Origin of the sequence: Streptomyces sp. NPDC059455 (genome assembly GCF_042750115.1) — a bacterium.
Taxonomy (GTDB): domain Bacteria; phylum Actinomycetota; class Actinomycetes; order Streptomycetales; family Streptomycetaceae; genus Streptomyces; species Streptomyces endocoffeicus.
Genome location: NZ_JBHYVB010000002.1, coordinates 51994 through 108832, shown reverse-complemented (window position 1 = coordinate 108832; position 56839 = coordinate 51994). Strand labels below are relative to the sequence as shown.

Annotated in this window: 55 protein-coding genes and 7 pseudogenes; 15 read left to right on the top strand and 47 right to left on the bottom strand. The window is 66.5% G+C overall.

Features of this window, described 5'->3' with window-relative positions:
• Positions 1-93 precede the first annotated feature (93 nt).
• Complete coding sequence (locus tag ACFXB5_RS01350; protein ID WP_385201269.1) at positions 94-1632, top strand: ATP-binding protein; 1539 nt, start codon at positions 94-96, stop codon at positions 1630-1632.
• Between the two features lie 172 nt (positions 1633-1804).
• A pseudogene (locus tag ACFXB5_RS01345) lies at positions 1805-2889 on the top strand (integrase core domain-containing protein).
• A 108-nt stretch (positions 2890-2997) separates the two neighbouring features.
• Here the strand turns inward: ACFXB5_RS01345 and ACFXB5_RS01340 are convergent.
• On the bottom strand, positions 2998-3492 hold the full coding sequence (locus tag ACFXB5_RS01340; protein ID WP_385201267.1) for a cupin domain-containing protein: 495 nt from the start codon (positions 3490-3492) through the stop codon (positions 2998-3000).
• Positions 3493-3573: 81 nt separating this feature from the next.
• Here ACFXB5_RS01340 and ACFXB5_RS01335 point away from each other — a divergent pair, with 81 nt between their 5' ends.
• Positions 3574-4425, top strand: coding sequence for a LysR substrate-binding domain-containing protein (locus ACFXB5_RS01335; RefSeq protein WP_385201265.1), 852 nt, complete (start codon positions 3574-3576; stop codon positions 4423-4425).
• Here the strand turns inward: ACFXB5_RS01335 and ACFXB5_RS01330 are convergent.
• Positions 4387-6159 carry an ISL3 family transposase gene (locus ACFXB5_RS01330; protein WP_385201263.1) on the bottom strand — a complete coding sequence of 591 codons (1773 nt, stop codon included), beginning with the start codon at positions 6157-6159 and terminating at the stop codon, positions 4387-4389. The genes ACFXB5_RS01335 and ACFXB5_RS01330 overlap by 39 nt on opposite strands.
• A 256-nt stretch (positions 6160-6415) precedes the next feature.
• On the opposite strand from ACFXB5_RS01330, the pseudogene ACFXB5_RS01325 reads away from it, so the two are divergent.
• Positions 6416-6741: pseudogene (locus tag ACFXB5_RS01325) on the top strand (integrase); the annotation flags it as partial.
• Positions 6742-7129: 388 nt separating this feature from the next.
• Here the strand turns inward: ACFXB5_RS01325 and ACFXB5_RS01320 are convergent.
• The 6 genes from ACFXB5_RS01320 to ACFXB5_RS01295 all read right to left on the bottom strand — a co-directional run bounded on the left by ACFXB5_RS01320 (position 7130) and on the right by ACFXB5_RS01295 (position 12244).
• Positions 7130-7969, bottom strand: a complete 840-nt coding sequence (locus ACFXB5_RS01320) for an MBL fold metallo-hydrolase (protein WP_385201261.1) — start codon at positions 7967-7969, stop codon at positions 7130-7132.
• Positions 7970-8231: 262 nt separating this feature from the next.
• Entirely contained in the window at positions 8232-8369 is a 138-nt protein-coding gene (locus tag ACFXB5_RS01315) for a hypothetical protein (RefSeq protein ID WP_385201259.1), read from the bottom strand.
• A 30-nt stretch (positions 8370-8399) separates the two neighbouring features.
• Entirely contained in the window at positions 8400-8927 is a 528-nt protein-coding gene (locus ACFXB5_RS01310) for a hypothetical protein (RefSeq protein ID WP_385201257.1), read from the bottom strand.
• Positions 8928-9116: 189 nt separating this feature from the next.
• The gene (locus ACFXB5_RS01305; RefSeq protein WP_385201255.1) at positions 9117-9707 is read right to left on the bottom strand and encodes a LysR family substrate-binding domain-containing protein; all 591 of its coding nucleotides are present in this window, start codon (positions 9705-9707) and stop codon (positions 9117-9119) included.
• Between the two features lie 69 nt (positions 9708-9776).
• Positions 9777-10946, bottom strand: coding sequence for an FAD-dependent monooxygenase (locus ACFXB5_RS01300; protein WP_385201253.1), 1170 nt, complete (start codon positions 10944-10946; stop codon positions 9777-9779).
• A 116-nt stretch (positions 10947-11062) separates the two neighbouring features.
• A complete protein-coding gene (locus ACFXB5_RS01295) occupies positions 11063-12244 on the bottom strand; it encodes a cupin domain-containing protein (protein WP_385201251.1) in 1182 nt (393 codons plus the stop codon).
• A 9-nt stretch (positions 12245-12253) separates the two neighbouring features.
• On the opposite strand from ACFXB5_RS01295, the gene ACFXB5_RS01290 reads away from it, so the two are divergent.
• Entirely contained in the window at positions 12254-13249 is a 996-nt protein-coding gene (locus ACFXB5_RS01290) for an IclR family transcriptional regulator (protein ID WP_385201249.1), read from the top strand.
• Between the two features lie 27 nt (positions 13250-13276).
• Here the strand turns inward: ACFXB5_RS01290 and ACFXB5_RS01285 are convergent, their stop codons facing one another.
• The 14 genes from ACFXB5_RS01285 to ACFXB5_RS01220 form a co-directional block, all read right to left on the bottom strand.
• The gene (locus ACFXB5_RS01285) at positions 13277-14473 is read right to left on the bottom strand and encodes an alpha-hydroxy acid oxidase (RefSeq protein WP_385201247.1); all 1197 of its coding nucleotides are present in this window, start codon (positions 14471-14473) and stop codon (positions 13277-13279) included.
• 89 nt (positions 14474-14562) lie between these two features.
• Positions 14563-15729, bottom strand: coding sequence for an acyl-CoA dehydrogenase family protein (locus tag ACFXB5_RS01280; RefSeq protein WP_385201245.1), 1167 nt, complete (start codon positions 15727-15729; stop codon positions 14563-14565).
• A 53-nt stretch (positions 15730-15782) separates the two neighbouring features.
• Complete coding sequence (locus tag ACFXB5_RS01275; protein WP_385201243.1) at positions 15783-16643, bottom strand: fumarylacetoacetate hydrolase family protein; 861 nt, start codon at positions 16641-16643, stop codon at positions 15783-15785.
• Between the two features lie 41 nt (positions 16644-16684).
• The gene (locus ACFXB5_RS01270) at positions 16685-17113 is read right to left on the bottom strand and encodes a hypothetical protein (protein ID WP_385201241.1); all 429 of its coding nucleotides are present in this window, start codon (positions 17111-17113) and stop codon (positions 16685-16687) included.
• Positions 17110-18192, bottom strand: a complete 1083-nt coding sequence (locus ACFXB5_RS01265) for a hypothetical protein (RefSeq protein ID WP_385201239.1) — start codon at positions 18190-18192, stop codon at positions 17110-17112. The genes ACFXB5_RS01270 and ACFXB5_RS01265 overlap by 4 nt, the downstream gene beginning before the upstream one ends.
• Positions 18193-18201: 9 nt before the next feature.
• Positions 18202-19170 carry an SMP-30/gluconolactonase/LRE family protein gene (locus ACFXB5_RS01260; RefSeq protein WP_385201237.1) on the bottom strand — a complete coding sequence of 323 codons (969 nt, stop codon included), beginning with the start codon at positions 19168-19170 and terminating at the stop codon, positions 18202-18204.
• Positions 19171-19243: 73 nt separating this feature from the next.
• Complete coding sequence (locus tag ACFXB5_RS01255) at positions 19244-19645, bottom strand: heme-binding protein (protein ID WP_385201235.1); 402 nt, start codon at positions 19643-19645, stop codon at positions 19244-19246.
• A 40-nt stretch (positions 19646-19685) separates the two neighbouring features.
• Positions 19686-21101, bottom strand: a complete 1416-nt coding sequence (locus ACFXB5_RS01250) for an FAD-binding oxidoreductase (protein WP_385201233.1) — start codon at positions 21099-21101, stop codon at positions 19686-19688.
• A gap of 124 nt (positions 21102-21225) precedes the next feature.
• The gene (locus ACFXB5_RS01245; protein WP_385201231.1) at positions 21226-22023 is read right to left on the bottom strand and encodes an SDR family NAD(P)-dependent oxidoreductase; all 798 of its coding nucleotides are present in this window, start codon (positions 22021-22023) and stop codon (positions 21226-21228) included.
• 30 nt (positions 22024-22053) lie between these two features.
• Positions 22054-23292: a hypothetical protein gene (locus ACFXB5_RS01240; RefSeq protein ID WP_385201229.1), complete on the bottom strand. Its 1239-nt coding sequence runs from the start codon at positions 23290-23292 to the stop codon at positions 22054-22056.
• A gap of 404 nt (positions 23293-23696) precedes the next feature.
• Positions 23697-24614, bottom strand: coding sequence for an MBL fold metallo-hydrolase (locus ACFXB5_RS01235; RefSeq protein ID WP_385201227.1), 918 nt, complete (start codon positions 24612-24614; stop codon positions 23697-23699).
• Positions 24615-24658: 44 nt separating this feature from the next.
• Complete coding sequence (locus ACFXB5_RS01230) at positions 24659-24853, bottom strand: hypothetical protein (RefSeq protein WP_385201225.1); 195 nt, start codon at positions 24851-24853, stop codon at positions 24659-24661.
• 134 nt (positions 24854-24987) lie between these two features.
• Positions 24988-26154, bottom strand: a complete 1167-nt coding sequence (locus ACFXB5_RS01225; protein ID WP_385201223.1) for an acyl-CoA dehydrogenase family protein — start codon at positions 26152-26154, stop codon at positions 24988-24990.
• Between the two features lie 117 nt (positions 26155-26271).
• Positions 26272-26778: a flavin reductase family protein gene (locus ACFXB5_RS01220; RefSeq protein ID WP_385201221.1), complete on the bottom strand. Its 507-nt coding sequence runs from the start codon at positions 26776-26778 to the stop codon at positions 26272-26274.
• Between the two features lie 172 nt (positions 26779-26950).
• Here ACFXB5_RS01220 and ACFXB5_RS01215 point away from each other — a divergent pair, with 172 nt between their 5' ends.
• Positions 26951-27772: an IclR family transcriptional regulator gene (locus ACFXB5_RS01215; RefSeq protein WP_385201219.1), complete on the top strand. Its 822-nt coding sequence runs from the start codon at positions 26951-26953 to the stop codon at positions 27770-27772.
• 105 nt (positions 27773-27877) lie between these two features.
• Here the strand turns inward: ACFXB5_RS01215 and ACFXB5_RS01210 are convergent, their stop codons facing one another.
• The 18 genes and pseudogenes from ACFXB5_RS01210 to ACFXB5_RS01125 all read right to left on the bottom strand — a co-directional run bounded on the left by ACFXB5_RS01210 (position 27878) and on the right by ACFXB5_RS01125 (position 42399).
• Complete coding sequence (locus ACFXB5_RS01210) at positions 27878-28531, bottom strand: IS3 family transposase (protein ID WP_385201217.1); 654 nt, start codon at positions 28529-28531, stop codon at positions 27878-27880.
• Positions 28522-28791 carry an IS3 family transposase gene (locus ACFXB5_RS01205; RefSeq protein ID WP_385201215.1) on the bottom strand — a complete coding sequence of 90 codons (270 nt, stop codon included), beginning with the start codon at positions 28789-28791 and terminating at the stop codon, positions 28522-28524. Before ACFXB5_RS01205 ends, ACFXB5_RS01210 begins: the two co-directional genes overlap by 10 nt.
• Positions 28788-29117, bottom strand: coding sequence for a transposase (locus tag ACFXB5_RS01200; protein ID WP_385201213.1), 330 nt, complete (start codon positions 29115-29117; stop codon positions 28788-28790). The genes ACFXB5_RS01205 and ACFXB5_RS01200 overlap by 4 nt, the downstream gene beginning before the upstream one ends.
• 33 nt (positions 29118-29150) lie before the next feature.
• Positions 29151-30011 carry an MBL fold metallo-hydrolase gene (locus ACFXB5_RS01195; RefSeq protein WP_385201212.1) on the bottom strand — a complete coding sequence of 287 codons (861 nt, stop codon included), beginning with the start codon at positions 30009-30011 and terminating at the stop codon, positions 29151-29153.
• 99 nt (positions 30012-30110) lie between these two features.
• Entirely contained in the window at positions 30111-30689 is a 579-nt protein-coding gene (locus ACFXB5_RS01190; protein WP_385201211.1) for a TetR/AcrR family transcriptional regulator, read from the bottom strand.
• Positions 30690-31083: 394 nt separating this feature from the next.
• Positions 31084-31428, bottom strand: a complete 345-nt coding sequence (locus ACFXB5_RS01185; RefSeq protein WP_385201209.1) for a transposase — start codon at positions 31426-31428, stop codon at positions 31084-31086.
• On the bottom strand, positions 31374-31913 hold the full coding sequence (locus ACFXB5_RS01180) for a winged helix-turn-helix domain-containing protein (protein WP_385201207.1): 540 nt from the start codon (positions 31911-31913) through the stop codon (positions 31374-31376). The genes ACFXB5_RS01185 and ACFXB5_RS01180 overlap by 55 nt, the downstream gene beginning before the upstream one ends.
• Before the next feature lie 111 nt (positions 31914-32024).
• On the bottom strand, positions 32025-33029 hold the full coding sequence (locus tag ACFXB5_RS01175) for a 4,5-dihydroxyphthalate decarboxylase (protein WP_385201205.1): 1005 nt from the start codon (positions 33027-33029) through the stop codon (positions 32025-32027).
• 36 nt (positions 33030-33065) lie between these two features.
• On the bottom strand, positions 33066-34100 hold the full coding sequence (locus ACFXB5_RS01170; protein ID WP_385201203.1) for an amidohydrolase family protein: 1035 nt from the start codon (positions 34098-34100) through the stop codon (positions 33066-33068).
• 361 nt (positions 34101-34461) lie between these two features.
• Positions 34462-35056, bottom strand: a pseudogene (locus tag ACFXB5_RS01165) (UvrD-helicase domain-containing protein); the annotation flags it as partial.
• 202 nt (positions 35057-35258) lie between these two features.
• A complete protein-coding gene (locus ACFXB5_RS01160; protein WP_385201201.1) occupies positions 35259-36164 on the bottom strand; it encodes an oxaloacetate decarboxylase in 906 nt (301 codons plus the stop codon).
• A 32-nt stretch (positions 36165-36196) separates the two neighbouring features.
• Positions 36197-36721, bottom strand: coding sequence for a hypothetical protein (locus ACFXB5_RS01155; protein WP_385201199.1), 525 nt, complete (start codon positions 36719-36721; stop codon positions 36197-36199).
• Positions 36718-38004: an aconitase family protein gene (locus ACFXB5_RS01150; RefSeq protein ID WP_385201198.1), complete on the bottom strand. Its 1287-nt coding sequence runs from the start codon at positions 38002-38004 to the stop codon at positions 36718-36720. Before ACFXB5_RS01150 ends, ACFXB5_RS01155 begins: the two co-directional genes overlap by 4 nt.
• 21 nt (positions 38005-38025) lie before the next feature.
• The gene (locus tag ACFXB5_RS01145; protein WP_385201196.1) at positions 38026-39300 is read right to left on the bottom strand and encodes an NAD(P)/FAD-dependent oxidoreductase; all 1275 of its coding nucleotides are present in this window, start codon (positions 39298-39300) and stop codon (positions 38026-38028) included.
• A gap of 46 nt (positions 39301-39346) precedes the next feature.
• Positions 39347-39661: a 2Fe-2S iron-sulfur cluster-binding protein gene (locus tag ACFXB5_RS01140; protein ID WP_385201194.1), complete on the bottom strand. Its 315-nt coding sequence runs from the start codon at positions 39659-39661 to the stop codon at positions 39347-39349.
• 32 nt (positions 39662-39693) lie between these two features.
• Positions 39694-40941: a cytochrome P450 gene (locus ACFXB5_RS01135; RefSeq protein WP_385201192.1), complete on the bottom strand. Its 1248-nt coding sequence runs from the start codon at positions 40939-40941 to the stop codon at positions 39694-39696.
• A gap of 13 nt (positions 40942-40954) precedes the next feature.
• Complete coding sequence (locus tag ACFXB5_RS01130; protein WP_385201190.1) at positions 40955-41947, bottom strand: NAD-dependent epimerase/dehydratase family protein; 993 nt, start codon at positions 41945-41947, stop codon at positions 40955-40957.
• Between the two features lie 107 nt (positions 41948-42054).
• Complete coding sequence (locus ACFXB5_RS01125) at positions 42055-42399, bottom strand: hypothetical protein (RefSeq protein WP_385201188.1); 345 nt, start codon at positions 42397-42399, stop codon at positions 42055-42057.
• Between the two features lie 124 nt (positions 42400-42523).
• Here ACFXB5_RS01125 and ACFXB5_RS01120 point away from each other — a divergent pair, with 124 nt between their 5' ends.
• The 5 genes and pseudogenes from ACFXB5_RS01120 to ACFXB5_RS01100 all read left to right on the top strand — a co-directional run bounded on the left by ACFXB5_RS01120 (position 42524) and on the right by ACFXB5_RS01100 (position 46553).
• The gene (locus tag ACFXB5_RS01120) at positions 42524-43222 is read left to right on the top strand and encodes a GntR family transcriptional regulator (protein WP_385201187.1); all 699 of its coding nucleotides are present in this window, start codon (positions 42524-42526) and stop codon (positions 43220-43222) included.
• Positions 43223-43509: 287 nt separating this feature from the next.
• A pseudogene (locus ACFXB5_RS01115) lies at positions 43510-44430 on the top strand (integrase); the annotation flags it as partial.
• A gap of 61 nt (positions 44431-44491) precedes the next feature.
• Positions 44492-45214 carry a hypothetical protein gene (locus ACFXB5_RS01110; RefSeq protein ID WP_385201185.1) on the top strand — a complete coding sequence of 241 codons (723 nt, stop codon included), beginning with the start codon at positions 44492-44494 and terminating at the stop codon, positions 45212-45214.
• Positions 45211-45828, top strand: a complete 618-nt coding sequence (locus tag ACFXB5_RS01105) for a V-type ATP synthase subunit D (protein ID WP_385201357.1) — start codon at positions 45211-45213, stop codon at positions 45826-45828. The genes ACFXB5_RS01110 and ACFXB5_RS01105 overlap by 4 nt, the downstream gene beginning before the upstream one ends.
• A gap of 125 nt (positions 45829-45953) precedes the next feature.
• Positions 45954-46553 (top strand): hypothetical protein, encoded by a 600-nt coding sequence (locus ACFXB5_RS01100; RefSeq protein ID WP_385201184.1) that lies wholly within the window; start codon positions 45954-45956, stop codon positions 46551-46553.
• Between the two features lie 75 nt (positions 46554-46628).
• On the opposite strand, the gene ACFXB5_RS01095 is transcribed toward ACFXB5_RS01100, so the two are convergent.
• The gene (locus ACFXB5_RS01095) at positions 46629-47303 is read right to left on the bottom strand and encodes a CBS domain-containing protein (RefSeq protein ID WP_037959887.1); all 675 of its coding nucleotides are present in this window, start codon (positions 47301-47303) and stop codon (positions 46629-46631) included.
• A 188-nt stretch (positions 47304-47491) separates the two neighbouring features.
• Here ACFXB5_RS01095 and ACFXB5_RS01090 point away from each other — a divergent pair, with 188 nt between their 5' ends.
• Together ACFXB5_RS01090 and ACFXB5_RS01085 are read left to right on the top strand one after the other, a co-directional pair.
• Complete coding sequence (locus tag ACFXB5_RS01090; RefSeq protein ID WP_385201355.1) at positions 47492-47725, top strand: DUF1918 domain-containing protein; 234 nt, start codon at positions 47492-47494, stop codon at positions 47723-47725.
• Positions 47722-48708, top strand: a complete 987-nt coding sequence (locus ACFXB5_RS01085; RefSeq protein ID WP_385201182.1) for an Acg family FMN-binding oxidoreductase — start codon at positions 47722-47724, stop codon at positions 48706-48708. The genes ACFXB5_RS01090 and ACFXB5_RS01085 overlap by 4 nt, the downstream gene beginning before the upstream one ends.
• A gap of 29 nt (positions 48709-48737) precedes the next feature.
• On the opposite strand, the gene ACFXB5_RS01080 is transcribed toward ACFXB5_RS01085, so the two are convergent.
• From ACFXB5_RS01080 to ACFXB5_RS01070, 3 genes are all read right to left on the bottom strand, one after another.
• Positions 48738-49409 (bottom strand): CBS domain-containing protein, encoded by a 672-nt coding sequence (locus ACFXB5_RS01080; protein ID WP_037959884.1) that lies wholly within the window; start codon positions 49407-49409, stop codon positions 48738-48740.
• Between the two features lie 311 nt (positions 49410-49720).
• Positions 49721-51040 (bottom strand): arylsulfotransferase family protein, encoded by a 1320-nt coding sequence (locus ACFXB5_RS01075; RefSeq protein ID WP_241787947.1) that lies wholly within the window; start codon positions 51038-51040, stop codon positions 49721-49723.
• A 617-nt stretch (positions 51041-51657) separates the two neighbouring features.
• Positions 51658-51825, bottom strand: coding sequence for a hypothetical protein (locus ACFXB5_RS01070; RefSeq protein ID WP_157857054.1), 168 nt, complete (start codon positions 51823-51825; stop codon positions 51658-51660).
• Positions 51826-51970: 145 nt separating this feature from the next.
• Between ACFXB5_RS01070 and ACFXB5_RS01065 the strand changes: the two are divergent.
• A pseudogene (locus ACFXB5_RS01065) lies at positions 51971-52201 on the top strand (Na+/H+ antiporter NhaA); the annotation flags it as partial.
• Positions 52202-52489: 288 nt separating this feature from the next.
• On the opposite strand, the gene ACFXB5_RS01060 reads toward ACFXB5_RS01065, so the two are convergent.
• The 3 genes and pseudogenes from ACFXB5_RS01060 to ACFXB5_RS01050 form a co-directional block, all read right to left on the bottom strand.
• Positions 52490-52789 carry a universal stress protein gene (locus ACFXB5_RS01060; RefSeq protein WP_385201179.1) on the bottom strand — a complete coding sequence of 100 codons (300 nt, stop codon included), beginning with the start codon at positions 52787-52789 and terminating at the stop codon, positions 52490-52492.
• A gap of 211 nt (positions 52790-53000) precedes the next feature.
• A pseudogene (locus tag ACFXB5_RS01055) lies at positions 53001-53348 on the bottom strand (universal stress protein); the annotation flags it as partial.
• A 362-nt stretch (positions 53349-53710) separates the two neighbouring features.
• Positions 53711-56111 (bottom strand): annotated as a pseudogene (locus tag ACFXB5_RS01050) (glycoside hydrolase family 65 protein).
• A 318-nt stretch (positions 56112-56429) separates the two neighbouring features.
• Here ACFXB5_RS01050 and ACFXB5_RS01045 point away from each other — a divergent pair.
• Positions 56430-56839, top strand: a 410-nt coding sequence (locus ACFXB5_RS01045; RefSeq protein WP_385201178.1) for a potassium channel family protein, incomplete at its 3' end; no start/stop codon positions are given.

Sequence of the window (56839 nt, the reverse complement as noted above, 5' to 3'; positions counted from 1 at the left end):
GAGGCTGGCAGGTATAGCCGTGTCTTATCGGGTTTCGTATAGGTCGAGCTATACTGATGCCGTAGGATTCGGTAGACCTATCTGGAGACGAGCATGGAGAAGCCAGGGCATGTGCTCGACCGTGACGCGCAGTGGACGGCGCTGGTGCGTTTCCTTGAGCGGGGAGGGCAGCCACTGCGCATCGGCCTGGTCTCCGGGCGCCGCCGTCACGGCAAGTCCTTCCTGCTGCGTGCCCTGTGCGATGTTGCGGGTGGCCTGTACATCACGGCGGTCCAGGAAGAGGGAACGCGCGCGGCGCAGCACCGCTTCTGCGCCGCCATCGCGCGGCACGCCGGCCTGCCCGAGAGTGCCGTCCGACTCGATGACTGGGAGCAGATCCTCACCACGGCGCTTCAGGTGGTGGCCCGGCGCGCGGAAGCCGGCGGCGCTCCGCTGCTCGTGATCGACGAATTCCCGTACCTGCTCACCCACAGCCCGCAGCTGCCTTCGCTGCTCCAGCACCTGTACGACAGCTCGCAGGCCGACCGGGCTCCCGGCGGACGCCTCATTCTGTGCGGGTCGGCGATGTCGGTGATGCACGAGCTGCTCTCGGGCACTAAACCGCTGCGCGGCCGTGCCGTACTGGACATGCGGCTGGGCCCCTTCAGCCACCGGCAGGCCGCCGCGCTGTGGGGCATCGACGACCCGCAGCTGGCCTTCCAACTGCACGCGGTCCTCGGCGGGGCCCCGGGCTACCGGCAGTTGGTCCAAGACGATCCGCCGGCCGGTATCGACGGTTTCGGCGACTGGGTCGTGGACAACCTCTTCGACATCGACCTCGGCCTGTTCACCCGTAACGAGACGGAGTACCTGCTCCGTGAGGACCCGCGGATCACCAACCGCGTCGTCTACTACGAGGTCCTCTCCGCCGTCGCGGCCGGAGCCACCACCCCCAGCAAGATCGGCGGACTCATCGGACGCGAACGCACCGCCCTCGCCCACATCCTCGACGTCCTCCTCTCCTCCGGTTACCTGCGTCGCGAGGACGACCTGCTGCGCCAGCGCAAGCCCACCATCACCGTGGCCGATCCGATCATCCGCTTCAACCAGCTGATCACCGTCCCCTACACCGACCTGCTCGAGCGCCGCGAAGGCCAGCAGGTGTGGCAGGCGGCTGCCCCCACCTTCGCCTCGCAGATCCTCGGGCCCCACTTCGAAGAACTCGCCCGCGACTGGGTGCGGCTCCATGCCGCCGACGAAGCCGGCATCACCGCCGGAGCGGTCGGCACCACCGACATCCACGACACCGAGGGACGTGCCAAGCACGAACTCGACGTCGTCGCTCTCACCCCCGGCGACAAGCCGCGCACTCCCACGGCGCGCATCGCCCTGCTCGGCGAGGCCAAGGCGACCGTCCGACGCCGCGGCGTGGAAGACCTGGAACGCCTGGAGCGCATCCGCACCGTTCTGGATTCTCAGGGCCACGCCAGTGCCGATGCCGCTCTGGCCTTGTTCTCCCAGCACGGCTTCACCGCGCCGCTCCGCGAGGCGGCCGTTCGCCGCGACGACGTCCACTTGATCGACCTTGCCGCGTTGTATGGGCGCAACGACCATCAGCTAGGATCACATGATGCGCTCCGGCATGGCACTTGACGGCTACTGTGGGTCAAGGGGTCGCAGGTTCAAATCCTGTCGTCCCGACCAGCGTTTTCGCAGGTCGAAGGCCGTTTCCGCAGGTAGCAGGAACGTGCGCCGTTCAGAAATGCGTCGCTGCAGCTCATAGGGCATCTGGTGGACTTCGCAGGTACGCTGGGATCATGGTTGGGTGATCATCTCACTGGTGTATCAGGCGACGCGGAAGCTGCTCTCCCTTCCGGCGGTGCTGTTACGCAAGCAGGCAGGCAAGGACGCTGAACTGCTGGTGCTTGGGCATGAGAACGCGGTGCTGCGCAGGCAACTCGCGAGGCGGGTTCGGTACGAGTGGGCGGACCGGCTGTGGTTCACAGCATTGTCCTCGCTGATACCCCGGCGTCGCTGGTCCAAGGTCTTCCCGGTCACACCGAGCACGCTGCTGACCTGGCACCGCAAGCTCGTCGCCCGCCGGTGGGACAACTCCCGACGACGCCGAGCTCCCGGACGGCCACCCACGCAGGCCGCCGTCAAGAACCTCGTGCTTCGCCTTGCCCGCGAGAACAGCCGATGGGGCCATCGCCGGATCCAGGGCGAACTGGCCCGGCTCGGACACCCGATCGCCGCCTCCACTGTCTGGCAGATCCTCCACACCGCAGGAATCGCCCCCCACCCCGCCGCACCGGCCCGACCTGGTGCGAGTTCCTCTCTACGCAGGCCACCGGCCTCATCGCCTGCGACTTCCTCCACATCGACACCATCAGCCTGCACCGCCTGTACGCCCTGATCTTCCTCGAGCACCACACCCGGCGCCTGCACATCGCCGGCGTCACCGCACACCCGACCACGGCCTGTGCCACCCAGCAAGCCCGCAACCTCGCCACCGACCTGGGCATACACATGGACGCGCTGCGCTTCCTCATCCGAGACCGCGACAGCAGGTACACCGACGCCTTCGACGCCGTGTTCCAGGCCGAGGACATCGAGATCATCAAGACGCCGGTCCGCGCGCCCAAAGCCAACGGCCACTGCGAACGCGTGATCGGCACCCTCCGCCGAGAAGTCCTCGACCACACACTCATCCTCGGCGAAGCTCACACGCGCCAGGTCCTGGCCGCGTACCAGAGGCACTACAACGCGCACCGCCCCCACCGGGCCCGACGCCAACTACCTCCCCAGGCAGATAGGCATCCACCTCCGGTCCTGGAGCCGGCCAGCCGCAAAGTCCTGCGCACTCGCCTCCTCGGCGGCGTGCTCAACGAGTACAGCTACGCCGCTTGACCAGGCGCGCCGATTATTCGAGCCCCACAGGTTCGGACGCGAAAGGCGGGAGCGCCACGGCCCCAGAGGCCGAAAGGAGGGCGGCCGGGCCGTTCCGTCCCGCCGACTTCAGGCGAGGTCGGTCGCGGGCTGTGTCGCGTAGCGGCTCATTGTGTCGATGTTGGCCTGTGGCGTCAGCGGCTGTCCGGATGCGAGCACCTCATGAAGGTCTCGGAAGTACTGCACATACAGGTCGGGTGTGAATGTGCTGAGCATGACGGCGGGTTGGTCGGTCAGGTTGGCGAAGGTGTGCGGGGTGCCGGGCGGAACCATGACGAGCGTCCCCGCGGCGGCGTCGTAGTCCTCGTCCCCGACGGTGAACCGCACGGTGCCGGAGAGGACATAGAAGCCCTCGTCGTGTTGGCCATGGCGGTGCTGCGGCGGGCCCTGCGTGTGCGGGGCGAGGATGGACTCGGCGATCGCGAGGCGGTGCCCGGTGTGGCTGCCGTCCTCCAGAACGCGCATGCGCGTGGCGCCCAGAACGATCGTCTCGCCATCGTGGGGACCCACCACCGATACGGCGGGGTCGGCCTGCGGCTCGCTGGTCTTCGCTTTTTCGGTCATGGTCACGAGTGCACCGCCGGGACCTCGCCGGTGTCCAAGACCCATTCAGCAGAGCCGATACCTCATGGGTATCGTTGCAGCATGGAGCTACGGACCTTGCGCTACTTCGTGGCGGTCGCCGAGGAACTCCACTTCGGCCGGGCCGCCACCCGACTGCATATGAGTCAGCCGCCGCTGAGCCGGGCGATCAAGCAGTTGGAAGCCGAGGTCGGGGCCCTGCTCTTCGCCCGCTCGACCACCGGCGTCACGCTCACTCCAGTGGGCGCGGTGCTGCTCGACGAGGCGCGAGCCCTACTCGACCACGCCGACCGCGTCCGGGTACGTGTGAGCGCAGCAGCCGGCGTCGCGACTATCACCGTCGGCATCTTGGGCGACGGCACCGACCCGGGAGTGGCCAGGCTGGCCGCGGCCTACCGCCGAAACCACCCCGGAGTCGACATCCGCATCCGCGACACCGATCTGACTGACCCGACGTGCGGACTGCGCGCTGGACTGGTCGACGTCGCCCTCACCCGGGCACCGTTCGACGAGACCGCTCTGACGGTGCGTGCGCTGCGGACCGATCCGGTCGGCGTGGTCCTGCGCGCCGACGATCCGCTGGCCCGCCGCGATGAGCTGCGGCTGGCCGAGCTGCGCGACCGCCGGTGGTTCCAGTTCCCGCAAGGCACAGACCCCATCTGGCAGTCGTACTGGAACGGTGGCAGGCCGCGGGAGGGACCAGTGGTGCGCGCCGTCCAGGAATGCCTGCAGGCTGTGCTGTGGAACGGCACGGTCGGCCTGGCCCCGCTCGGACACGACCTGCCCGCGGAGTTCACCGTGGTGCCGCTGATCGACATGGCGCCGAGCCGAGTGGTGGCGGTGTGTAACGAAGGAGACACCAATCCGTTGACCCGATCATTCATCAAGATCGCGACAGCCGCGTACCGCCACTGAGGATCGGCAATGGCGCTGCCGCAGCTCGTGAACAATTCGAACGCTGCAGCCCTCGTGACCGCCTCCGGAAATGGTGAATATCTGCTGTCGCTTCTCGGGCTCTGGCTCAACTTGTGTGACGCGGCCACTCTCCGTCACGCCAATAGGACACGCTTGCGAAGAAGTTGGAAGCCCGCACGCCCGAACATCTGACGCTTGAGCATGAATGATCCGGTTGACATGCCCCTCGACTGCGCCCGAGCTCCAGGGCAGGGTCGATCCGGCGATGACGGCGTCGAGGTCGCGGTCGATGCCGGCGGCGAGGGTGTGAAGACTGGGCAGGTCGTCCTGCCGGACGGCGTCGAGCCAGTCCGGGAGACGCTCACCCTGGCGCTCGGTGAGCATGACCGCGAAGGAACGGACGTGTCGGGTGAGGGCGTCGAGCTCGGGGCAGTGGGTGCGGACGGTTTTGAGCTGGAGCTGTTCAGGCTCGGTGAGGGTCTCCGGTCTCCTGAGCACCCATCCGGCGACCGTTCGGGGCGACGGTGGCCGGGCAGTCACCGGCCGCGGCGAGGTGCGCTTCTTGTGCAGGTAGGCACGGACGCGCTGGTAGCTGCCTTTGTAGCCGAGCGGCACGATCTCCTCCCACAGTTTCCAGGCGTTGGTGAAACCCTCGTTCCAGCGGTCGTCCAGGTAGGGCTTGTAGTCATCGAGGACGGAGGGCCGGTTCTGCCACTGGCCGGTGAACAGCTCCTCCGGGGCCGCGGCGTCGGCGAGCTGCTTGACGGTCCGCCAGGTCATGCCGAGCTGACGCTGGATCGAGCGGCGGCTGTGCCCGGCCTCCAGCAGTGCGTGGACGGCAGCGTGCCGGGCCCGGGTACGGTCGGCAAACCGATGGCCGGTCGGCCAAGGCGAGGCGGACGGTTCTTCCTTTGGATCGGGCTCCGGCTCGGGTTCGGGGGCAGCCGGGACGAGGGCGCTGAGACAGCGGCGGTGCTGGGCGACGGCTCTTTCTGCGGCTTCGCTCAGGTTGTGCCAGAGGTGCCACCGGTCCGCGACCTGGACGGCCTGCGGGGCGCCGGCGGCGGCGCCTTCGGCGAAGAACGGTGCCCGGTCCCGGCAGACGACCTCAACGCCTGGCCGTTCGGTGAGCCAGGCCGCGAGGCTGGATGCCTCCCGGTCCGGCAGCAGGTCGACGGGGCGGCGGGTTTCGATGTCGACCAGGACGGTGCCGTAGTGGCGGCCCTTGCGAGTGGCGTACTCGTCGACGCCGACCACACGCGGAGCGGCCACCTCGGGCTCGGGAAGAGCGTCCACCAGCCGGAGCACCGTGCTGCGGCTGACGGACACCCCGAGAACCCGGGCGATGCGAGCCCCGGACCGGCCCGCGAGGGCCAGACCGACCGCGGCCAGGGTGGAGCGCAGCCGTTCGGTCCGCTGACCGTGCCGACGTGTCAGGCCGGGTATCTGCTCGACGAAGGTACGGCGTGCGCAGTCCGAGTTCCCGCAGCTGAACCGGCGGACCCTCAGCTGGAGAACAACGCTTCGGCCACCGCTCGGAACATCAGCGGGAAACCGCAGGTAGGAACCATGAACCCGGTTCGACCAGATGCCGCAGACCGGGCACACGGCGCCGTCCGCAGTGCATTGCGCATCAACGCGCACTATCTCGATGTTCACGTCCACCGACAGCACCGCGACGTCCGCGATCGACGGGAACAACAACTCCTTCAGCCGGAACACGACCTCTTCCACGGCCCCGAACTGTCAGCCCAACTACCGTGCCCACGAACCACTTTCGGGCGACTTCACGTACGGCTCGAAGGGGCCCGGCCGTCACTCAGAGTGGCCGCGTCACACAAGTTGAGCCAGAGCCGCTTCTCGTGAACAAAGCCACTCCTGGGGCTCAGAGCAACACCAGCCTCAAGCGTTCCCGATCTCGTAACCATCCGCCGATGGGCCACACCACGCAGGCTGGGAAACGATCAGGGTGAGCTTGGGATCTGCCGCATTGTCCTTGCTGTACAAGGTGACCCGGAAGCCGCTGACTGTTCCATCGGTGCTCCTCCGTCGCGGGACGGCGAAGGACGCGGAACTCCTGGTGCTGCGGCACGAGAACGCGGTCCTGCGCCGCCAGTTGGCCGGACCGCTCCGTGGCCCGCCGACCGGTTCTGGTTCGCCGCCCTGTCCGGGCTGACACCTCAGCGCCACTGGCTCAGGATCTTCCCTGTCACCCCCGGCACCCTGCTTGCCTGGCACCGCAGATTCATCGCCGCAAAGTGGGACTACACCGCGCGCCGGGGCACCGGCCGCCCACCCACCCCGGCGGCGATCAAGAAGCCCTTCGACGCCTTCTTTGCGGCCGAGGAGATGGACATCTTCACGAGCACCGGCCCCACCAGGCCCGCGACCAGCTACCACCCGACACCCACGAACAACCCGCCACGGCGCATGGCCTCAGCACTGGAAAAGTCCTAAGCGCCCGGATCATCGACGGCCTCATCAACGAGTACAAATACGCGGCATGACATGCAGCGATGCCTTTTCGAGCGGCACAGGAAAGCCTCGCTGAGCGTACCAATCGCTGGGCGCAGGCGTCCCGTGGAAGCTACCGACGGGTATGGCCTGCGGCTGGCGCCCAGACCGAGGCAACAAGCTCGGCCTTCAAAGCCCTGGAGGACCGCCGGGTATGCTCAACGGCCGGGCACATCGAAATTGGCGCCGATCAGCCGGAAAGCCGCGGGATCCCGTCGTACGCAGTAACGTCGTGGGCAGGCACGATTTGCATGACGTCCGCGAGCGCAATCACGCGAAGCAAGTCATCACGTACTAGTTTGGGATCGGTATCGGCAAGCTTACGCAGGAGGAGTGGCCGCTCAACACGACGGCGGATGGCATCGATTTGCCAGGTCAGGTCACCGATGAAGGCATACCGTTTGCCGGTCGGCAGAGTGACGAAGACGATCACGGAGCCAGTCGTGTGACCTCGGGCGGGAACGATCACCACCGAGCCGTCGCCATATACATCGAAGCTCGACGAAAAGCCCAGATAGGCCGGTCCGCTGAGTTCGTATTGATGAATCTTGTGACTTGCGGAGACTTCACGGAACACTTTCCCGCCGCGATGCTCGCTCGCATATTGAAGTTCACCTTCATTAATCCAGATGGGCACCTGAAGCTCGTCGAGACCGCTGACATGATCCCAATGAGAATGCGTCAGCAGCACACCGCGCAGCCCGCTGCGGTCGTAGTCGCTGGCGGTAAGCTGTTCGCTGGCGGTGCCGGTCACCTGATATGGAGCGCGCTCCATACGCGGGAGAGACTGAATGTGCGCCGAAACGTGAGATCCGAAACCCGCATCGATCAATAGGTCACCCTGCGGGTGCCGCACCAGGATCGCCGTGGCGGCGAAACGGCGCTTATCACGGAAGGAGCCGCCCTTGAAAGCGAATGCAGCCCTGGTTTCGTAGGTTCCAGTAGGCAATTGATACAGAGCCATTTCAGATGGCGGCGCGGCCTCAGGGAGAGATCCTGCCCAAGCAGAAGGCATCGGAAGTGGTGACATGAAGGTATGGTCCGGTACCGCCAAAGCGAGTGTCCAATACCTGTTCTGCAGGCCCGATACCCACGAGGTATCGGGCCTGCAGAACAGGCACTGGCCTCGATTCTTCCGAAGGCTGACGTCCTCGCGGTGGACGGCTGGCAGCCCGATATGCCCCGTGCCGTGTCGGGACTGGCCGTCGCGTGACGCTGCCGGGGTCGGGTTCCACGGGCCCGAGGGTGATGCGATCCTCTCCCGTCCGGTGGCGTCGGGGTGGTTACGGCCGTCAGGTGAGGGCCGGAAGCCGGGTGGCCCGCTGCCAGGCGGTCGTGAACGCCGTTGTCCAGGGCCAGATGGGGTCGAGGTGCAGGGTGCGCGTGCGGGCGTGGGCGGTGAGCCGGTCGGGCAGGTGATACAGCTTCATCCGGATCGTCTCCGGCTCCGCGGCGGCGCGTCAGGGTTCGTCGTGCAGGAGAAGGAGCCGGGTCCAGGCGTCGAGGTCGGCGGCGAGGGTGGCGGCCAGCACCCAGGCGGCGTTGAGTTGCCAGGACCTCGAGGGCAGCAGGCCGAGACCGACCCGCTTGATCGTTTTCACACGGTCCTCGATCTCGGCGTGATCACGGTAGAGGGCATCGACGAACCACACCTGCCCGGAGGCCGGAACCCCGGAAAGCCCGTGGTGGGCAAAGATGTTGGTGGCAATCATCTGGTAGGGCCAGCCGGTGCGCCTCTCGAAGGCGGTCAGCTTCTTCGCGTCCCGTCGGGACGTTTTGACTCGGCGCACGATCAGCCGCATCCCGGTGGGCCAGCCGGCCAGGTCGCGCACCCCGGTCAGCTCGGCGACCTGGCAGGAGAGCCACTCGCCATCGGGGCCCTTGATCTTGTGGACCTCGCCGTCCTGCCGCAGCGCGGAAGTCCACACCTGCTCGGGCAGCAGCGCGATGGCCTGCTCGTCGGTGGTGTCGATGGCCCAGCCGGTCACCCAGCGCACCCGGCGCCGACTGGTGGGCCCGGATGTGCTTCGTCGCTGCCTGGTTCGTTCCGTGTCGGCATGCGGCCCAGCCGGTCTGGATGAATTCGACGCCGTTCCAGGTGATGCCACCGTCAAAACCGTGCCGCCTACGGAAGCTCACCTGGGCGCGGTTCGCCGTCAGCGCGGTGCCGATGAGCGTCAACGTGTCTGCGCTGTGGCGAGTTCGACGAACGACTGGACCAAAGGGCTGTTCGCCGTGGTGCGCCATGCAACGATCAAGTGACTCGGCAGCATATCGGCCAGCGGGACGACGGTGATGCCGTCCGGAGGTTCGTGATTGAGGGGCGCCGGCACGTGGCCGAGCGGCGCGATTCCGATGGTTCCGTTCCACAACACCGTGCGGACGCACTCCTGAACGGTGCGCGCCACAGGGCCCTCCCGTAGCGGCTCGCCGAGTTTCACGCCGTTCCAGTAGGCACGCCAGAGCGGGTCAGTTCCCTCAGGAAACTGAAACCAGGTGCGCTCGTCGAGATCGGACGGGTGGAGTTGCTCGCGTTCGGCAAGAGGGTCGTCGACCCGCAGAACCGCCCCGACCGGTTCCGTACGGATGACGCGGCCGCTGATCCCATTTGCTTCAAACGGCGCTCGGGTCACGGCGACACCGACCAGGCCGGCACGCAGCCCGGTGGTCGGGGCGGTCAGATCGGCTTCGACGAGGCGGACAGTCACCCCTGGGTGGCGACTGCGAAAAGCGGAGGCCAGGGATGTACCAGCGCCAGCGCGCTCCACGCTGTCGCCGAGAGTGCTGATGGTCAGGCTCGCCGTACCGGCCGCCGCGGCCGCAGGATCTCGTGAGAATCAAGAACTATGGCTGCCCTGATAGAGCCAGTCGACGTAACGGAAATCGTCAGCCTCTAGTTGGTGCAGCAATGCGTTTCGCAGCATGGCGAGCAGGCCGTCTCCGTGAACGATGTCCCCGACCCGGCGCGCCCAGGTTTGCACGAGGCTTGCTCGGGGCCGACGGATGCTCTCGTAGCGCGACAGGGCATCGGCGATGTCGGTGGGGTCTGCCAGGCAGGCACCGATGGCGGACGCATCCTCCAAAGCCTGGCATCCGCCCTGTGCCAGGTACTGCAGCATCGGGTGTGCGGCGTCGCCGATCAAAGTGACTCGGCCCCTGGTCCATGTCGACGCGGGCGGACGGTCGAACAGCGCCCATCGGCGGTCCCGGTTCAAAAGGGCGGCCGACGAGCTCACGCGCTCGTCCAAGCCGCCAAACCGCTCATCCAGTTCCTCCGGCGTACCCCACTCTTCTGACATGGGATCCACACCGTCGCGGTAGGCGTCGCTCGTGAACACCCCGACCTGGTTGAACAGGTTCCCGCCGCGTACCGGGTATTGAATGAGGTGCATTTTCGGGCCGATCCACCAGGTGATGGTGGGCTCGTCGCTCACATGCCGCGCAAGGGCCATGGGCAGCGTGCCGCGATATGCGACGTCTCCGCTGCACACCGGTGGGCCGTCACCCAGCACGTACTCGCGGCACGCCGATCGCAGACCGTCGGCACCGATCACTAGCCGAGCCGAATAGCGAGACCCATCCTCGCAAGTGATCAGGACCTCGTCGCCGCGCTCCTTGAGGCCGACAACGTGCCGGGAATTCTCGAGCGTTATCAGCTCACTGGCCAGACATGCCTTCAACAGTGCAGTCAGCAGGTCACTGCGATGGGTGACGACGTAGGGCGCGCCGAATGTCCTCTGAAAATGCTCGCCGAAGTCCAGCTCGGCGAGGCGGTCGCCGGTGCGGGCGTCCATCATCACCGCGCGGACAGGCTGCACGGCCTCGCTCAGGGTGGGCTCCAACAGCCCCAGCTCGCTCAGGATGCGGAGTGCGTTCGGCGCGAGCTGGATGCCGGCGCCGATCTCCGTGAACTCAGAAGCTCGTTCCAGGACATGAACCCGACGCCCCCGGGATGCCAGGGACAGCGCGGTCGCCAGTCCTCCGATGCCGCCTCCGACGATGATCACTGGCGCCGCCGAGATGCTAGACATCGTTCCGCCTGGTCAGGGTCGACCTGTTCCTCTTCACGCTTCACTCATCTCGAGCATCCGCTTCTCGAATCTCTCGCATTCCGCACGCCGGTTCACCGTGTTCCTCTGGCCGATGCACCCGCGGCGTCGCCTTTGAACACGCCGACGACTTTTTGCGGTGCGGTGTCGACGGCCTCGCGGTAGAGGCCGAGCGCCTTGATCACCGGCTTGTCCGTGATCGAGAACAAGTCACTCTCGTCGTTCGCGCGGTGCTCGACGCAGGCCCACGAGGGCACCACGAAGACATCTCCTTCGCCCCATTCGAACTCGACGCCGTCAATGATCGACGTGCCGCTGCCGCGGAAGACGACGAACACCGAGCTGCCGACCTCCCGGCGGGGGGCGGTGCGGCCCCGCACGGCGATTCGGTGCGCATAGCACCCGATCGTCGGAAGCACGCCTGCCCCGGTAACCGGATTGACGTATTCGAGCGACACCATCGGCGCGGCCGCGGTCTTGAGTAGCGCGTCGAGGCTCCGATCAGTGTCGTCGTAGCGATAGACCAGCAGCGGTGAGAAGGGACCGACGGCAGGGCCGTCAACCTGCGGCACCGTCGCCCGACCGCCGTAGATCGCTTCCGAGATGTTCCGTCCGCGGATCGGCTGCATGTCTCCACGGGGGTAAAGCTCGAAGAAGATGGCATCCAGTTGACTGACGATCGGGAGATCGAGCCCGTCGAACCAGATCATCGGAGAGCCGGATTCGTTCGCGTGGTCGTGGAACTGCCAGGGCGGTGTCAGGATCAGGTCGCCGGAGCGCATCTCACAGGCGTCGCCGTCCACGGTGGTGATGGTGCCGGAGCCTTCGAGTACGAACCTGACGGCGGCCGGCGTGTGGCGATGCCCAGGCGCGCTCTCTCCGCCGCCGAGGTACTGAATCGCCGCCCACAGCGTGGGGGTCGCGAACGGCTTTCCGTCCAGCCCGGGATTCGCCAGTGCGAGAACGCGGCGGTCGCCGCCGCGGGAGATCGTGATCAGGTCCTTGCTTCGATTCGCCATGCGCCACAGGTCGCCGCGCTTCCACAGCCACGGGAGGGCGGACGGACGGGGCTCCTTCGTCAGCAGACTGGTGTTCTGGGTCCACAGCGGCTGGAGGTTCAACGCGTCGAGGTCGGTATAGAGGTCGGCGATCTGCTCGACAACCTGCTCCGAAGTTTGTGGATCGAGCTCAGTCGTTGTCGGAAAGCGTACTTGCGCGGGAATCTCCACAATCGCCCCCTCCGGGGTGTTCGACATAGAGGAACCATGTCACGTAGTGTCGAACACGTCAAGGAGTGGAGCACTGTTCCGCAGCATCGAACACATGGGGGTCCGCATCGCTCGATGGCTGTAACATCGTGGTGCTTGGCGCAACCTCAAAGAACGTCCAGCGGAAAGCCATGGAGTCAAATGTCGGAGTTGCCGCTCCCCCCGCACGGCCCTCGCAGTCGGCCCGCACCCCGCACTGCCGCTCCAGGTGCCACCAGTGAGTCGGAGAGCCCCGCGACGGATTCCAAGCTCGTCAGCTCGGTCGACAACGCTTTGACCGTGCTGCTCCTGTTCAAGTCTCGGAAGGTGCTGCGCGTCTCCGATGTGGCCGGGCACCTGGGCGTTGCGCGGTCCACAGCTCATCGGCTGCTGACCTCGCTGACGCAGCGCGGATTCGCGGCGCAGGAGCCGGTTACTCGTGCTTACATCCCAGGGCCCGAGCTCATGGAGGTCGGCCTGGCCGTGGTCGACATGCTGGACATCCGCGGTCGAGCCCGGCCCTACATGGCCGCGCTGGCGCAGGAACTGCAGGAGACGGTCTCACTTGTGGTGCTCGAGGGCGCGAATATCCGCTTCCTCGATACCATCGAGTCTTCCCATATTCTCCGGGTCAGCTCGCGCACCGGACAAATCCTGCCCGCGCACTGTGTATCGGGCGGCAAGGCGTTGCTCAGCGCACTGAGCCGGGACGCCATCAACGATCTTTACCCGGTCGAAGAGCTGCCTACGCTCACCTCACGGTCGATCAGCACGAAGAGCACGCTGTTTCAAGCCCTCGACGTGGTCCGCGAACGCGGCTACGCGACGAACCAGGAAGAGAGCGAGCCGGACGTCACCGCCGTCGCGGTCGTACTCCCCACAGCGGACTCACCGTCCGCCGCCATCACCGTGGCGGCTCCGACATCACGTGTGGGGTCTGTAGAGGCCCTGGGCGCCACCGTGCAGCGCATCATCGCGGATACGCGGAGCAAGAAAGAACCGAAAACGCTGTAACCGCCTGAGTCGTGATGGCCTGCCGTCTCACATCCCGGCATGTGGCAGGCCGTCTGCCGGCTCCAGGCCCGTACCGGCTCGCCGACGGACGTACTCGGGTCCGAGCTCGTCGATCTTCGTTACCCCGACGAGTTGCATGGCTGTGAGGACCTCGCTGCGGAGCTGCTCCAGCATTCGCTGGACTCCATCCGTGCCGGCGACGGCGAGCGCATACAGCCACGGTCGCCCGACGAGGCACGCGGTCGCGCCCAGGCTGAGTGCTTTGACCACGTCGGTACCGCGGCGGATCCCGCCGTCGAGCAGGATGGGAGCCCGGCCGCCGACTGCGGCCGCGATCTCCGGGAGGACCTCGATCGACGCCGGAACGCTGTCGAGCTCCCGCCCGCCGTGGTTGGACACGATCACGCCGTCGCACCCGGCCTCCAGCGCGAGGTCGGCGTCCTGGACACACATCACTCCTTTGAGGAGCAGCGGACCGTCCCAGATGCCGCGCAACCACTCCAGGTCTTCCCAGCTCTGGTTGACGTTGAACACAGCCGGTACCGACAGTGCTTGCTGTCGGCGGTTCGTCAGCAGTGTGCCAAGGCGGCCGCCGATCCCGGGCTCGGCGCCCGCCTTGGGGTCGGTCGTGAAGTAATCCCACATCCATTTCCAGTGCCGGACGTTGTCGAGCACCATCCTCGCCGTCGGCTTCAGCGGCAGCCGGAACCCGTTACGGATGTCTCGCTCGCGGTTCCCCTTCACCGGACCGTCGACCGTGAGCACGAGCACTGAGAACCCGAGCTCCTTGATGCGGTCCACCGCCCGCAGCGTGACCTCGCGGTCCCGGTACAGGAAGAGTTGGGCCCATTGCGGCTCGGAAACAGTCGCGGCCACGCGCTCCGGCGGCATGCTTGCCACCCCGCTCAAGATGCTCACCGTTCCAGCGGCGCTGGCCCCCTGTGCTTGTGCAAGCTCCGCCTGCGGACCGAGGATGCGGCTGTCGCCCGTGGGCGCCGCCAGCACCGGAACGCTCAGATGGTGGCCGAACAGTTCCAGCTCCGTCGACGTGTTCTCCGTGGCTCGCAGCACCCGGGGGATCAAGCTCAGATCGTCGAAAGCTGTGCGATTGCGCCTGAGGGTGACCTCGGCATCGGCTCCGCCGTCGGCGAAGTCGAAGGCGAACCTGGGCAGTCGTGCCTTCGCACCCGCTCGCCACGTCTCGAAATTGTTCGGCTCAGCCATTATTCCCTCATCCAGAAGAGCGGATCTCGCTACAGGCCGATACCACTGATCGAACACGGGCAGATCCGTGTGGCCTCAAGGCACTCGTCTTACTGCCGGCCGACAAGGCCCGTGTAGAACCAGTGCTCGCCGTCGGCGAGGCCGGCGAGTTCGCGTCCTGCATCGCGGAGTACCGATGGCCCGGACATGATATGCGCCGCGCCGGCATGCAGATCGCGGTAGAAGCGCTGGATGGCACCGTCGCGAAGTGCCCGGCTGCCGGCCGCGTTGTTGACGAACGTGCCCACCCTGAAGGCGGACCAGGTCGCGTTGTTCAGCGCCAGACGCATCAGACTCGACTGCCGCTCGCTGATGTCCCCTCCGCGGGAGAGTGTCTCCCACACATCCGTCCACGTCTCGTAGGCCAGAGCCCGCGCCGAGCGCAGTTGCGCCTCGGCGTTCGCGTACTGCTCGTGGCTGCTGTCGCTGCCGGCCTGCGCACCCGCGCGCCCGGCCTTCTGGCGCATGGACGCGCTGAGCTCGTCCAGCAGTCGCCGTCCGACTCCCAGCGCCCAGCCGGTGTGGCCGATCATCGATGTCTGGACCAGGCCCAACCTGCACGCGGCGCCACCACGCACCGGACTTCCATCGATTCCCGCGGGGTACGTGCGCTGCTCCGGGACGAACACATCGTCGATGCTGTAGTCGTAACTGCCCGTGCCGCGCAGGCCGATCACATTCCACGAATCGGTGTCGAGCCTCACCTCGCTGACCGGGAGGACGAACAGGAGGGGCTCCTTTGTGTCTTCCACTGTCCCAAGCGTGAAGATGTGGCTCGCGTACGGCGAGCTCGAGGCGAAATTCCACTCGCCGCTCAACCGGTAACCGCCATCCACGCGGACCGCCGTCCCCGAACGCGTTCCCTGGCCGGCGCCCACCGGCATGCGGCCGCCGCTGAAGATCTCCTCGACGCCCGCGTCGGGCAGATAGATCGCGGGCGTGGCGATTCCCACCGATCCCGTGAACAGCACCCAGCCCGCGGAGGCGTCCTCGTAGGAGATCTGCTCGCAGAGTTCGAGCGCGGTGAGGGGATCGGCTTCCGCACCTTTCAGGGTTTCCGGCACCCACATGCCGAACAGGCCGGCTTCGTGATACGCCTTGACCACCTCGGGCGCGAGCCTTCCGTGGACGTCGGCGTATTCGGCGTTCTCGCGGATGAGCGGGGCGAGCTTCTGTCCGGCCTTCAGGAGCGCGGCAGCGCGCGGATTCGCATTCATGATCTCAGACCACCTAAAAGAGAGTGTTCACAGGGGAAAACTTCGACATCCGCTCACGTCCTGCGACGAAGGGGTGTCAGATGAGCCGGCGCACGCGGACCCGAGTGGGCGCCGAGGGTAGGGCACTCGACCGCGCCCATGGCGCTGACCGCGACGCTCAGCGCCCCAATCCGGTCGATCGACACCTCGACGACATCCCCGTCCACGATCTCCCCCACCCCTGCGGGTGTTCCGGTGGTGACGATGTCTCCCGGCTCGAGCGTGGTGACCGAGGATACGTAGCTGAGGAATCTCGGGACGTCCCAAATCAGCTCCGAGATGTCTGCATCCTGCCGCGGCACGCCGTTGACGGAGCAGCGCAGTGTCAGATCGTCGAGGCTGCCTGCCTCGTCCGGCGTCACGAGATACGGGCCGACGGGGGTGAAGGTATCGAAGGACTTGCGCGTCGAACGGTCTTCGCCGCCCCGCATGGTGATGTCGAGCAGACAGGTGTACCCGGCGATGTATTCGGCGTAGTCGTCGGGATCGATGTTTCGTGCCCGCTTCTTGATCACCAGGGCGAGTTCGCCTTCTTGGTCGAAGCGCCGATCCGTGTATGGCAGGCGGACCGTGCCGTCGTGGGCGAGCACCGAGGCCGGCGACTTGAGGAAGAATCCGAGAGCCGAGACATTGCCCGACACCTTCATCTCCTCTTGGTGATCCGTGAAGTTCACCGGTGCCGCCACGATCTTGCCCGGCCGCGGAACGAGGGGAGCGAACGAAGGTCGGCCCTCGATCAGTGGTTGTGCCGCGATCACGTCGGAGTCCAGGTCATCGATGATCTCGACGATCTGCACGAAGGGGTCTACCGCCGTGCCCGGAAATCGAAGCAGGCCTGTCAGATCGCGCAGGCCGTCCGCGGTGACAGCGACCACGACTGCCATTCCTCTTTGGTTCACAGTTGCAAGACGCATGCTCAGCCTTTCGAACTCGGGCCCGGCCGAGCCGCATCGCCCTGACCGCGGGGATCACCGGCCCGCCGGTGGACCTCCTGAAGGAGGCGGATCGTCGGACCGACGGCACACGAGAGGTTGTGCTTCGACTTCTCCTCCGGCGCGACAAGCAGTCCTGCGTACATCGCCTCGCCCATCGTCAGCGCCCCGGCGAAGATGCCCTCGAATACCTCCTGGTCACCACGCAACTCCAGCGTCCAGTAGCCGGGCTCCGCGCCGCGCGCCACCTCAGTGACAGAGCCTGGGCGACCGTCACGGAACTCGATCGCGAAGCGTTCCGACGGCGTGGTAATCCTCAGTTCCAGCGGATACGGGGCGATCGCCGCGCCCGCTGCGGGCGCGGAGTCGAGAGCTGAGAAGAATTCCGCCGCCCGGTTGCTCAGCGTCTTCATGCCGGCGCCAGCCATTTCGTGCCTCCGAATTTCTCACAGAGTGAGATGATCTCCGTGTCGGGATCGTCGGCCATGACGAGCCGTCCGTCCTGCACGAGTGTCACGTCGCCAGCGGTGATGGTCGGCCGCTTCACGACGCCGAACTGCGGCGTTGCACTGCTCGGGTCGGTACCGCCGAGCAACTGGTTGCCGCCCATCGCCATGAAGAACGTGCCTGCCCGACGCGACCAGGACATGATGTTCACCGCGCGCGCAGTGGCCGACCGCGATTGCCCGGGGAGCAGGGAGACCTTTGGATTCACGCCGAAGCCGCACTCCGCGAGCCGGGTCGCGTTGCGATGGGCCTGAGCGGTCTCCCACATGAAGTCCGCTTCCGGGCCGCCCGAGATCCCGGTAACCCACCCGTCCTCAATCGTGAGGGCGATCGGCTCGCTGGGCTCGTCGAAGGTCAGTGCCGCGTCGAGCACGAGCCGACCGTTGCCTGTGTAGTTGAGATCCCCGAAAACAGTGGTGGCACCGGGGAATGTGCCGATGTAGCCCGGCACCGCCAGCCCTGACTCGTAGGGACGCGATCCGATGTATGCCCCGATCGTTCCGGGGATCGTCTCGATCCGGAAGTCGCTGCCTTTGTCGTCGGTGACATGCAGGGCGGGGTTCTCGCGAACGATCTTCTGCGCCCGTGAGCCGAGGAGATAGATGAGTTCGTTCGGCACGAGCGCCGATTCTGCGAGCAGTGCCTCCGGTTCCGGGCGGACCAGGAGATACCGTGTGCCGTAGTCGAAGGACGCGAGAAAACCTGCCTCGCTGTGGGAGGTCGGGCCGCCGAAGTCGAAGACCATGTCCGCCGCCTTGAGTGCCGCCGCGACCACCGGATCGAGGGGTTCGCCCGACTTCCAGGGCTCTTTTACGAGCACCGAGACCTGGGCTCCCACACTCTTCGCGGCGAAACTGATCGCCTCGACGACCTGTTCGTCCAACCCGGGCTCGGTCAGAAACAGGACAGACTCACCGGCCTGGACGTTTCCGAAGCGGACGCAGTTGGCCGCTCCGGGCGCAAGCCTCACCAAGCTGTTCATCATCTACCCCTCTCACCCGTGCAGCAGATACGACGGCGCCCCTGCGGTAGTCGACTCGGGCGGGCGGGGGATGCTCAAGCCGGCGGTACGCAGCTGGACTCTGCCCAGCTCCGTGTACGTGGTGAAGTAGAGCGTGGTCAGGTCAGGGCCGCCGAAGCAGAAATTCGTGACACTCTGATCCGGCACCTTCACGGTTCCCAAGTGCGTGCCCGTCTCGGGGTCGATCACCCAGATACCCCCGGGGCCGGTGCACCACAACCGGCCCTCCGCGTCGAACTTGATGCCGTCCGGCGCGCCCGGCTCGTCCCCGGTCATCGAAATGACCACGCGGTCGGTGACAGGATTCGGACGACCGCCTTCCGCACCCCAGTAATCGATGTCGAAGGCACGGACGTGCATCCGCGCGGTGTCAGCGATGTACAGGACATGTCCGTCCGGTGAGAGGGTGAGCCCGTTGGGAAGGACGGAGTCCCGCACCACGAGGTTGATACGGCTCAGGTCCGGCGCGACTCGGTAGATGCCCGCGAGGTCGGTTTCCGAGTCAACCCCGAAGGTGAAGGGATCGCTGAACCAGATCGCGCCGCTCGAGTCGATGGTGAGATCGCAGGGCCGGTTGAGCTTCTGTCCGCGGTAGGAGTCCGCGACGACGGTGATCGAACCGTCGTGTTCGCGACGTCGTACGCGACGTCCGGTGTGTTCGCACCACACGAGACGACCCTCGTGGTCAAGCGCCTGGCCATTAGCGTTGAACGTGTTCGTGTCGAGCACCGTGACACCGTCGGACTCGTCATAGCGGTACCGAACTCCGTGCCCGTTGTCGGTGAAGACGAGGTATTGCCCGGACGCCACCCAGACAGGTCCCTCGGCGACACCGAGGAACACGCCGTTCTTGTCGGCTCCGCCATACCCCGAACCCAGCCATTCGATCTTCTCAGCTGTATCGATGATCGCATCCATATCGAAGACTTCGGCTGCAGTCATGACACGGTCTCCTTCCCGACTCGAGACTTGGCTCATCACTGCCCTACCTCCAGCTTTCTGTCTGACAGCCGGGTCAGCCGACGGTCGCCACCACGGCAGCAGCGGCCGCCGCGACCGCTACCTGTTCGTCCATCTCGGGTGTGCCGCCGCTGACACCCACCGCACCGGCCAGAACGCCGTCGGCGAAGATCGGCACCGCGCCCGGAGCGAAGACCAGCGCGTCCTGATGGAGCGCGTTCAGCTTCTGAGTCACCGCGTTGTCATCCGCCACAGCGCCGCTGGGCTGCCGGAAGATGGTGGACACCAGCGCCTTGCCGCGCGCGATGTCCACGGCGAAGCGGTACGCGCCGTCCATGCGCACCTGTGCCACCAGATCGTTGCTCGCATCAACGACAGCGACCGACATCGGAACACCGATCTCGGAAGCCTGTGCGATACCGGCGTTGATGATGGTGAGTGCTTGATTGTGATCCATGGGGATTCTCCTCTGCGGATGGGTGTGAGACGGATCGGGTTCAGGCTGCGTGCAGCACGTTCTTGTTGTGCGCCAGGATGTTGTCGGGGTCCCACTTGCGCTTGAGTTCCACAAGCCGCTCCCACTTCTGCGGCGAGCCGTACACGGTGCGCAGCCATTCGGGACCACGGTCAGCGGTCAGGTTGATGTAGCCGGTGCCGGTCAGGTACGGAGCGAGGGCTTCGATGCTGTCGTCCACCCAGCTCATGTACTCCTCGTCGGCGCTCCCGCTGCCCCACATCGCGACCATCTCGCAGACGAAGGCGGAACCGACCCGTGAGAACACGCACGAATCCTCGTCGGCCTCCTGCAGCGCTCCACCCAACATGGGAAAGCCGATCAGGCATCCGGTCACGGGGCCCGTCGGCACCGGCGCAGCCCCGACCCGGTCGAGAACGATCTGAGCGAGCTCGTCGCTCATCGCCGGCAGGTACCCGCCGCCGCTGTGGTAGCGCCGTCCGCTCGGCTGGAAGAGATCGAGGAGCGAGTTGGTTTCGCACCAGGTCTTCGGTGCGACCATGTTCGCCATCGGTGTCGCCAGGGAGTTGATCTCCTTCATCGCCGCGTCATAGTCCTCGACAGGGCCTGTATAGACGACGACCGCGAGCAAAAGCGGAGTCCCGATCAGCTCGGGCGGCAGGCCCGGCAGGGGCGGCGCCTGTGCGAAGACCGACGAGATCGAAAGGTCACGCGAAGTGCGGCGCATCGCCTCGTCGATGCCGGCGCACAGCTTCATCGCTTCCTCTCGGGTATAGACGAGCACGCCGCTGACGACCTGTGGTCCGACCTTGTGCGCCTGGAAGGTGAACGAGGTCGCGATCGCCAGGTTGTGTCCGGCGCCGCGCATCCCCCAGAACAGGTCCGGCTCGGAGTCGGCCGAAACCGACCGCGCGACTCCGTCCATGGTCACGACGTCGATCGACAGCAGATTGTCGACGGTCGCGCCGAAGCGACGTGAGAGATGTCCGATGCCGCCGCCGAGGGCGAGCCCTGCCACCCCGGTGTCGCTGACGACCCCTGCGGGGACGACGAGGCCGTATTCCTGGGTCGCGGCATCCATCTCACCGAGCAGTACGCCGGCTTCCAGAGAAGCCCGGCCGGTGGCCGCGTCGACGCTGATGCGCTTCAGCTTTGTGGTGTCGATGACCAGGGCATCGTGTGGCATCGCGTGGGCGTCAACCCCATGGCCTCCGCTGCGGACCGCGATCGTCGTGCCATTCCGACGGACGTACTCGACGGCCACAACGACGTCTTGGGGATCGAGCGGCTGGACGATCAGGGCCGGGGTGTGGCCAGCGTGCCGCATGTTCCAGAGTGCGCGAGATTCCCCGAAGCCTTCGTCTCCGGGCCGCAGTACCGGTCCCTTGAAGTTTGCCGGGAAATCCCCGTATTTCTGGATGGTCGATTCGCTGGTCACGCGGTTCCTTTCAGTGGTCGTTGCCCTCTTCACCGTCCTACCGGGATAAGGACACTGGGATCTCCCTGCCGGGAGTCCTGTTCATTCGCCTGACCAGGTACGACTCGGCCGGGTCAGGACTCGGCTAGCGCGCTGCGGGTAGACCGCCGTATGTGTGCCACGATGTGGTCGCCAGCCAGCCGGCATCCACGGGCAAATTGATCCCCGTGATGGCGGAGGCCTCGCTCGAACTGAGAAACGCGACGGCTCGGGCAATCTCCTCGCCGAGGACGAGTCGGCCCAGCGCGGAATCGCTCTCCAGCACGCTCGGGTCCCGTTCGCCGCGGTCGATCATTCCTTGCAGCATCGGCGTCAAGGTGTAACCCGGGGATACGCAATTCACCCGGACCCCCGAACGCCCCCATTCGGCAGCCAGGTTGGATGTCATGGCGATAACCGCCGCCTTGGCTGGCCCGTATGCATGCAATGGGACAGGACGAATTCCCGAAATCGATCCGATCAATACGAGCGATCCTCGGCCGCGGGCACTCATCCTGTTTCCTACGGCTACCGTACTTACGTAGGCGCCCCTGAAATCGATATTTACAATTCTGTCCCAATCGGACATGAGGTAGTCCTCAGTACGGCTGGGGGTTTGTGCGACTCCTGCGGACAGGACGGCGATCTCGAGAGGGCCAAACGAATCCTCGACACCGGCGATCGCCTCCGCGAAGTGTTGGTCGTCGGCAATGTCCAGCCGGACAGCGTGTCCGCCGATCGATTTCGCGACCACTTCCGCCCTGGGAAGGTTGATGTCCGCGACGACGACGGTCGCCCCGCGTTCCGCGAGCAGTCGCGCGCAGCACTCGCCTATGCCGCTGGCGCCGCCTGTCACGATCGCGACTTTGCCTTCCACTCCGTAGGAGGCCGGGACCTGAGTCATGGCAGTCTCTCCGTTCCTCACGTGGGCAGATCAGTTCTGACCGGTAGGGTCCTCGAATCTTCGGGCTGTTGCTTCGAAGTCGGCCTCGGTCAGGGTCCGGTGGAGGCGGATGCCTTCGGCCTTGACTTCGGCGAGCAGTGCGGCCTTGTGCTCGTCCGGAACGTTGATCTGCGAACGCTGCAGCGCCCAATCGATGTTGGCCATGCCGCTGTACTTGCCCAGGACCAGCGTCGGCGGTTTGGCGCCGATCAACTCGGGGACGTACGGGAAGAGCCATTGAAGATCGCCGCCGCGCTCCGACCAGCGCGCGAATTCGGTTGCTACTGTTCCGGATTCGATCTCGCCGATGCGGGTGCCGACGATAGGGCGGTTCGTGGCGATCGGGTGGCCTGCGGCCTGGCTGACCAACTGTGCGAGACCGGACAAGTGGTCGAGTCTTACCGTGGTGCTCGCCCTCTGCAGCAGAGCCGCCGCCATGACGACTTCCTCCAGCGCCGCGTTGCCGACGCGCTCGCCGAGCCCCAGCACGGTCGTGTGAATGGTCGACGCACCCGCTCCCAGCGCCGCGACCGAATTCGCGGTGGCCAGACCGAAGTCGTTGTGTGCGTGCACTTCCAGCGGTAGCCGCGTCCATGCCTGAATCGCTTGGATCAGTCGCTGCGTGCCTGCGGGGTTGAGAGTCCCAAAGGTATCCATGAGCGAGATCGCCGTGAACTGCCCCGACCCGTCGATCACCTCAAGGACGTGCTGCAGTTCATTCTGCGTATATCGGGGCGCGTCGGCCAGCAGCAGGGTCGTCTGGAGACCTGCCTGGCGCGCCAGTTCGGCGGCTTCGATGGATTGGCCGATTGCAGCGTCCAACGACCACTTGAATATGTCTCGGTACTGACTGTTCGCGAGGAGGATCACACCGACGCCGTCGACTCCCGCGTCGATCGCCATGCTGATGTCCGAGCGCACGCTCCGCGCTATCGTCCAGACCTCAGCGCGCAGTCCGGCCTCGACGATGGACAGGATCGCCTTCCGGTCGTCGTCCGATACGGCGACCATGCCCGCTTCGATGCGGTTGACGCCGGCGGCGTCCAGTGCGGTCGCGATGCAAAGCTTCTCCGCCGGGGTGAACACGACTCCGGCCTGCTGTTCGCCGTCGCGCAACGTGGTGTCGTGAACGACCAACGGACGCGGGGCCGGGTCATGGTCCGAAAAGTTCCACGGACTCACGAATGACGTGTCCGTATAAGAGCTGCGGCGGTCCGCCGAATCGCGCATCGAAAGCTCCTTTGCTTCGTCATGCCGCGGCGCCGAGCTCGCTCCTCAGTGAGCTGGCCCTCGTTCTTCCAGGACGGTGGACCTTGAAGAATGTTCCGTACTGTCGAACACTGTCCCGGTGTATCGAATCTATTTCTCGCTGCGATCGCGTGTCAAGGCCCGTCGCAGATCGATCCCAGGCCCGTTTCGTCCAGAAGCCCCCCGCCGATCCGGGCAACAGTGCAGCCGCGGTCCTCGTAGTCGCCTCGTGCACGACCAGGCGCGAGGGACGGCCGGCACAGGCTGCAAGCCGCACTCACGAAGACGTCCCACGCAGTCCTGCCAGCCGGTTTGCATGGCCGGCCGGGGCCGGGGATGGGATGCGTCGGCCCTCACAGTGGCCGAAGCAACCACGGGGGGGTGACTCATCGAGAACCGTGCCGGTCGCGGCTCTGGTCGTAGAAGGCCCTGGTCAAGAACCTGATCATTTGCGGCCCTTCCCAGGTGCTCCACCTCGCCAGGGCTTGTGCTTCGATGGTCGCCGCGGCCTGATCGACAGACACGCCGTCTGCAATCAGGCGCCCGGTCTCCTGCCGCACGTGTGCGAGATACGAACGCACCTCGCGAATCTGCTCGACGCCGGTGACCTCGCCATGGCCCGGCACGACGACCTCGGGATCAAGCGCGATCAAGCTGTCGAGCGCGCCGAGCCACCGATCACCGTCGAAGTCCACGTCAAACGGCGGGACATAGGGCAGGATCGCGAACATCCGCGTCTCGAACAGGTCGCCGCCGAACAGCACCCGATCACCGATGAGAACGGTTTGATCGTCCGTCGTGTGCGCGGGGCCCCAGTCGTCCAGGACCACCTCGACTCCGCCGAGATCGAGCGTGAGGTGCCCGTCGTGAACCATGTCGGGTTCAGTCAGTTCGAGGCCTTCGAACTCGCGCTCCACGACCTCGCCGAGGCCGAGTTTCCGGAACGCCTCAGCATAGGTGGGGGCGTGCCGGTGCAGCCGGTCGCGTTGGGCGGCGCTGAAGATGATTGTTGCTGCGCCCTTGAACGCCTGGACGCCGAACCCATGGCCGGGATCCATCTGCGTGATCGCCAGATACAGCTGACGTTCCCCGGCCAGGCGAGTGGCCTGCTCGAGGACATAGCGCCCGTTGCGCGGGCCCACGCCGGTATCTATCACCAGGGCAGCGTCGTCGCCGACGACGATCCCGACGTTGGGAACCAGCGACACGCGGCGGTCCGAGATGATGAAGACACCGTCGGAGACCTCGACCGGCTCGCCTGTCACTCTCGGTGCAGCATATTCATGCCTTTTCAACTCAGTCATGCACTTGACTCCTATGAGTGCGACGCTGCACCCATCACGTTTGCTCACGCCTGCTGCACGTCCGCCCCCGGATGGGCCGCGGAGACCTGGTGCACGTCGACGAGCCGCTTCAATCGTTCGGTGAGGAGGGCCAGTTGGTCTGGCGACGGGACACGCACTGCCAGCCGAATCAACCAGAGACTCGTGTCCGGATGACGGCTGAACCGCATTTCGACGATCTCTGTGTCCAGCGGAATCAACAGACCCGATACTCGGGCAGGTACGCGAGGCCCCGGACCAGCGACAACGACAACGTGATGCTCTTGCGTCCAGTCCCTCCATCAGAAATTGAGACCGGCATGACGGCTAGACCTTTCGACCGGCACTCGGCCCTTCACTTGAGGGCATGGAATACCCAGCGCTTCCCGTCTGCCAGCCCGCACAATTCCTGGCCTGCAGGCTGCAATATGGTGCGCGACGACGAAAAATGCTGCGTACCGCCATGCATGTCACGGAACAGCCGCTGGATCGTCCCTGAACGCAAGGCAGAGGAGCCACTTGAGGCATATACGAACTCGGCGATCTCGTGACACTGCCATGTCGCATTATTCAGTGCGACCTTGGCCAACGTCTCGAGCCGCACCGAAGGCCGGCCCCCCTCGCCCAGCATCTCCTCGATTTCCTCCCATACTTCGTAGAGGAGCGCCTTGGCCGCCCTGAGTTTCGTCTCGGCGGCAGCGTAGTTCTCCATGAACGCGGCCGAAGCCGCCTGCGCGCCGGGCTGATCAGCCTTGGTGCGGACCGATTCGGCCAGTTCGTCCAGCAGTCGCCGGCCGACGCCCAAAGCCCACGCACCGTGATTGACACTGGCGAAGTTCCCCCCGCCGATCCGATAGACGGCGCCGCCGGTGACAGGTTCCGTGCTCACGGCCGAAAATGTGTGGTTCTCCGGGACGAACACGTCGTAGGCCGAATAGTCGATGCTCCCTGTTCCCCGCAAGCCCAGCACGTCCCAGTTGTCCACCAGGTCGACGTCGTCCTTCGGCAAGACCATGCACAGCGGCCGGCCGGTGTCGCTGTCGATGGCGGTGGTGAACACATGCGTGGCGTGTTTGATGCCTGAGGCGAAACTCCATTCGCCATTGAGCAGATAACCGTTCGCGGTCCGTACTGCTCGTCCGGCGCGGGTGCCCTGCCCAGCACAGCTGAACCCTGGCTGCGAGAACAGTTCACTCGCGGTGTCGCGGTCGAGGAAGGCCCCCGCGAGACCGGTCGCGAAGCCGATCGCGAACGTGACCCAGCCGCTGGAAGGATCGGCGTACGACAGGGTCCTGATCAGGTCCATTGCCTCGGTCGGACTCATCTCCACACCGCCCCACTCACGCGGAGTGAAGATTCCGAACGCACCCGCCACACGCAGCTGTTCCACTACCGCATCGGAGAGTCGGCCTTCTCGGTCGTGCTCGACGGCATGACTGTCGAGCAGTACGTGCAACTGCTGCGCATCGCGAAGGACCGCATCTGCTTGCGGCGCCGTGTCCGCCCTGACAATTTCGGCCATACCGACCTGTGCTCCTTGCATGAATAGAGGGACCATACCCGGGTGTTTCGCGTGCAGGTATCGCACGCTGCGCTCGCTATCGCGATTCGGTGATCGACTCGGCCGCCAGCCGGGTATTCATTCCAGATCCTCGCTCAGCCCGATGTAGGTCCCGAAACCCCGGGAGTGATAAGTCAGCGGCGGCCGCGCGGAAGCATCGGCCCGGCGGACACAGCCCAAGACCACAACATGATCACCGGCTTCGACCAGCTCGGCGACCTCACATCCGAGGAAGCCGTTGGACCCGGGGATCTTCGGGACACCGGTATCAAGCTCCCACTCCACCTCGGCGAACTTCCCGGTCCCGCCCTTCTTGGCGAAATTCGACGCTAGATCCGATTGGTGGCTCGCCAAGATGTTCAGCCCGAACAGGCCCGATTCCTTTATCCGGGCCAACAGCTCTGATCGCCGGTCCATCGATACGAGGACCATCGGGGGATCCATGGACAACGATGCGAACGCATTCACTGTCGTGCCGAACGGCAAGTTCTGCCAAATAGTGGTCACCACCGCCACCGGCGTGCAGACACCTGCCATCGTACTACGAAAAACGGACTGGAGGTCGTCCGCCTGACTGACAGTCACTCTCAGTCTCCTGTCATCCGGTGGCGTCACCGTGGTTCATAGTTCCGAACCCGTTGACCCGCCAAACGGTGAAAAGTAGGCTCCATCTCAAGCCCACACCCGCTATTCTGGCGAAGCGTGGCCGCCGGACAATCAGAATTTCATTCATTGAACCGCCGAGAAGAGAGTGACCATGACAGACGGCGCCGCGCCTCGCTCCCGCGGAGGGAAACCGGCTCACGGGGAGCCGGTCGTAGACCGCGCTCTGCGCCTGCTCTCGGCGTTCGAGGCGCATGACGGTGCGCTGTCCCTGGAGCAGCTCAGCGTGCAGGCCGGATTACCGAAGGCCACTGCATTGCGGCTGGCGAAACGCCTCACGGAGTGGGGTGCTCTCGAGCGAACTCCCAGCGGCATGTACGTCATCGGGCTGCGGCTGCTCGAGATCGCGACGTTGTCCCCGCGCGGGCACGGCCTGCGCACAATCGCGTTGCCTTATCTGGAGGATCTACACCGCGCGACAGGCCAACACGTGCTGTTGGCCGTGCGGGATGGGCACGAGAGCGTGCTGGTCGAGCGGCTCTCGACCCACAGCGCCCCTGATGTCCATTACCGCATGGGCGGGCACTACCGCGTAGGCGGACGAGCACCGGTTCATGGCACCGGCGTCGGACGGGTACTGCTCGCTCACGGCCCCCGCGAACTCCAGCATGAAGTGTTGGCCGGCGACCTGAGCCTGCCGGGTGAGGAGCGCCCGTTGACGCCCGATCAGCTCCGGAAGATCCTGGCACAGGTGCGACAGGAGGGCGTCGCCATGGTTACCTTGCCCCGCCCTACGCCGATGTCCTCGGTCGCGGCGCCGGTCCTCGGATCCCGGCAGGAGGCAGTCGCCGCGCTGTCCGTGCTCGCGCCCGCAGGCTCGTTTCAGGCTTCAAGCCTGATCCCTGCCGTCCTCGCCGTGGCGCGAGCGATCTCACGTGCCGTGCAGCAGGCCGCCTCACCGACCGACAACGGCTGAGCAACTTCGCGGACGAGCTCTCCTACGGCTGTGCCCGCGTAGCAACGTCGGCAGGCCTCGAGGTGATGGCTTGCCTGTCAATCCCCCGGTTTCGTGGAGACCTTCCTATGCAGCCAGCTCTTCGGTGAAGCCGGCCCAGTAGTCATGTTCGTAGTCGATCGGGCTCTTCCAGTCGCACACGCTGTGTAGCCGACGTGCGTTGTAGAAACCGGTGATCCAGGTGACGATCTTCAGCCGGGCCTCGGTGCGGGTGACGAAGGTGCGCCGGTGCAGGTACTCGACCTTGAGCACGCTGTTGAACGCCTCGCTGACGGCGTTGTCGAAGCACGAACCGACGCGGCCCATGGACTGGGTCACGCCCGAACGCCGGCAGGCCCGGCGGAAGCGGCGGGAGGTGTACTCGCTGCCGCGATCACTACGGAAGATCACGCCCTTCACGTCGCCGCCACGGGTGGCGACGACCATGTGCAGGGCGGCAACGACCAGTTCGGCGTCGTGGCGTTCACCCATCGCGTAGCCAAGCAGGCGGCGGGAGAACAGGTCGATCACGGTAGCGAGGAAGAGCCTGCCCTCACCGGTTTCGATCTCGGTCATGTCGCCGCACCACACCTGGTCCGGTGCGTCGGCGGTGAAGTCCCGGCGCACGAAGTCCGGGGCTGCTGCCCGCCGTCCGGGCCTGGTCAGACTGCGGCGCCGGCGGATCTTCCGGCCGGCCAGGCCGAGTTCGGCCATGATCTTGGCAACGGTGTTCACCGACACCCGCACCAGCCCTTGCGCACCAGCGTGATCCAGATCTTTGGAGAGCCGTAGGTGCCACCCGAATCGTGGAAGATGCGTCTGATCTCCTCGGCGAGCCGTCCGCGCCGGATCTCACGGGCAGTCGTCGGCTTGTCGCGCCACTTGTAGAACCACGACTCCGACACCCCCAGCACCCGGCAGGTGACGCGGTGCGGCACCTGGTGCTCGGTCCTCTGGTTACCGATGAACGCGGCCACGGCCGCGGGATCCGCCTCGGTCACTTCACCCAGAGGACCATGCATCGCTTGAGCACATCACGCTCCATCTCCAGCTCGCGGATGCGCTTGTTCTTCTCCGCCGTCTCCCGGCGCAGCCGCTCCAGTTCGGCTCGCTCAGCCTCCCGCAACCGCCCGCCGGCCGCCGTCTCCACGGGCCGGTCGGACGTCGCCGTCCCGTTGCGGCGCCAGCGCGAGACCCAGCTGTGCAGCGTGCCCGGGTTGACACCGAGTTCCTCGGCGACCTCCGGGATCGGCTTCCCGGTCTCGATCACGATGCGTACAGCACCCTCACGGAACTCCGCGTCATAAGCGCGTTGCTTGGACCCCATGAAAGCTTAGATCAACGCGGCCCGGTCGTGGTGTTACTGAAGCCCCTGGATGACGCAGCTGTAGAGCAACGTCGTGACATTGACACGGGTTGGGTTGGCCTCGACCATCTGGGCGACGAACTCGGCCAGGCTCGGGCGCGGGTCGGCGCTCAGCAGCTTGTCGCCGAGCTCGACGTACTCGATGGTCTTGGCCAGCGAGCTGGCGTCGTTGACGGCGCCGGCCTTGCGGTGAGACGCGACGACGACCTGGGGGCTGCGGCTCTGGATCTCCTTCAGGGTGGCGATCCAGCCCTTGCGGGTCTCGGGGGCGCTCTCGAACAGGGGGACGTGCACGTCGTTGTAGGCGATGTCGCCGACAACGACGGCAGACAGCTCGGGCACCCAGACGTAGGAGGACTCGCTCAGGTCGGACTGGCCGGCCGAGACGCCGATGATGTCGTGGCCCTCAAGGTTGAAGCGGCCGTCGGCGGGCAGCGCCTCAGGGATGACGATTTCCTCGACGACGACGTCGGCGAAGATCGCGGAGTAGGTCGTGGTGTCGCGCTTGGTCTTCTGCTCTTCGGCGATGAAGGCGGCGGTGGCAGCGGTCGACACGACCTTGACGTGGGGGAGCCTCGCCTTGAGCGGAGCGATGCCGAGGTAGTGGTCGATGTGGCCGTGCGTGATGAAGATGTGCGTGAGCCGCTTGCCGCTCGCTTCGATCCAGTCGGCCAGGTTGCGTGAGTCCTCGACGGTGGGCAGCGTGTCGATCAAGACGGCGTCGTTCTCGCCTGCGATCAGCGTCACTGATGTCGGCGGCCAGGTCCAGCCACCCTCGGGCGGGTCGATGGGCAGCGCAATGTTCAACGGCCGGGTCGGCGCGTCGAAGGTTCTGAGGGTCAGGGCGGCGTTCATGGCTTTGCTCCTCATGGTGGGTATGTGAGTCGAAGAAATATTTTTGACCTGCAGGTACAGAATTAGGGTAGGCGGAAGGAGGAAGGGGAAATTGCCGTGTCAGAGCAGTGCGAGCGTCGCGTCGACGATGCGGGTCATGCGATCCGGACCCGGCTCGAGGCGTGACAGGACATGGAGTCCCGTAACGGTGTTGAGGAGCATGCTCGCCAGCGTCTTCGCGTCGACGTCGCTGCGAATGTCGCCCTCGCGCTGGCCTCGGGCGACAAGTGATTCGAAGACGCTCTCCACTTGATCGAACAAGTTGCGAACTTGCGTGGCCACGGCCTCGTCCAGGCGGCCGAACTCGACGGCGCTGTTGACCACCAGGCATCCGCGGCGGTCGGGATCGGCAAGGTCGCTTTCCGCGAAGAACATCAGGGCCTCACGCAGGAGGTCCTTGGCCGGCTCGGTTGCTTCCAGCCAGTACGTGAGAACCTCGACCCGAAGGTCGAGGTAGCGACTCAGGGCGAGGTCGAACAGTTGGCGCTTGCCCCCGAAGGCGTTGTAGAGACTGCCCTTGCCGATCTGCAGCCGATCGGCCAACTGCTGCGGCGAGGTCGCGCCGTACCCCTGTGTCCAAAAGACATGCATCGCCTCCGTAACAGCTCGGTCGGGGTCGAACTCCTTGGGGCGACTCATAGGACCAGCATGCCTTGTTTTTGACCCGCAGGTCAAGAGTTACGGTCCTGGGGCGACTTCACCTGACGCCCGAGGGAGGGCTTGTTGGTGTACGGGATGGTGGCTGGCCTGGTGTGTTGCTGGTTTGTTGAAAGGCCGGGTGACCGGTTCCAGCGGGGTGGCCGGGGTGTGCGAGCTGGGGCTGTGTGGTGTGCGCTGAGTGGGACTGGGTTTGTCGCAGGTGGCTCTGGTGTGAAAAGACTCGGCTGGTGTTTGTGCTGGTCAGGGCTGTTTGTGTCGACGGGGTGGCGGGGTTGGCGGCCTCCGCCTTGGGCGGGCAGTGGTGGGTTTCGGCGAGGTGGTCGAGGCGGATGGTGTCGAGTGATTGCTTACTGACCTTGAATGCGTGATGTCGTCATGGTGGCTCGCGCTGGAGGCCTGTGCCGGTGAGGCAGCCGTCGAGGACGTCGGGGCGGTACTGGAGCTGGCGTAGTCCCCGACGGACAGCGGTGATCAGGTCGTCGGGGTCGGCGAAGGCCCGGTTGGCCACGACGGTGCGCCGTAGTACGGACCAGATGCCTTCGACGGGGTTGAGGTCGGGTGCGTAGGGCGGCAGTTGGAAGAGGGTAAGCCAGTCACGGTCAGCGATGTAACGACGCATCCCTGCCGTGAGGTGGCGGGACCAGGTGCGGGTGGTCGGCGGCGTCATCGAGAATCCGGCTTCGTCCTCGAAGACGAGCCAGGCGCCGAGCGCCGCCACGGTCCTTCCACCTGCGGCCAGGTCTCCTTCACCCAGCCGGCCACCGCCGCCTCGTCTCGCTCGACGGCACGGCGAGCGAGAACCTGGCAGGTCCAGCCATGCCGTCTGAGCAGCGCGGCGACACCCTGGACGGTGTAGCTCTTGTGGAACCGGCGCCCGATCAGGGTCTTGATCCGCGACAGGGTCCAGGTCTGGTCCGGCCAGCCGTGCGCGACCGTGCCCTTGAGCAGTTCCCGCTCGAGCACGGCGAAGAGTTCGTCGCTGAGCAGCGGCAGCGATGCCGGCCCCTTCGAGGCCAGGGCTCTCGGCCCACCCTGTGACCAGGTCTTGCGCCAGCGCTGTACCGACCGGACGCCGACGCGCAGGTCATGCGCGATGTCCGCGTTCTCGTCGCCCTGCTGGAAACGCTCGGCCGCCTCCATCCGCAACTTCTCGCGAAACGCGCGCCGCTCGTCGGTCAGCCCGCCCCCTTGCGCGTACCTCATGCACCCGGCATACCGCAGGGATCATGGGCCGTCAGCCCCACCGACACCACGCTTTGAAGGTCGGTAACGGGGTCGTATCGAGCCAGAAAGGAGGAGACCAAAAGCGGAAAGTCAGGTGTCCAGAAGGCTGCCGATGAATATGTCCTCACACGTCAGGCGGGTCTTCGACAAGCCCTGCTCATACGTGTAGCGCAGGAATGTGTCGATCGTCTTCCGGTTCGCGGCGAGCCCGTGCTTCCACGAGCCCTCCCCCAGCAGCTTGCGATTTCGTTCGTACAGATGATCAAGCCACGGCACCATGTAGTCCGACTGCTGTCCCATCCTGCCGTAACCTTCGTAACGGTTCACCGCCGCGTCCCGGGACTCACAGAAGGCCTGGAACACAGCGTGCTCCAGCCCCGGATGCTCGGCGAGCAACCTACGGCGGATGACCACGGTGTGCATAATCGGGTAGATACCGGTCCGCGCGAAGTACTCGCGCTCGACAGCTTCCGCGTCCGGGAACAACGGGCGCACCAGTTCCGAACCGGCCATCACGCTCTGCGGGACGATCGCCGTGATCAATGCGTCGATCTCGCCCGCAACCAGCATCCTGTCCAGCGTCGTGCCCTCCGGCGTCGTCGTGACTTCAACGTCCGAAGGATGCAGGAACGGGATGAAGTCGAATGGCTGCTGGTACCAGTTCGTACCGCCTACCACCCACCGCGACTGATCCGGCGTCACACCGTAATCGTCGGCGAGGATACCCTTGGGCCAGATGCCGGCGTCGTGACCATACGTCGCGAACTCACCGATCGTCTTACCGATGAGGTCCTCCGGCTTGTCGATACCGCTCGATGCGTTCACATAGATCGCCGAGTGCCGGAAATGCCGGTTCGGAAACACCGGTATGGCCATGTATTCCGGGTCCGGCATCTCCAGGGTTCGCAGGTAGAATGTCAGCCCGAGCTCGGCCACGTCGAATCCGCGATTCCGGACGGTCTCTTCGAAGATCTCCGAAACGATCCCGAGACTCTCGAAGGTCGCCTCGGCGCCGTTGATCCGTACACTGCCGTCGAAAAGCGCGCTCGTGTTGTCGTATTTAGCGACGCCAACCCGCAAAGGGATGTCAGTCATCGTATTCCTCTCGCCACGTCTGCATGGATCGGTCAATCAACGCCGGATACCCGCGCGCAGTCGCTCCCAGTTCCCGGAAGCGATCTTCACGCGGTCCGCATCGCTCAGGTCCGCCTCTTGGAGGAAGCGGCGCGCGCCACCTGATGGGGCGACTTCGAAGGGATAGTCCGTGGCGAACATGATGCGGTCCACTCCGACGAGGTCGATCGCCCATCGCAGGTATCGCGGGCTGAACATACCGCTCGGCGTCACGGAGATGTTGGTGCGGAAGTACTCCACGAGCGGTCGTTCCAGTCCCGCGATCGCGGCGATCGGCTCGAGCCGTTCCAGGTAGAACAGCACGGACTCGCCCCAGTGCCCGACAACGACCTGCAGATCGGGGAACCGATCGAAGACTCCGCTGGTGATCAATCGCAGCAACTGCACACCGGTCTCGTAGTGCCAGCCGAGGCGATGCGTTCCCAGTGCCACGCCGGCCGCGTCCAGTCCGCTGTAGTAGGCCTCGCGCACCGACGGCGGCGGTGTCTGCGGATGCAGGTAGAGGGGTGCGCGCAGAGCCTCGGCAGCCTCGAAGATCGACCAGAACCGGGGCTGATCGAGATTCTCGTCGCGAGTGCGGCCGTACAGCATTGCACCGTCGAGCCCGAGTTCGGTCACAGCTCGTTCGAGTTCCCGTGCCGCCTTCTCCGGGGCCGGAGTGGCCAGCGCCGCAAGCCCCTGATAATGCTCGGGACGAGACCGGACTGTCTCCGCGATCAGCTCGTTCGCGGCGAACTGCAGGGTGACGGCCGCGTCCGCGTCCAGGCTCTGCACACCAGGCGTGGTCAGGGACAACACCTGCACATCGAGGCCGGTCTCCGCCATGTCGGCCAGCCGGCGCTCACCGAGGTCTGCCAGCTGGTGGGCCATCTCGCCCCTGCTCGCCGGGATCAATGCAAAGTCCTGCAGGATGGGATCCAGAGCCTGCCAGGCGGCGAGCACATCCGGGACGATGAAATGCTCTTCGAGACCGACGGACCTCAATGCCGAGGCGTCGCCTTCGAGATCAGATGCATCATTGCTATCTGTCATGTGGACACATCCATTGCGTATCAGCTGATCCGACATCATCGGATCCTGACTGGGTAACGGCCGTCAGTTCAACACCCGACCCAGGCCTCTCAGCGCCGCGATCAGGTTTGCCAGAACCTACGCATTGGGTCGGTGCCGTGAAACCTCGATTTCATTGAATGAACCCGCGCTCCTGTAAGCGGACCAACGCACTTGCCGCAGCCGTGTGACCACCCGGATGTCGCGGCTGAGTCGGCGATGAGCCGTTCGAAGGCACGTCCGCGAGATCTCGCTCCCTGCGCCGTCTTCGACCGTGGAGGCTCGCCGAGTTCCGCAAGGAGTTGCTCAGAGACTTCGACGATGCGCGCGAAGACCGGCGGGGCTCCGGGTGGCCTGTGCGGCGGCCTTCCTTCAGGTCTCGGGCGGCCAGTGCCAGGGCCTGCAGGCTGCCCTCCTCTCCGACCAGGCCGACCTGGTGGCCGGTGGCCTGGATGTCCATGACGGCGGCCATGGCGCCGACGTTGGTGCGCCACAACACCGCCTCCGGCCGCTCTGCCGGCCCCATTTCGGTGAGCGCTGTCTCGGCCGGTCATGCGGATCGAGGCGTCTGTGAGGGCGAGCCCGCGGTTGGCCTCGGCGGCCGGGCGGCCGAAGCGGAAGGACTGGGACAGGGACAGGGCGGTGCCGTCGAAGCCGGTCATGACGTCGCGGGCGCCGCGCCAGTGGTAGATGGCCTGGGCGGAGTCGCCGACCTTGACCAGCTGGGCGTGATCGCGCTGGTCGGTGAAGATCTGCTCGACCACAGGGTTGGTGTCCTGGGCCTCATCCAGGAGCAGGTATTCGGCGGTGGTCTGCGGGCGGGTGAGGGCCCAGATCTTCAGATAGTGGTCGCGGTCGAAGCGGACTACGCCGTCCTCGGGGTGTTGCAGGTCGTCCCACGCCTTGCGGGCGAAGGGCACGATCGTCTCGGCGAACTGGCCCGGGCAAGCATGAGGTTAAATGCCTCGCCCTCCAGCACCCGGCTCCGTTCGGCTCTCACGAACGGAGCTGGGCGAACATGCGAGGGCGACGGAGTCGTACTGATCGAAGCGGTATCGGCCCAAAAACTCAACTGACCGGAACGCATACCGCTTCGGATCAGCGGTCCATAATGAGTTTCCCGTCGATTCCTCGACCCCCTCAGGTCGTGGTGGCGTCCTTTTCCAGTTCCGCGTACCTGTCGAGGTGCATTGCCCGCATGATTTCGAGAGGGCTGTGGTACTTTCCGGGGTTGGCGGCGCGGTAGCCCGCGTCCGTTCCGTTTTCCTTGATGTGCTGCATCAATTGTGCGATGGCGTTGGCCGAGGCGGCCAACGGTGAAGCGGCGAACATCATGAAGGAGAAACCGGCCTCGGCCAAGTCCGCCGTGGTGTAACCCGCGGGCGGTCCGTCTCCCATTCCCATGACGGGACCGTTGATCTCCTTGGCCAACAACCGGAGCAGATTCATCTGTTCATCAGGCGACAGGTCAGCATACGGGCGGCCGTCGGCCTCCATCGTGATCGGCATGGCCATGTCGGCGCCGGCTTCGAGGTATGCGTTGCAACGGTCGATCACCTCGCGGATCGAGATGACGTCGGCGTCGGTGCGCGCCACGATGACGAAGTCAGGATCCGTGCGCGCCTGACACGCTGCGGTGATCCGTGCGAGCGCCTCGTCGATGCTGACCACGCTCCGGCCAGCCAGGACTGGGCAGTGTTTGGGCTGCTGCTGGTCCTCGATGTGCACGCCTGCCACACCGGCGCGCTCCATCTCCCGGATGGTGCGGTGCACGTTGAGTACGCCGCCGAAGCCGGTGTCGATGTCGGCCAGCACGGGAATGTCCACCGCGGCGGTCATCCTCGCCGCGTGTGCCGACAGTTCGGTGAGGCTCAGCAGACCGAGGTCGGGAGCGCCGAGTTGCGTCGCTTCGACGCCCAGCCCGGTGAGGTGAACGGCGTCGAAGCCCGCTATCTCGGCCAGGCGTGCCGAGAAGGCGTCGTAGCAGCCAGGAGCCACCACCAGTCCATCAGCGAGCAACTGGCGCAGCTTCGTGGTCATCTTCATGGGTGAAGTCACTTTCGTCGGATGCTTCGGGCCTAGCGAATAGCGTGCTCGGCCCCCACCGAGCGCAGTGCCCAGTTGCGGCTGCCCTTGGCATCGAGGATCTGCAGGATCACGTCACTGACCGCGGGGAACTGCTTCTCGGTGCCCTGCGTGACGTTCTTCGCGACACCCGTCCGCAGGTCGAGGTGGAGGTGGTCGCCGGTTTCCACGAACTCGCTAAGGCCGGGCAGGCCCCATGCCGCCACTCCCGCGTCGATCGCGGCGCGCAGGAAGAGGGCGTTGACACTCTCGGCGAGCAGGGCTCCGAGGCCGCTGGCGGACGATCCCATGATCGCGGCCATGTAGTAGTGCGCGTGACCGGCGCCGAGGTTCTCACCGGCGACCAGGATGTCGCCGGCTTGCACGGCGCCGGCCATGGCCGGGTCGATGTCCTCCAGGAGGTGCTTGGCGCACTCGTCCCACTGACGCTGCATGCCTTCCTTGTCGTACCGCGGGGACACCAGGTCAGTGGCCTTGATGTTGTCGCCGTACCTCCAGACTCTGCCGTCGAGAATCATCGGGTGGCCTCCAGGTCCTGCAGATACGAGGTGGGTTCGACGATCTTCCCGGCGACGGCGGAGGCCGCGGTTACCGCGGCGCTGCCGAGGTAGATCTCCGCTTCCTGGCTTCCCATGCGTCCCTTGAGGGTCTCCACCGAGGTGGATATGCACCGTTCGCCGTCGCCGAGCTTCAGTGGGGAAAGGTTTCCGCTGTAACAACCGCCGCACCCGGGCTGAGTGATCGTGGCTCCCGCGTCGAGGAACACGCGGAACAGGCCGGCCCGCTCGGCCTGGTCGGCCGTTTCGGCTGAAATGGGGGTGATGAACAGGCGTACGTCCGGGTGAACCCTCCGTCCCCGCAGTACTTCCGCCGCCAGGGCGAGGTCGGAGAGCCTGCCGCTCGCGCACGATCCGATGTTGGCGGCGTTGATCTCAAGTCCCGCGACGTCGCTGACCGGGCGCACCAGGCTGATCTCGTGCGGACCGGCCACCAGGTTCTCGAAGGTAGCCAGGTCGTAGTCGTACCGGGCCACGTAGTCGGCGTCAGGGTCGGGGCTCGCCGGCTCGAAGGGACTGCGGGCACGCCCGTCGAGATAGTCGGCCAGCACCTGGTCCGCCGGGAAGATCATGGTCAGTGCCCCGACCTGGACCGCGGCGTTGCAGATGGCCATACGCACGTCGACGGAGAGCCCGGCGAGGCCAGGGCCGGCAAACTCGATGACCCGCCCGTTCACCACATCGCCCAGGTCCCGGATGAGGCGATACCCGACGTCCTTGCCGTTCACTCCGTGCGGCAGGCTGCCGGTGACGTACACCTGGATGCACTCGGGGACCTGCATCCACACCTTACCGGTGAGCAGAGCGGCATCCGCCCCGTACATGCACGGCATCGCGAAACAGTTGGCGGCGCCCATCGTCGAGCTCTGGGTGTCCGTGCCCATGCAGATCGTGCCGGGAAGCGCCCAGCCCTGTTCCACGGGAATCTGGTGCGACAAACCGTTGCGGCCGTAGTCGTGGACGTTCTCGATCGGTATGCCCTGGTCCCGCGCGAACTTGCGGATCTTGGGGTGTTCGGTGACAGCGGCGACCGGCATCCAGTCCGGCTGGAAGCCGTGGTCGAAGCAGAAGATGACCCGCTCCGGGTCCCAGACCCTGAGCTTGTCGGCGTTGAACGCATCGATGAAGGTGGTGCCGTCCAGACAGGTCATCAGGTCTATGGAGGGCAACAGCACATCGCCTGTGTGGGTGTCCGTCTTTCCGGCTCTCCTGCCCAGGATTTTGGCTGCCATTGTCTGTCCCATGGCGGGTCTCCTCTGTATGAGCTATGTGGGCGTTTGAAGAGTGTTGGTGGCCGGGGACCGTCCTTGCGCCATCTTCTTGAGCGGCACGCTGATGTCCCCCAGCTGATCGAGACACGTCGAGACGTCCTGCATCACCAGGGAACGCCCCTGGACGAATTCCTTCGTGGAGTTCACGCAGTCCAGAGCGATGACGCTGCCCTCCCGGACGTACACGACCGAGAAGCGTCCCGCGACGATGTCGCCCCGGGTGACGGCCAGGTCGTGTCCCGCTGACAGGCCGACCGTCTGCAGCCGTATGTCGTACTGGTGGGACCAGAACCACGGGAGGGTCTCGTCCATGTGCGGAAGGCCGCAGATATGGCGGGCGACGATGTTCGCCTGGTCCGTCGCGTTGTGTACGGACTCAAGCCGGACCGGCCTACCGTGCGCGTACGTGTTGGCCCGCACCGCGCAGTCGCCGACCGCGTACACGTCCGGCAGGGATGTCATGCAGTGCGTGTCGACGACGACGCCGTTGTCCGTGCTCGCCCCCGCGCCTTGCAGCGGCGCTACGACCGGGTCGATGCCGATCCCGACGACGACCAGTCCGCAGGGGATCTCGGTGCCGTCCCCGAGTTCGACGGCGCAGACCCTTCCGTCACGTTCCTTGAAGCCGGACACGACGGCTCCCGTCCGGACGTCGACCCCGCGCCGGCGGTGTTCCGCCTCGAAGAACCGGGAAACCGTCTCACCCGCCACACGTGCCAGCACCCGGTCCGCCGCTTCGAGCAGCGTGACGTCCTTCCCGAGCTGCCGCATCACTGCTGCGGTCTCCAGTCCGATGTAACCGCCACCGATGATGCACACACGGCTGACGCCGTCCAGCGCATCGGTGATGCGGTCGATGTCCGCGGCGTTCCGCACGGAGTGCAGGCCCTTGAGACCTGCACCAGGACCGTTCCACTTCCGGGCGGTTCCACCGGCCGCCCACACCAGCCGCCGGTAGCCCAAGGACGTACCGTCGGTCAGGACGACCCGGTGGCCGACTGAGTCGACGGCCTCCACCGCCCGGCCGAGCACGAAGTCGACGCCCCGCTCCGTCCAGAACTCAGGCGGGCGTATGAGCAATTCGTCGAGGTGCTTGGTACCCAGCAAATACTCCTTGGACAACGGCGGGCGTTCGTACGGCAGGCTATGGTCGTCGCCGACCAGCGCCACCGACCCGGTGAATCCGTTCTGCCGCAATGCGACAGCCACCTGCGCACCGCCATGACCGCATCCGACGACCACGATGTCGTAAGGCTGATCGATGTTCATGTGCCTTGCTTCCGGTGATGGGGATGTTGAGGGGAGAGCCTGCGGGCTATCCGTTCGGTACGTCGACGACAATCCCGTCATGGTCTGCCGTGACCAAGAGCTGACAGCCGAGCCGGCTGTTCGGCCTGAGATCGTCGACAATGTCGAGGAGGTCGGCTTCCTCCTCGTCCGCGGGAGCGAACGTGTCCGTCCACTCCTCCGCCACGTGGACGTGGCAGGTGGCGCAGGTCAACTGCCCGCCGCATTCACCGACGATTCCGGGAACGCCATGGTTGACCGCTCCCTTCATCACGCTCTCCCCCGAGGGCACGTCCACCGGACGGGTCTCGCCACCGGGCAGGTTGTAATGTACTTTCGGCACGTTCCTGGTCTTCCTTCTCGCAGTGGCCGGGGTCAGGTTCGGTCGAACGTCACCGGGAGATTCACAAGCGCTGTGTGGTTGTCCGAGTGCTGCCACTCGAAGGGGCCCGCGACTCGCAGGTTCGTCATCCGCTGCATGGTCGCCGTCAGAGCGACCTGAAGTTCGAGCCGTGCCAGGTGCCGGCCGATACAGCTGTGCTCGCCGACGCTGAACGCCAGGTGCGGGTTGGGGTTGCGGCCCACGTCCAGCTGGTCGGGCCGGGTGAAGACCTCTTCGTCCCTGTTGGCCGAGACGAGCCAGCAGACCACCCAGTCTCCCTGGCGGACCGCTCGCCCACCGATCTCGCAGTCGCGGGTCGCGATCCGCCACTTGTACTTCGACGGCGTGACCCAGCGCAGGATCTCCTCGGTTGCGGTGGGCACCAGCGAGGAGTTCGACCGCAGGCGCTCCGCCTGCTCGGGGTGCTTCAGAAGTTCGAGGACGCCCACCGCCAGGCCGTTACGGGTGCTCTCCAGCCCGGCGGCCACGAACGAGAACGTCCACCAGCCGAGGTCGCGGTCGTCCAGTGGCCTGCCGTTCACTTTCAGCTGCGCCGCTACGGAGGTGAAATCGTCGCGGGGATCTTCGCGCCGTTGCAGAGCCAGCTCGAACATATAGCTGTGCAGGTTGTGCATCATCGTGCGCAGGGTGAGCCGCGAGTCGCCGTCGATCTGGTAGCGAGGGTCGTGCGGGCTGAGGAAACCGCCGCAATACTGCCGGATTTTGGCGCGGTCCTCCTCCGGAACGCCCATGATGTCGCTGACCAGGCGGGCGGGGAGCTGGGCGGCGACGTCCTCGACGAAGTCGCACTCACCGCGCGGGAGAACCTCCGCCATGATCGTGTCGACGCAGTCCTGGATCTGTTCCCGGAGACGGCCGACCGAAGGCGCCGCCCAGTGCTTGTTGAACGGTCGGCGGATCTGGAGATGGCGGGGTGGGTCCGTCATCGTCGGGTTGGATCCGTAGCCGAGAGGCTCGCGCTCCTCGGCGGACGGATACTCGGCGGTCTCCAGCATGATGCCGCCATGTTCGGAGCTGAAGGTTTCCGCATCTTCCAGTACGGCGGTGCAGTCCTCGTACCGGGTCACTGACCAAAAGGGGCGCGCCGAGTTCCCTTCGGTCCAGTGCACGGGGTCCTCGGCCCGCAGCCGGGCGAATACCTCGTGATGTCCTCCGGTGGAGAAGAACGAGGGCGTGGTCAGGTTGTTGTCGACATCCTGCCAATGAGTCACGGTGGTCACAGCATGTCCCTTCTCAGCGGGTGCCTTGTCCGGTCGAGGATGTCGGGAGCGCGGTGCTCGGCCGCACGTCAGTCGTCGCGTCGCCGCCGCGGAAGAGATCGACGAGTTCGCGGACACCGTCGACGAGCGAGTAGCGGGGTGTGAAGCCCAGTTCGCGCTGGGCTCGGGAGCCGTCCACTGCCGGCACCTTGGGTATGTAGTCGGGCGCTGGAGCCACTCGCACGTCCGCATCCGGGAATGCCGCGCTGAGTTCGGCCTCCAGCTCCTCGTTCGTGTAGGCCTTCAGCGTCGGAACGTTGAACAGATGGTGTTCGGGGCGGTCCACGAAGAGGGCCTGTACCAGCAGCTGGGCCATGTCCTTGTTGTAGATCGGCTGGTGCAGCGTGCTGGAGCCGAGCAGTTCGGTCGACTTCTCCAGCGCCAGCCGACGTACGGCCTCGTTGAAGAGCCCGGCGCCTCCGCCCAACCTGCCGATGCCGTAGACCAGAGCGGGACGGATCCCGATGATGTCCAGACCGCGGTCCTGCACGAACCGGTTCGCGACGATCTCCGCACCGAACTTCGACGCACCGTAGGGGTGCGTGGAGATCCGCGGATACTCCTCGGCGACGAGCGTGTTGTCATAGTCGTCGGGCGCCGAGAGCGCGGTGACCGAACTGGTCCACACGACGCGCTTCGCCTCCAGGGCGTCGGCCGCCTCGAAGATGTTCGCCGTGCCCAGCGTGTTCACCTGGAAGGCGGCCGCGGGGTCGCGCAGCGCGAACTGGGTGACCAGTGCCGCGAGATGGATCACGTGGTCCACGTGATGTCGCTTCATCACCCTCAGGATCGTGGGCAGGTCGGTGACGCTTCCCGCGACTACGGTGATCTTGTCCGCGACCGGTTCGAGGTTCGCGTGGTTGGGCTGGGAATCGAGCACCACGACGTCGTGGCCTAGCTCGACCAGGCTCTCGACGACCCGCCATCCGATGAGGCCCGAGCCACCTGTGATCAAGACGTGTGCCATGTTCCTTCTTCGTTCTGAAATTCGGTGCGGAGATCAGGATCGACGCTGCGGGAATCGGTCATGTCCGGGGCGTGGAAGAGGTCCGCGCAGGTCTCCTGACTCGGAGCTCACGACGGGTCGCCCTGGAGGTCGATGGGCTCGACCGGCCGCACCTCCCACTCCGTCACATAGTCGTTCACCGTCTGCAGCGCGATCCGGTCCGGGTCCTCGTAGTAGTGCTTGGCGGCGGTGTCGATGTCACCGCTGTAGGCGATGGCCCAGGTGAGCATGTTTTCCTCGCGGTCGGCGAAGGCGCAGACAACGCGGAACCCGTGCCTCTTGCGCACCACCACGATCTGCTTCATCACTTCGAGGAGCTCGGGCCACTTGCCCGGAACGACGGTGTAGCGCCGCAGCAGCACATGCTCGCCGCTGTTGCCGTAGGAGGTCGTATCCCCTGCCTGTGAGTCCATGATCGGACCCTCCGTTCTGCGGTCGTGCGGATTGTTCAACAGTTACACTGTTGAGCGACTCAGTCAATACGAAATTGTGCAACAGTTGAGCGTTGGCGTACCATGGGCATCCGAACTCGAGCGGGTGGACCGCCCACAGATCACGGAGTTGATGCGGGCCATGGACGGTGCCCAAGCTGCTGGCGGCCAGGCGCCTCTGGGGACGGTGTCTGCGGTCGACGCGCTCGCCGCGGCCCTGTCGGAGCGGGTGATCGCGGCCGACCTGAAGCCAGGGGACCGGATCCGTGAATCCACACTGGCGGCCGAATACCAGGTCGCCAGACACACGGCACGATCGGCCCTGAGCCGGCTCACCACGAGCGGACTGATGACCTATCAGCCCAATCGCGGATGGTCGGTGTCGGAGGTTTCCCCGGAGGAATTCGCCGATATCACGTTCCTGCGCATCGGCCTGGAGGTCCAGGCGATGCGAGAGATCGCGGCTCGCGGAGAGAAGGTAAGCCCCGAGGCCAGAGGGCTTCTCGAACAGCTACTGAACACCGAGCTGGAGATGTCCTGGCCCGAGCGGCTGAAGATCGACATGGAGTTGCACCGCGCTCTCGTGGACCAGGCCGGAAGCCAGCGCCTCAGCGAGGCCTACCGCGGTGTGCAGCTCTCACTCCAGCTGTATTTCGCCGCCCGGCTCGATTGGTTCGAGAGCATGCCGGAGAAGGAGTTCCGAGACTTGCATCGCACGCTGTGCGATGTCATCGACTCCGGCGATCCGGACCTGGTCGAGCGTCACCTCAGACAACAGCTCGACTACAACATCACCTCCGACTGAAAGGCCTTCGGTCAAACGAAGGCCTTCCCGAACCAACCATCGGGGACAGCGATCCCCGCAGACGCCGCTTGACGAGCTACCGCGCGGGATGTTTACCACCTCGCCCACGCCAAAGCCCCTGGCCGAGCAAACAGCGCCCAGCTGAGAGGAAGTGTCGGGTGCTTGCGCGGCAGCAACTCCGTCGACCCGCTCGCGGATGAGTTCGGTGTGAACCTGTGGGGCTCGGTTATTCATCGTTGCTGGTCAAACGCTCCACCCGGCGTGCAGAGAGCTGCGACCATAAGGGGATGCTCGTGTCGCTCCTATACCAGGTGACTCGACGCCTTCTCGCCGTCCCGACGGTGCTTCTACGGCGGGACACCTCGAAGGAGGCCGAACTTCTTGTCCTGCGCCACGAAAACGCCGTGCTACGACGCCAACTACAAGGACGAGTACGGTACCAACCCGCGGACCGCCTGTGGTGCGCCTCCTTGTCCTCACTGATCCCCCGCCGCCGCTGGGCCAAGGTTCTCCCCATCACGCCCAGCACGTTATTGGCTTGGCACCGCAACCTCGTCGCCCGCCGATGGGACTACTCCCGACGACGCCGAGCTCCCGGACGGCCACCCACGCAGGCCGCCGTCAAGAAACTCGTACTGCGCCTCGCCCGCGAGAACAGCCGATGGGGCCATCGCCGGATTCAAGGTGAACTGGCCCGGCTCGGACACCCGATCGCGGCCTCGACCGTCTGGCAGATCCTCCACACCGCAGGCTTCGATCGCGCACCACGCCGCACCGGTCCAACCTGGCGCGAGTTCCTCTCTACGCAGGCCACCGGCCTGATCGCCTGCGACTTCATCCACATCGACACCATCAGCCTGCAACGTCTCCACGCTCTGATCTTCCTCGAGCACCACACCCGGCGCCTGCACATCGCAGGCGTCACCGCACACCCCACCGCTACCTGGGCCACCCAGCAAGCCCGCAACCTCGCCACCGACCTGGGCATACACATGGACTCGCTGCGCTTTCTCATCTGGGACCGCGACAGCAAGTACACCGACGCCTTCGACGCCGTGTTCCAGGCCGAGGACATCGAGATCATCAAGACGCCGTTCCGCGCGCCGAAGGCCAACGCCCACTGCGAACGAGTGATCGGCACTCTCCGCCGAGAAGTCCTCGACCACATACTCATCCTCGGCGAAGCCCACACGCGCCAGGTCCTGGCCACATACCAGAGGCACTACAACGCGCACCGCCCCCACCGAGCCCGACGCCAACTACCTCCCCATGCAGACGGGCAACCACCTCCGGTCCTGGAGCCGGCCAGTGGTGGTGATGACCGACATGACCGCCTACGCCGAGGCGCTGCGCGAAGTGTCCGCGGCCCGGGGCGAGGTCCCGGCCCGCCGCGCCTACCCCGGATACCTCTACAGCGACCTGGCCTCGCTCTACGAGCGCTGCGGCCGGATCCACGGCCGCACGGGCTCGGTCACCGTGCTGCCCGTCCTCACCATGCCCGCGGGCGACATCACCCATCCGGTGCCGGACCTGACCGGATACATCACCGAGGGGCAGATCGTACTCTCCCGCGAGGTGCATGCCCGGGGGGTGTATCCGCCGGTGGACGCCCTGGCGTCACTGTCCCGCCTGATGCGCAAGGGAGCCGGTCCCGGGCGCACCCGGCCCGACCACCTGGACCTCGCGGCCCAGACCCTGGCCGCGCTCGCCCGGGCCCGGCAGATGAACGAACTGTCGGACCTGGTGGGCGAGGCCGCCCTGAGCCCGACCGACCGCCGCTACCTCGACTTCGACGAGGCGTTCCTGCACGATTTCTTGCATCAGCGTCCCGACGAGGCCCGTCCTTTGGACCGGACGCTGGACGCCGCCTGGCAGGCGCTGCTCACCCTCCCCCGCGGAGAGCTCACCATGCTGCCCGCCGCGCTGCTGGACGCGCACGGCGCCCGGGCGGAGCCGGACGGCGGCGGCGAGCGGGACGGGCGGGAGCCATGACGGCCGCGACCGGGCCCCCGCCCTCACGTGCCGGACGGCTGCGCGTCCGGCACAGCCTGGACGTCGCACTGCGGGGTGCGGAGCTCCTGGAGCGGAAACTGCGCATCCTGCGGACGCGGCACGAGACCCTGCTGCGAGCCGAGGAAACCAGCGCGCAGGCATGGCGACGGGCCGTTCGGGAGGCCGAAACATGGCTGCTGAGAGGGGTGGTCCTGGGCGGCGAGCACACTCTGGAGGCAGCGACTGAGGGGCTCGGTGCCGCTGACTTCACCTGGCGTGAAGAGTCCACGGTCGGCGTTCGCCACCCCGCGCTCGCCTCGTGCCGGATCCCGGACCGCTCCCCCGACGCGGCCACGCCCGGCAACACCGCCCTACTGCACGCCGAGGCCGCCTACCGTCAGGCGCTGTCGGCCGGCACCGAGTACGCGGTCGCGCAGCAGGCCGCTCGGATCGTGGGGGCTGAGGCGGGGCACACCCGCCAGCGGGTCCGCGCCCTGCGACGCCATTGGATTCCCCGGCTGGAGGAGACACTCGCCCGGCTCGACCTGGCTCTCGAAGAGAGCGAACACGAGGATGCCGTACGCCGTCGCTGGGCCGCGGCCAGGCGGGGATGACCCGCTCCGCCGTCATCGTCGACGGCCACCGGCCGTCCGGACATACGTCCCAGTGGCAGACCGCCCTCCCGACGGCGGACCATGTCAGGTGGGGGTTCGGTGAAGCGAGTTCCGAGGGCCGGACCATGGACCGAGGCGAATATTGCGACGCACACGGACTCGGCATCCGCACGTACATGCGCCAGTCCGCATCCGGAAATCCCCTGCTGCGGCGCTCCGACCGGGTCCAGTTCTGGGTGTCCGTTCTGCTGATGGCCCTTCTGGCCGTCGGGCTTCCCGCCGCGTCCCTGAATGCCGGATGTGCCGTCTACACGTCCCAGATGCACACGGCACACGTCCAGGCGGCACAACGGCACCAGCTCACCGCACGCCTCATCGGCGATCCCGTGGACAGCGGAACCGGCAGGTGTCTGGGCCGGGTCCGCTGGACCGGAGCGGATGGCATCGAACACACAGCCGTCGCCCACGTGGCACGCCGCGCGACGCGGGGAGCCGACGTGATGGTCTGGGTGGACCGTCACGGTGACGTCGTCGAGGCACCCTTGCGGCCAGCTGTCGCGAGGACCACCGGGTGGATCGCGGGCACCGTCACGGCGGGTGCCGTGACACTCGTCATCCTCGGCCTCCGGACGGGCATCGCTCGCGTCATGGACCGCCGCAGGCAGGCTCGGTGGGGCGCCGAATGGGACCTGCTGGAACCCCGGTGGTCCCGGAGGCTTCCCTGAGCGTGAGGCATGCTCCCCGCAGCCGAGCACACCACCGCGCCCGGGCGTCGCCGCCGTCCCCTCGGCCGCCGACGCTCATGCGGCCGCGGAAGGACCTTGCATGTCATCGGTGCGGAAGGAGATGCGCTCGCTGACCGAGACCACTCCGTCCACGCTCCGGCACAGCCGGACGATGACCGGAATCAGACTTCGCAGTTCCACCGAGCCGCTCAGCGTGACCTCGCCTTCCCGCACCTCGACCGTCACGGCCGAGGGAGCCAGACGCAGGGTCCGGCTCAGCACATCGCGGCAGATCTCGTCGTGAATCGCATCGTCGTGGCGCAGGAAGATCCGCAACAGGTCACCGCGGCTGACGATGCCCAACAGCGTGTCGGTCTCGTCCACGACGGGAAGCCGTTTGATGTCGTGGACCGCCATCAGCCGGGCGGCCTCGGCCACCGTCCACTCGGGGCGTACGCACACGGCAGGGGCCGACATCAGCTCCTCCGCCCTCGCCCCCTCGGTCTTCGCCCGCTCCCATGCCTCCGGATGCGGGAGCAGGACCCGCCCGGACGGATCGGCCTGCCCCGACACCTTGCGCAGCAGATCGGCCTCGGACACCACCCCCATCGGGCGCTCGGAAGCGTCCACGACCGGCACCGCCGTGACGTCGTTCTCCGCGAGGAGCAAGACGAGTTCCTTGAACGGCATGCCGAGCGGGGCCCGGACCACCCCGCGGGTCATGAGTTCTCCGACTGTCCTGTGGTGCATCTGCCGCCTCCTTCGAGGGACTCGTACGAACACCGAGCCGGTCCCGTTGCCGGCTGCCAAGGGTGACAGCTCGCGAACCGCCGCCGGATGTGCCTCACGGCTTATGCGACCGGCCATTCGGCCCAGGACAGGGCTTGCCCGCCGTGCCATGGTGGAAAGAGAAGGAACGAACGGCAGGGAGGCCGGGAATGCATGCCCATGTCGGTGACCAGCTGATCGTCGAAAGCCCGACCACAGGCGCCACCAGGCGGGACGGTGAAATCATCGGGCTCCACCATGACGACGGAACACCTCCCTACGACGTGCGGTGGTCGGATTCCGATCGTGTCAGCCTCGTGTTCCCCGGCCCGGACGCACACATTCACCACATCGAGCACGCGTCGGAAAGACCCCGGGGCCCCATGGCCCCCGGATATCGGTGAGTGTTCAACCGCCGTCCGACGACGCCGTCGCGGCGCTGGCACGGGACGCCGCAGCCGCCCCGTCGATGCACAACGCCCAGCCCTGGCGGTTCCACTACTTCCGAGGCAGGCGCGTCTTCCACCTCCGGGGAGACCTCCGGGGTTCCCTGCCACACTCCGACCCGGACCTGCGCGCCCTGCACATCGGCTGCGGCGCGGCCCTGATGAATCTGCGGATCGCGGTCGCGCACGAGGGCTGGCAGGCGTCCACCCGGCTGCTTCCCGTCCCCGCGGACCCGATGCTGCTGGCCTCCGTGATGCTGACCGGCCCCTCCGACGGCGACGACCTGGCATCCCTGTACCCCGCTGTGCACGCCCGGCACACCAGCCGTTATCCCTTCGCCGACAGGGCGATTCCCGGTCCCGTGCGCACCGCTCTCGTCGACGCCGCACACCGCGAACACGTCTCGCTGTCGTTCGCTTCGGGGTGGCACCTTCAGGCCGTACTGGACCTGGTGCTGGAGGCCGAGGCCCGCAACCTCACCGATCCCGGTGTTGCGGCGGACCTGACCCGCTTCACCCGTAGGGCGGACGATACGCGGCCCGCCACGGAAGGTGTCCCGGAGTACGCCTTCGGGCCACGACGCCGGACCGGCAAGGCACCGGTGCGGGACTTCGCGGGTGGCAAGCCGGTCCCCGGCCGCCCGGCCGCCGACTTCGAGACCGCCCCCCACCTCGCCCTGCTGAGCACCGGACGGGACCGGCACGAGGACTGGCTGCGCACGGGCCAGGCGATGGAACGGGTCCTGCTGCACGCCACCCTTGAGGGCCTGGCCACCTCGTTCGTCACCCAGGCCTTGGAATGGCACGACCTGCGCTGGCCGCTGCGCGACCCGATGTCCGGCTCGGCGTATATGCAGATGGTACTGCGGCTGGGCTATGGGCGGCCGGGCGCGCAGACTCCCCGGCGGCCGGTCCACGAGGTCCTGGACATCGAGCCGTAACCCGCCTACCCGGTCGCGAAAGCCACGCTTCAGGACGGACTCGCCGCCCCAGCGTGTCCAGGGGCCCTGAAGTGGCATTCGACCTCCACGACACCCTCCACGGCCCGGGCAAGGCGCGCGGCCACCGGGATCAGCGCGGTGTCGTGCAGCTCTCCGCTGAGCGTGACCACGCCCTCGTCCACCCGCACATGGACGGCATGTCCGAGGCCGGGGAAGAGGCAGGCCACCACCGTGCGACGGACCTCCTCCGCGATGTCCTCGTCCGCCCGGAGGAACACCTTCAGCAGATCGCCCCGGCTGACGATGCCCTGCAACATCCCCTCGGCATCGACCACGGGGAGCCGCTTGACCCGCCTGACGGCCATGATCCTGGCTGCTTCGGCCAACGTGGCGTCCGTGTGCACGGTCACCGCCGGGGTGCTCATCAGCTCCTCCGCCGTCACCGCCCTCGCCTTCGCGAGGTCGGGCAAGCGCCGCATCTGCTCGAAACGGTCAGGATCACTGTCCCGGAACTCCTCCTTGGGCAGCAGATCCGCCTCGGAGACGACTCCGACCACCCGCCCTTCGCCTTCCAGGACCGGCATGGCACTCGCATGCCACTGGCCCAGGGTCTGCACGATTTCTTTGAACGGCGCGTCCCGCCCGACAGCGACGACCGTTCGCGTCATCACATCGCTCACGATGTGCGGAGTCTCAGGCACGGCCCTTCCTCCTCTCGTCGGCTTCCACCCGGCGTTTCCGGTCAGGCCGCCGCTTCAAGTGTCCGGCGGGCGGAGCCACTCGGCCACAGGAAGCGGTGTCCGACGGGTGCCGACACCGTTCACAAGCTCCGGCGGCCACCAGCTCAGCAGATCCGGGCAATCGCTCACCGGGCGGGAGGGCCCGATGCGGGCCACCGCGCCCGAGGGGGGACGTCCCGCGTGCGGGGCCGTGCCCGGGCCCACGTAGGTTCACGGATGATGAACCCACCGGCGCATCTTCCCGCCCGACTGCCTTGTCCTCTGGCAGCCCGTCAGCCGGACCGTTTCACGACCTTGGACGTCTTGAGGACTCTTCCTCTTGCGTCCAGTGCCCTGACTTGGAAGTACGGTCCGAGGCTGTTCGTGGTGATGGCGGTCTCGAATCCGGACCGTGGGGCGCGTCTGACGACGAGCGCCAGTGAGTCGGGATCGGGTCCGGCGAGTACCTGCCACGCTCTGGTCTGCGTCGAACCGTTCCAGGAAGCGTAGACGACGCTGCCTCCCCCACGGGCCCGTGCCGCCGCGCTCGGTGGGTAGTACGGCGTGCCGGTCCACTCGTACCGGAACGCTCGGTACGAGATGTTGGAGCCCGGCAGCTTCGCGTCGTAAAGCAGGCTCTGCGAGCCGTCGCCTTCGGTGTTCCCCGCGCCCCCGTACTCCGAGTAGTACGGACTCTGACCCCACCCGATGAATTCGTTGCCGTTGGAAAGGGCCTGGGTGTTTCCCTGGGTCGGCGAGTACAACGGCGGCTCGTGGTAGTAGGTCTTGTCCACGGTCGCCCTGCGGTTGCGGAAGTCAAGGTTGAGGATCAGGCCGTGTGACTGCTGTTCGGGTGCGCCGTCGGGCAGGTCGCAGCAGCCGTCGTCGAACATGCTGATCCGGCTTCCCGGCCGGAATCGGGCATCGTGCTGCCAGAAGAAGTCCGCGTTCGGGCCGAAGGTGAAGTCGCTCTTTTTTCCGCCGAGTTGCCAGCGGATCCTGCCGGACCCCTTGGAGACATTGTAGATCGCCCACATGTTCCGGGCCGAGATCAACAGTTGGTCTCCGGGGCCCTCGTCGATGGAGTTGATGTGGAAGGCGTCCCACACACCATCGGATGACGACGCGCTGGAGACCGGCTCCTCGGAGTCGGCCGGGTCCAGGTGGTCCAGCGCGTTCCACGAGTAGATGAGTCTGCCCGTGGCGAGGTCGACCTCCTGGACTTCGCTGTTCAGGATGGCTCCGTTCTCCGGACCTCCATAGGGCGTGAGATCCATGGGCACCGGCTTGGAGGCGAGGAAGAGCGCGGTGCCCCTGCGGGTCAGGGTGAACTCATGCTCGTCCGGGTAGTAGCCGTGATGCGCGAAGACCGTCCTGAGCAGGCGGTAGTGAGTGTCGTAGATGTAGTAGCACCCGCCCGGCTCCGGCGCCCCGGCCGGCAGGTTCGTATACCACGGCGGAAGGGCGAGGGACCCCTGCCACCAGGTCAGCACCGGCTGTCCCCGGTCCCCGTGGGGGTCGTAATAGGTCTGGACCTTGAAATCGGCGTTCTGGAGGTTGCTGGAGGGCAGCGGGCGGAACCAGACTGGATCGCCGGAATTATCGTTGATCAACGCTCCCGTCTGGCCAACCATCTGTTCCGCGCTGAACGGGCCGACGAAAATGTCTCCGCGGGCAGTCCCCGGTCTGTTCTCCGTCACGCTCACCCGCATGGGGTGAAGGCCCGGCTCCGAGACGAAGCTCCATACGTCGCTGCCCGACAGGATGGGGGGTGGAGTACTTTCCGATGGGGGAAAGGGCTCCGTCGCGCACAGGCGGGCGTGCCCCCGCGTGCTTACCGCGGCCGAGGGCACGCCGTTCGCGACGACACACCCCGCAAGGAGCATGCAGGCCCCGATGGTGCGGCGGGTCCCTCTTCGTGCCCGGTGAGCCTGCGGCTCTCGCGTCGCCATGGCCGTCTCCTTCGCGCGTGGGCGCCGCTTCTCCGATGGCGGTGGACCCGGAGTGATCAAGATCAGGGATCGCTTCTCGGGTGAGGGTAAGCAGCGAGAGCCGTCTGCACCTGCGTGACGTCAGTAAGGAGGCCATTCGGCAGCTTCGGTTTCACTCAGCCGGGCGACTGCGCCGTCGCAGGACCCGTCAGGTACGCTCCTCCGTCCGGGCCGTCTCCTCACACCGGCCGCCACAAGGAACCGGGCCGGCCACGACTCCGCCGAGCGAGGGCGTTCCTTCATAGGAAGAGAGCATGTGCGGTCGTGCTCCTCATCGGCGGGTTCACCGCTCCCTCAGGAGGCCCGGGCAGCTCCAGCGGTGTGGCGGACAGCGGGGACGTGGCGACTTCGGCGAGCATCCGCTCGTACCCGCCGAGGAAGTGGGAGGGTATCCGGCGCTGTCTCATCGCCCCGCTCCCTGTGGTCCGCGGGGTCCGGTGGGCGATTGTCCGGCGAGGAGTTCGCCCAGGCCCTGGCGGGTGACGGCCAGCACCACACGGGCACCGTCCCTGCCACCTCGGTTCGGACACCGGACCGAGAGCCCGGCGGGACGTGCCGCTCGGGATGGCCATCTGCGCGCTGACGTACGACGGTGGGGTGCGCCACCCCACCGTCGTCGGCGGGGCAATGGGACTGATCCTGCACACCACCCGTCACCAGGGCGAGGAGCTTCCTCGGGGGCGCACGGAGCATCTGCTGCGGCCCCTCTCGGCAGGGGTGGCGGTGCCACTGTTCGCCCTGTTCGCCGCCGGCGTGAGCATCTCGGCCGCCGCGCTGGGCGAGGGCGTCGTGCCGAGGGCGGGAACTGAAGGTGGCCCGGTGATGCGTACGCGGGATCTCTCCGAGTCTCACGCCCTTCGTGAGCACCGACCCGAGCTACCGCAGCCAACCGGACGCCGACGCACTCGGCACCACCGCAACCGATGCCGCGTCATGCACTGAGCGCTCAAGCTCCGGTGAACACGGTGCAGGCGGCATCTGCAAGCAGACACAGCCAGGGCCGCGTTCGCCTGCTCAGCGACGTACCAGGGCCGCAGGCGCTGTGGATCTCCTCCTCGCATGCCCCCGCCGTCATTCGTGGGGGACCACGGCGACCGGGCAGGCGGCGTGGTGCACGGCCGCCTGCACCACGGGGCCGAGGCGGGGGCCGAGGGTGGGTGGGTGTTTTCGCCGTCCCACCATCAGCAGATCACTGTCGGCCGCGGCCTGTACGACCGCCTGCGCGGGGCTCTCCAGCCGGAATTCGTCGATGACACTCACCCGGGGAAACTTCTCGCGCCACGGCCGCAGGACCTCGGCCAGTTCCTGTCGGGCCTGCTCGGCCAGGTCCCGGACCACGTCGGTCTCCGCGCCGCGGGCGGTGTTGTACACCGGGCCGGGCTTTCTTCCGTGGACGGCGTGCAGCGGGACACCACGGGTGAAGGCGGGTGACGTAGGCGAACTCGAGGAGGTTGTCCTGGGGACCGTGCAGGCTCAGGCCCACGACCACATGCCGTCGGCGTTCCTCCGCCGCCCGGTCCCCGCGCACCAGCACCACGGTCCGCTCCGCCCGACCGACGACCTGCAATCCGATGTCACCCAGGAAGAAACTCGCCACCCGGTCCAGCCCCCGGGAACCGAGCACCAGCATCCGCGACCGCGCGGCCGCGTCGAGGAGGGCCGTCTCGGCCTCGTCCGGGACCAGATCCTCCATGATGGTCAGTCGCGGATGGAGGCCGGACAGTTCGGTGTGCGCTTCGTACACGATCCGCTGCGCCCAGTAGTTCTGCTCGTCCGCAGCGGGACTGTCAGGCGTGGGCGGCGACAGCAAGATCCACGCGTGTGTCAGACGCAACGCCAGTTCACGCCGCTCCGCCTCGTCGGCAACCCAGCGAGCGGCGGCCAGGCTCTCGGCCGAACCGTCGAGGCCCACGGTGACCACTTGTTCCATGGCGGTTGCCTCGTCTCACAAGGAGTCCCTCTGCACATGGGAAGTACCCCCAAACCGTTCGAACCACCGCCCCGGTCGATGGGTGTGGCACCTCGTTCGGACTCGCGGCCACGCCGCTGGGACGGGAACGTCTCGCACGGGAGGAGGAACATGAACAGCCACGCGCCTCGGACGGACCACGCGACGCCACCTCCCCGGCTGCCTCGATGCTCGCCCTTGCCATGATCGGGTTCTTGGTCGTGTTCTGGGCGTGGTCCATGCTCGTCCCGCTCGCTCGGCATAGGCACAGGTGGAACGGCCATCTCCGCTGCGTATGGCCGTCGCCAGGCGCCCTGCTCCGTCGAGTTGCGGGCTCGACCGCGTCAGCGGCGGGGCAGCGACAGGGCGTGGCTCTCGCCGGGTGCGAGCGTGATGGTCCGGTCGGGGAGTACCAACCGAATCGGCCTCGCGATCGGAGTCGGGAACAACGACGCGAAGTCGGCCGCGGTCCAGGCGGAGGCTCACTCCCCAGTGGCCGCGGTAACGGAGGGAGAAGCGGAAGGCGGGCATTTCCGGCAACGGGGCCGGGTCCAGATGGAGTGCCCCGTCGTGGGCGCGCAATCCAGTCAGTCCACGCTGGACCAGGTCCAGGGTGCCGGCCATGGCGCCGAGGTGGATGCCTTCAGGGGTGGTTCCGCCCTGGATGTCGGCGACATCGGATTCCAGTGCCTGACGGCAGTATTCCCAGGCCGCCGAGCGCTTGGTCCGGGCAAGCACCCAGCCGTGCACCAGGCTGCTGAGAGTGGAACCGTGGCTGGTGCGGCTCAGGTAGTAGTCCACGGTGCGGCGCCAGACCACGTCGTCGACGGTGTATCCGAGCGTCCGGAAGAGCGCGGCCAGTTCCTCCTGCGCGAAGAGGTATCCGAGCATGAGGACATCGGCCTGCTTCGACGCCTGGTAGCGGTTGACCGAGTCGCCCTCGGCCTCGAGGATGCGGTCGAGGCGGCGGATGTCCCGGTACGTGGCGCGGTAGGCGTCCCAGTTCAGCTCGACCAGGTTCCCGTAGCCATCGAACTGGCTGATGACTCCGGCCTGGAAGGGCACGTACAGCCGCCGCGAGATCTCCTCCCAGCGAGCGAGTTCGGCCTCGTCCAAGGCCAGCCGCTCCAGCAGCTCCTGCCGTCGCCACACCGGCAGGCCGCGGGCGAGGTCGAGCGCCCGGCCGAGCACCCAAGCGGCGGTGACATTGGTGTACGCGTTGTCGTCCAGGCCCGGCCGAGGGGCGCCGGGATAGCCGTCGTGGTACTCGTCCGGGCCGACCACGCCCCGGATCCGGTAACGGCCGAGGCCGCCGTCGAAGTCCGCGAGGTCTCCCCAGAAGCGGGCGATCTGCAGGACCATCTCGGCGCCCTCGGTGTGCAGGAACTCGGTGTCGCCGCTGGCCTCGCAGTACTGCCACACGTCGTACGCCACCGCGGAGTTGACGTGGTGCTGCAACCGGGAGTGGTCCGGCAGCCAGTGCCCCGACCGCGGGTTGTAGTGCAGCCGCGGTGTCTCTTCCCGGCCGTCACTGCCGCTCTGCCACGGGTACATCGCTCCCCGGTGTCCCGCCTCGCGGGCGGCATGGCACGCCTGCGGCAGGCGCCGGTGGCGGTAGCGAAGCAGCCCCCTGGAGACCTCGGCAAAGTGCAGGTTCAGATAGGGCAGGACGAACAGCTCGTCCCAGAAGACGTGCCCCCGGTACGCCTCGCCGTGCAGACCGCGCGCCGGGATACCCACGTCCAGGTCGGCGGTGTGCGGCGAGAGGGTCTGGAGCACATGGAACAGATGGAGCCGGAGGATGCGGCCCGGTTCCCCGGGCACATCGAGTTCGGCGCGCCGCCACAGCCTGGCCCAGGCCGCGGCGTGCGAGGTGAGCAGTTCCGGGAAGTCCCCGGCCGCCTCCGCACGCTCCACCGCCGCCCGCAGCGGATCGCCGGTCGCGAGGTCCCGTGACGTGTGCAACGCCACGACCTTGTCCACGGTGACCGGCCGGCCCGACTCGATGGGTATCACCAAGCGGTGGCCGATACGGCGGCGGCCGGTACGCAGACGGGACGACTCGGGCTCCGCCCCCGCGACCCGCGTGCGCGCGGCGAGCGCGACGCCGACATCCGACGTCCGGGTCCGACACCGCAGCCATACGGCGCCGGATTCGGCTCCACCGGCCCGCACCTCGGTCAGGTGCTGCTCGCTGAGCCCTTGGTAGCGGCGCACGTTTGCGTTGCGCACATCGCCGTCCAGCGCCGATTCGACCTCGACCCGTCCCGACCAGCCCTCCGCCGTCAGAACGGTCCGCAGCGCGGCCACGTGGGGGTCACCCATGTGGACCAGCCTGGTCTGCTCCACACCCAGCCGGTGCCCGGAGTGGTCGCGGTAACTGATCGTCCGGGTGAGCGTCCCCGTACCCATGTCCAGGACCTGCCGGTAGTCGAGCAGCAGGCAATGGTCCGGGGAGAACCACGCGCCGGTGGTGCCGTCCTCGGGCAGCAGCCGAAGGCGCAGCGGCAGCCAGTTCGGCAGATTGACCATGTCCTCGTTCTCGACCTCGTGGCCCGAAATGTCGGAGCGCAGCCGGTCGTAGCAGCCCGCCACATACGTCCCCGGGTAGTGCACCGGGCCGGACCTGCTCTCGGGCGCCGCGCCACGGGTCGCGGTATAGCCGTTCCCCAAGGCGCACAGCGCCTCTCGCAGCCGCTCGGCGACGGGATCGTAGCCGCGGTATTCCCAGGTCCACTCCGGCACGGGCACTCCTCTCCTCGTCCCATGATGAGAATTCTGCGCCGACGGCGCACGTCGGCTGCCTCGCCGGTGGCCGGCCTTCGGCTCGCAGCCACAGTCCGGCGAGCCTGCGTTCCCCAGTGGTCGCTGAGCCATAGGGTCATGCCAGGCCGCCCTCGGTCGACGCACCGAACAGCGCCGTGGGAGACGCGCATGGAGTGGTTGGTCTCGTTGACCGGAGCCGGGCTGGTCATGGCCGCGCTGCGGGACCTGTTCCATACGCTCTGGCACCCGACTCGTCGGGGAGGCTTGAGCCGCCTCATCATGTCGGTATTGTGGAGAGTGTCCCAGCATGTCCCCGCGCGCAAGCGGGTGGCAGGGCTCGTCGGACCGCTGGCCATGGTCACCGTGGTCGTGATGTGGGCCTGCACCATCATCCTGGGGTGGGCCATCATCTACTGGCCCCACATGCCGGAGGCGTTCTCCTTCGGAAGCGGCCTGAAAGCTGCCCAACATGCGGGCCTGCTGGACGCCCTCTACGTCTCACTGGTCACGATCGCCACCCTCGGGCTCGGGGACATCGTGCCGACCGAGGACTGGCTGCGCATCGTAGCGCCGCTGGAAGCCCTCATCGGCTTCGCTCTGCTGACGGCCACGGTCACCTGGGTGCTCGAGATCTACCCGGCACTCGCCCGCAGGAGGGTCCTGGCGAGGCCCCGTGCGGGGGGGCGCCCAACCGTCCCCGAGGCCCC

Coding starts and splice junctions, on each gene's coding strand:
- ACFXB5_RS01190 (WP_385201211.1), bottom strand. CDS start 30,689: ATGAGTCGCCCCAAGGAGTTCGACCCCGACCGAGCTGTTACGGAGGCG.
- ACFXB5_RS01100 (WP_385201184.1), top strand. CDS start 45,954: ATGGACCGAGGCGAATATTGCGACGCACACGGACTCGGCATCCGCACG.
- ACFXB5_RS01280 (WP_385201245.1), bottom strand. CDS start 15,729: ATGAATGCGAATCCGCGCGCTGCCGCGCTCCTGAAGGCCGGACAGAAG.
- ACFXB5_RS01290 (WP_385201249.1), top strand. CDS start 12,254: ATGTCACGTAGTGTCGAACACGTCAAGGAGTGGAGCACTGTTCCGCAG.
- ACFXB5_RS01150 (WP_385201198.1), bottom strand. CDS start 38,004: ATGGGACAGACAATGGCAGCCAAAATCCTGGGCAGGAGAGCCGGAAAG.
- ACFXB5_RS01180 (WP_385201207.1), bottom strand. CDS start 31,913: ATGAGGTACGCGCAAGGGGGCGGGCTGACCGACGAGCGGCGCGCGTTT.
- ACFXB5_RS01350 (WP_385201269.1), top strand. CDS start 94: ATGGAGAAGCCAGGGCATGTGCTCGACCGTGACGCGCAGTGGACGGCG.
- ACFXB5_RS01160 (WP_385201201.1), bottom strand. CDS start 36,164: ATGAAGATGACCACGAAGCTGCGCCAGTTGCTCGCTGATGGACTGGTG.
- ACFXB5_RS01245 (WP_385201231.1), bottom strand. CDS start 22,023: ATGACTCAGGTCCCGGCCTCCTACGGAGTGGAAGGCAAAGTCGCGATC.
- ACFXB5_RS01265 (WP_385201239.1), bottom strand. CDS start 18,192: ATGATGAACAGCTTGGTGAGGCTTGCGCCCGGAGCGGCCAACTGCGTC.
- ACFXB5_RS01200 (WP_385201213.1), bottom strand. CDS start 29,117: ATGGGGTCCAAGCAACGCGCTTATGACGCGGAGTTCCGTGAGGGTGCT.
- ACFXB5_RS01125 (WP_385201188.1), bottom strand. CDS start 42,399: ATGGACTCACAGGCAGGGGATACGACCTCCTACGGCAACAGCGGCGAG.
- ACFXB5_RS01175 (WP_385201205.1), bottom strand. CDS start 33,029: ATGACTGACATCCCTTTGCGGGTTGGCGTCGCTAAATACGACAACACG.
- ACFXB5_RS01195 (WP_385201212.1), bottom strand. CDS start 30,011: ATGAACGCCGCCCTGACCCTCAGAACCTTCGACGCGCCGACCCGGCCG.
- ACFXB5_RS01260 (WP_385201237.1), bottom strand. CDS start 19,170: ATGACTGCAGCCGAAGTCTTCGATATGGATGCGATCATCGATACAGCT.
- ACFXB5_RS01270 (WP_385201241.1), bottom strand. CDS start 17,113: ATGAAGACGCTGAGCAACCGGGCGGCGGAATTCTTCTCAGCTCTCGAC.
- ACFXB5_RS01255 (WP_385201235.1), bottom strand. CDS start 19,645: ATGGATCACAATCAAGCACTCACCATCATCAACGCCGGTATCGCACAG.
- ACFXB5_RS01335 (WP_385201265.1), top strand. CDS start 3,574: ATGGAGCTACGGACCTTGCGCTACTTCGTGGCGGTCGCCGAGGAACTC.
- ACFXB5_RS01095 (WP_037959887.1), bottom strand. CDS start 47,303: ATGCACCACAGGACAGTCGGAGAACTCATGACCCGCGGGGTGGTCCGG.
- ACFXB5_RS01320 (WP_385201261.1), bottom strand. CDS start 7,969: ATGTCACCACTTCCGATGCCTTCTGCTTGGGCAGGATCTCTCCCTGAG.
- ACFXB5_RS01215 (WP_385201219.1), top strand. CDS start 26,951: ATGACAGACGGCGCCGCGCCTCGCTCCCGCGGAGGGAAACCGGCTCAC.
- ACFXB5_RS01155 (WP_385201199.1), bottom strand. CDS start 36,721: ATGATTCTCGACGGCAGAGTCTGGAGGTACGGCGACAACATCAAGGCC.
- ACFXB5_RS01130 (WP_385201190.1), bottom strand. CDS start 41,947: ATGGCACACGTCTTGATCACAGGTGGCTCGGGCCTCATCGGATGGCGG.
- ACFXB5_RS01315 (WP_385201259.1), bottom strand. CDS start 8,369: ATGAAGCTGTATCACCTGCCCGACCGGCTCACCGCCCACGCCCGCACG.
- ACFXB5_RS01340 (WP_385201267.1), bottom strand. CDS start 3,492: ATGACCGAAAAAGCGAAGACCAGCGAGCCGCAGGCCGACCCCGCCGTA.
- ACFXB5_RS01090 (WP_385201355.1), top strand. CDS start 47,492: ATGCATGCCCATGTCGGTGACCAGCTGATCGTCGAAAGCCCGACCACA.
- ACFXB5_RS01295 (WP_385201251.1), bottom strand. CDS start 12,244: ATGTCGAACACCCCGGAGGGGGCGATTGTGGAGATTCCCGCGCAAGTA.
- ACFXB5_RS01235 (WP_385201227.1), bottom strand. CDS start 24,614: ATGACTGAGTTGAAAAGGCATGAATATGCTGCACCGAGAGTGACAGGC.
- ACFXB5_RS01240 (WP_385201229.1), bottom strand. CDS start 23,292: ATGCGCGATTCGGCGGACCGCCGCAGCTCTTATACGGACACGTCATTC.
- ACFXB5_RS01145 (WP_385201196.1), bottom strand. CDS start 39,300: ATGAACATCGATCAGCCTTACGACATCGTGGTCGTCGGATGCGGTCAT.
- ACFXB5_RS01225 (WP_385201223.1), bottom strand. CDS start 26,154: ATGGCCGAAATTGTCAGGGCGGACACGGCGCCGCAAGCAGATGCGGTC.
- ACFXB5_RS01285 (WP_385201247.1), bottom strand. CDS start 14,473: ATGGCTGAGCCGAACAATTTCGAGACGTGGCGAGCGGGTGCGAAGGCA.
- ACFXB5_RS01070 (WP_157857054.1), bottom strand. CDS start 51,825: ATGAGACAGCGCCGGATACCCTCCCACTTCCTCGGCGGGTACGAGCGG.
- ACFXB5_RS01170 (WP_385201203.1), bottom strand. CDS start 34,100: ATGACAGATAGCAATGATGCATCTGATCTCGAAGGCGACGCCTCGGCA.
- ACFXB5_RS01105 (WP_385201357.1), top strand. CDS start 45,211: ATGACGGCCGCGACCGGGCCCCCGCCCTCACGTGCCGGACGGCTGCGC.
- ACFXB5_RS01110 (WP_385201185.1), top strand. CDS start 44,492: ATGCAGACGGGCAACCACCTCCGGTCCTGGAGCCGGCCAGTGGTGGTG.